Source organism: Marinovum sp. 2_MG-2023, from assembly GCF_030548265.1.
In the GTDB taxonomy this organism is placed as follows: domain Bacteria; phylum Pseudomonadota; class Alphaproteobacteria; order Rhodobacterales; family Rhodobacteraceae; genus Marinovum.
In genome coordinates this window covers 226,346-282,717 of record NZ_JAUOSD010000001.1, presented here as the reverse complement: position 1 = coordinate 282,717, position 56,372 = coordinate 226,346, and the positions used below count along the sequence as shown (strand labels likewise).

Here is a 56,372-nt window from a genome sequence, read left to right as displayed (position 1 = left end):
ACCATTGTCAGCAATGAAAGCGCGGAAATCATCCGCATGTTCAACTCTGCATTCAACGAAGTGACCGGTAATACAGATGATTATTGGCCGGCACCGCTGCGCGACACCATCGCCCCGATCAATGACCGGATCTATGACACGTTGAACAATGGCGTCTACAAGGCGGGGTTTGCCACCACGCAATCGGCCTATGACGCGGCGATCCATCCGTTGTTTGACACGCTGGACTGGCTAGAGGACCACCTCGCGACCCACCGCTATCTGGCGGGCGATCGGGTGAGCGAAGCAGACTGGCGTTTGTTCACCACTCTGGTGCGCTTTGACATGGTGTATCACACCCATTTCAAATGCAATCTGCGCCAGATCGTCGACTACCCCAATCTTTGGGCGTATACGCGTGAATTGTATCAATGGCCCGGCGTCGCCGAGACCGTGCGGTTCGACCACATCACACGGCACTATTACTTCAGCCATGACAGCATCAATCCGCACCGGATTGTCCCTGTCGGGCCGTCACCCGATTTCAACGCCCCTCACGGGCGTGATGCGGGTGTGCCTGTGGCGGCATGATGTTCGACCAGCGCCGCCAGATCCTCTGGCGGCGTCGTGCTGGGCACCAAGGCGGCCGCATTTGCGCAATACTGAAAGATCGACCCATCCGAGAAAAAGCTGGTGTTGGTGACAAAGATCACCCGCGCCTTTGGCTGGCGATAGCTGGCAAAATCCGCCAGAGCCATGGCAGAGCCGCCCTCGATCAATAGGTTCATCACGATGACCTCGAAATTGGTGTCGGTCAGCGCCTGCACCGCTTCTTCATGCGATTGGGTCAACACAACGCGCACGCCAAACCGTTCCAGATGCCGTGCCCAGACAAGGCCAAGTGCCGGATCATCCTCTACGATAAGTACGTGCATGTGGTGACCTCAAAACCCCGGTATCAGCATTCCAGACAGCCCCCGGACCACACGGACCCTCGCCGCGCCAGGGTCCATTATGTCCTGGTGGGTTTTTTGGTGTCCGGACTAGCCTTGGCGAAATTCCCGTTCGCCCTGCACCACCCGATGCCTTTCAAGTATGTTTACCATATTTTCCGGATATTCCTAACAACTACTTAACGCCCGCCAGCACAAGACCCCGCCGCATTCCCATGATGCCCGGTCGATTGGCACAACGCCAAATTCCCGGCGAACTCACTTGTCTGGCGGTAGCGGGATGCTAGGTTGCAAAAAACAGTCAACTTTGAGGAACTCTTGATGGCAATTTTTCGCGGGATGGCCGCCCTTGGCCTGTGTATGACCCTGGCCACCCCGGCATTTGCCCAATCCAGCTGTGGTGGGTCGTTTTCGCAGTTCATCAAGGGGTTGAAATCCGAAGCCGCCAGCCATGGCCACACAACCGCCAGCATCGACAGGTTCTTTAGCGGTGTGCGCCAGGACAGCGCCGTCTTGCGGGCCGACAAACGCCAGGGCGTGTTTCAAATCCCTTTCGTCGATTTTGCCCGCCGCCTGATCAGCCAGAACCGGATCAACAACGGCCAAACCAATGGCCGCCGCTTTGACGCGGTGTTTGACCGGATGGAACAGGAATTTGGCGTCTCGCGGGGGGTGTTGTTGGCCTTTTGGGCATTTGAGACCGATTACGGCCAGATTCAGGGGGATTTCAACACGTTGAACGCGCTTGTCACCTTGGCGCATGACTGTCGTCGCCCCGAATTGTTCCGGCCACAGATCTTTGCCGCGCTTGAATTGTTTGAACGTGGCGCGTTTGATCCCGCCACTACCACCGGTGCCTGGGCGGGCGAAATCGGCATGGTTCAGATGTTGCCCGAAGACATCCTGACCAATGGGGTCGACGGCGATGGCGATGGTCTGGTCACGCTCAAGACCTCTGCCCCGGATGCGCTTTTGTCGGGGGCCAATATGCTGCGCGATCTTGGCTGGCGGGCGAATGAACCCTGGTTGCAGGAAGTGACGGTGCCGGGCGATCTTGACTGGTCCCTCACCGGTCTGGACCAACCACGCAGCACCGCCGATTGGGCGGCGATGGGCGTGCAGGTGCGCGAAGGGCGCGCAGCGGATCTGCCAGCCGCGCTGGTCCTGCCACAGGGACGCAAGGGGCCGGCGTTTTTCGCCTATCCCAATTTCAATGTCTATTTCGAGTGGAACAAAAGCTTTGTCTACGTCATGACCGCCGCCTATTTCGCCAACCGGCTGGAAGGGTCTACGGTGTTCAATGCGGGCAACCCCGAACCGGGCCTGTCCGGTGACCAGATGAAGGCATTGCAACGCAAGCTTCAGGCCATGGGGTATGACGTTGGCGAGATTGACGGCATCCTTGGCTCTGGCACACGCCACGCGGTGCAGGAAGTGCAGAAAAAGCTGGGAATGCCTGCCGATGCATGGCCGACACCGGCATTGTTGAACCGGCTCTGAGAACGCATTCCGGGGGGCCCGTGTGTGGTGAAGGGGGGCAGCCATTCGAACTGAATGAACCGCCAAATCACCTGCCCACTCTCGAAGTGGGACAGGTGTGGTCGCACAAAGCACCGAAACGGCCTGTCGGGTCAGACCTGTCTAGTAAACCGGGCCGGTCTGGTTAACCGGGCGGGCAAATCCCGGCACCTCAATTGCGCACCGGAAAGCGATCCCCCTTTTCGGTTATGACAACCAACCGATCCTGAGCATCGGTGATATAGGTGTCACAGCGGTTGAATCCATTGACAAATTCGATGCAGATCGTGCTATCGCCGGTCACCTTGTAATATCCATACCCGGTGCCGCCCTCGCCGGAATAGGTATATGTGTACCTGCCATCCGCATAATATTCCGCCTGACCGCCATCATAAAATTCGATGATCTTACCACGCAGGCGCAAATCCAGCGCCGAGGCCGCCAGGCTTTGATCGCCTTCCCGCCGCTCCCCGGTCTGGGCAAGAAGCGGGGCAGAAAGCACAGAGAAAACCAGCGATAAGGTCACAATCGGGCGCATGTCGGAACTCCATCATTTGCCCCGATCCTAACGGTTTGGTCACACAGGCCGAGACACGTTTACGCGACCAGCTTCTCTGCCTTTTGCAGATCGACAGACACCAATTGCGACACGCCCTGCTCCTGCATCGTCACGCCAAACAGCCGATCCATACGCGCCATCGTTACCGCATGGTGGGTGATGATCAGGAAACGGGTGTCGGTGCGGCGGCACATCTCGTCCAGCAGATCACAGAACCGGGTCACGTTGGCATCGTCCAGCGGCGCGTCAACCTCATCGAGCACACAGATCGGCGCAGGATTGGCCAGGAACACCGCAAAGATCAGCGCCAGCGCGGTCAGCGTCTGCTCCCCCCCCGACAAGAGCGACAGGGTCGACAGCTTCTTGCCCGGTGGCTGGCACATGATTTCGAGCCCCGCCTCAAGCGGATCGTCGCTTTCCACCAAGACCAAATTCGCCTCGCCACCGCCAAAAAGATGGGTGAACAACAGCGAGAAATTGCTGTTCACCTGCTCAAAGGCGGTCAACAGACGTTCACGCCCCTCGCGGTTCAGGCTGGAAATCCCATTGCGCAGGGTGCGCACGGCCTCTTCCAGATCGGTCTTTTCGCGCGACAGCGTGTCAAATTCTTCCTGCACTTCGCGGGCATCATCCTCGGCCCGCAAATTGACCGCGCCCAAGGCGTCGCGTTGCCGTTTCAGGCGGTTGACGTCGTCTTCGATCTTCTGCGCCGGCGGCATGTCGTCGGGGTTGGTGTCCAGCTTCTGCAACAGCTGGTCCGGCGTCACCTCTTGTTCGTCTTCGATCCGCGCGGCGGCGGCCTGGGCCGTTTCGATCGCAGCTTCGGCACGGGCCTTGGCACCGGCACGGGCCTCGCGCGCTTCGGATGCGGCGCGTTCGCTTTCGCGTTCGGCATGTTCCGCCGAACGCAGCAGGGTTTCGCAATCGGCCAATTGGTCTGCGGCGGTGCTGCGGCGATCCTCGGCGGTGATGATGCTGTCAGCCAATTCTTCGCGCTGGTTTGCAATCGCTTCGGGCACCAGCGCCGCTTCGGCCAATTCATCTTCGCTTGCCGCTTTGCGCGCACCCAATTCAGAGGTCCGTTTTTCGGCGGTTTCCAACCGGTGCCGCCAGCCCGAGAGCTCTTTTGCCACTTCCTGGCTGCGCCGGGTCCGGGCCTCGCCCTCGCGGCGCAATTCATCCAGGGCCGAACGTCGCGACATCATTGTCATGCGCGCGGCCTCGACCGTCATTCTGACATCATCCACCAGCGCGCGCGCCTCGTCCAGACGTGGTAGATCGGCCACCGCGCGTTCCGCTTCGCGCAGTTGCAACGCCGCCGCGCCGGTTTCGTCATCATGCCGCTGAACCGCCAACCCAAGGCTTTCCAACCGGCCCTCTGCCAGATTTTTGTCAGCCTCTGCGCGGTGTTTGGCGCGGCTGGCCTCGTTCAGGGCCTGATCGGCCAGACGACGGGCATCGCGCGCCTCTTTGTCGGCGCGGGTCAATTCGGCCAGACGTGCTGTCAGCGCCTCATGTGCACCACGGGCCGCCTCCATTCGGATTGTGGTGTCGTTCAGCGCCTGATTGAGCTCTTCCAAACGGTTCAATTGTTCCAGCCGCAGGGCCGCCGCCGAAGGCGCATCTTCGGCCCAGGCCCGATAGCCATCCCACCGCCAAAGATCGCCTTCGACGCTGACCAAACGCTGACCCGGCTGGAGCAGCGGTTGCAGACGGGGACCGTCGGCCTTTGCCACAAGGCCGATCTGCCCCATACGCCGGTTCAGAACCTCGGGCACGGTGACATGATCGGACAGGGCGGCAACCCCGCTCGGCAGCGCCTGAGGATCATCGTAATCCACCAGCGCGGCCCAGCCAGAGGGGCCTTCCGCCGTCACCTCGGGGGCGCGAAGATCGTCGGCCAATGCGGCGCCAAGCGCCTTTTCAAACCCCGGCTGGACCTGCAATTGATCCAGAATCTGACCACCTGCGGCGGTATCCCGATCCAACAGCTTGGCCAGCGCGCTGGTTTCAGCCGCCAGCGCCTTGGCCTCGCCCTCGGCTTCGGAGCGTTCGGCGCGGGCCTCGGCCTCGCGCGATTGCGCCTCGGTACGGGCATCATCGGCGGCGGCGAGCATGTCTTCGGCCCGTTCCGCCATCTCCTGGGCTGCGGTTTCCGCGTCATTGGCCTCGGCCTCGGCCTCGGCGGATTGTGCCAGTTTGGCGGCGGATTCGGCCATGGCGGCCCGGGCCTTTTCCGCCTCGGCCTGGCTACGGGTCTGGCGCTTGCGGCTGTCGTCCAGCATGCGTTGCGCCGATTGGTGACGCGCGGCCAAACGCGCCACATCCTCGGTCTGGAGCGCAAGATCTGCTTCACGCTCGGACAGAACCGAAGCGGCCTCTTGCGCCATGTCCGTGGCTTCCTGCATCTTTTCGCTGTGGCCGTCACCGGCCTTGGCCAGTTCGCGGGCCTCCCACTCTAGCCGTTCAATGGTTTCCCCGGCATCGCGGTTCAACCCGGCCTCGCGGTCAATGTCATGGCCAAGCTGCGAAATGCGGTTTTGCAAGGTCGCGATCTTGTCGCGGGCGCTGCTTTCCTGATCCGACAAGGCGTCGCGCTGGACCTGCAACCGTTGCAGGATCGCGGCGGCGATTGCCGCCTCTTCCCGTAGCGGCGGCAGGGCGGCATCCGCGTCCTGACGGGCCTTGGCGGCTTGCAGGGCCTCGGATTCGGCGCGGGCGGCGACGCTGATCATTTCGCGCAGCGCCTCTTCGGCCCGGAACCGGGCTTCATCGGCCTCTTTCCAACGACGATAAAGCAACAGACCCTCGGCCTGACGCAGATCGTTGCCGATGGCACGATAGCGTGCGGCCTGACGCGCCTGACGTGCCAATTGCCCCAATTGCGCCGCCAATTGTTCGATCACATCATCAACGCGCAGGAGATTGGCCTCGGTCCCCTTCAGCTTCAACTCTGCCTCGTGGCGGCGTTGGTACAGGCCTGAAATACCGGCCGCTTCTTCCAGAATACGGCGGCGGTTTTTCGGTTTGGCGTTGATCAATTCCGAAATCTGCCCCTGACGGACCAGCGCCGGGGAATGCGCCCCGGTCGAGGCATCAGCGAACAGCATCTGCACATCACGCGCGCGTACATCCTTGGCGTTGATCTTGTAGGCGCTGCCGACATCGCGGGTGATGCGGCGCACGACTTCAAGCCCGTCACTGTCGTTGAATCCGGCGGGCGCAAGCCGGTCGGAATTGTCCAGATGCAGCGCCACCTCGGCAAAATGACGCGCCGGACGGGACGCCGCGCCGGCAAAAATCACGTCTTCCATCCCGCCGCCGCGCATCGCCTTGGCCCGGTTTTCGCCCATAACCCAGCGCAGCGCTTCAAGCAGGTTGGATTTGCCGCAGCCATTGGGGCCAACCACGCCGGTCAACCCGTCCTTGATCAGAAGATCCGTCGGATCGACAAAGCTTTTGAACCCTGTCAGACGCAGTTTGGAAAAACGCAATGCTCGGCCCCCGCTGTGGCGCTGGTAATGGTCGACCCGGTGATTCCGGATTCGAACCATTCTGACGGGGGGGCTTGTGGTCTGTCAACGCCAGAACACAGGATATGGCTGTCAGCCGGCAGTTATCCACAATATATCGCGGGTTCGGCAGGATACCGCGCAATCCGCCATATCCCAAGACGCATTAGCCGATTCGCGCCTTCGCCCACAGGTTATCGACAGGAAAAGATCACATCGCTTTCCCCCCTGCTGTCCGGTGTAGAGACCGTTCCGGCACAGAATGTGCGGTGGCGGGGTTGCCGGGGCACCGGACGGCCATCGTTGCAATCAAGCCCGGCCAGCAGGACCGACGGGTCGCCCCGCACCCATGCCACATGGCAACCGGTGGCCTGCGCAATGGCCTGACTGCCGTTTTTGGCGACCTCCGACATCCGCGGTCGCCACATGGAATTGGTGCGGATCGCCTCGGCCAGGTTATCGCGTACCCGAATGTCAAAGGACATGCCGCCAACTGAACGTTGTAACGGGGCCACGCCCATATGGCGCAACCCCGGCGTGTCACAACAGGAGAGGATCAGGACCAAGGGAAACATAACAACCCATCTCATATCACCAGCCTAGCCACCGAAATGTTAATTTTGTCTTTACGCCCCCCCTGCCCTGCGGCGGCTTGGGGCCGGGGCTTGCCCTTGGCCCACGCGCGGTCATATAAACTGACCAATTCCCGGAGGAGCCATGCCGTTTCAACCTGTTCAGCCCGAAAAGCTCTCAACCGCAGTGACGCGCCAAATCGAAAAGCTGGTCCTGCGCGGCATTCTGCGCCCCGGCGACCGGCTGCCGGCGGAACGGGATATGGCGACCCGGCTTGGCGTCTCGCGCCCGTCGCTGCGGGATGCGATTGCCGAGCTTCAGACCAAAGGCCTGTTGACCAGCAAGGCAGGCGCCGGAATCTTTGTGGCCGATGTGCTTGGCTCTGCCTTTTCGCCGGCGCTGATCGACCTCTTCGCCCGGCATGACGATGCGGTGTTCGACTACCTCTCTTTTCGGCGCGACATGGAGGGGCTGGCGGCAGAGCGGGCCGCGACCCTGGGATCTGATACCGATCTGAAGGTGGTGCAAACGATCTATGACAAGATGGTCACCGCCCATGCCAAACGCGATCCGACGGACGAGGCGCAACTGGATGCCGATTTTCATCTTTCGATTATCGAGGCCAGCCATAATGTGGTCATGCTGCACATGATGCGATCCATGTACCAGCTCCTGCGCGAAGGGGTGTTTTACAACCGCCAGATCATGTTCAAACAGCGCCTGACACGCGACATGCTGCTGAACCAACATGCCGAGATCAACAGCGCACTGCAATCGCGCGATGGGACCGCAGCCCGCGCCGCCATCGAAAGCCATTTGGGCTTTGTCGAAACCGCCCTGCGCGACAATATCAAGGCGACGCAAAACGAAGAAATCGCGCAACAACGCTATGAACACGAACGCAGCCGCAAGGAATAACGCGCAACGCAGTGTCTGCCGCAGGTTTTTGGCAAAGCTGATCCAAGGATCGCCAAAGAAAAACGCCCGGACCAATAAGGACCGGGCGTTTTTTGTCATAGTGATTACGGGCGGCGCTTAGTGAAGCTTGTCACCCACAGTGGTAATCGCGTCGTCAATCAGTTTGCCCGCGCTGTCGGCGGTCATCTGCTTGGCAATCACCTCTTCCGCAGCGGCAACAGCGATGGACGCGGCGGTATCCCGCACGTCTTTGACTGCGCGCCCCTGGGCCATGGCGATCTGATCTTCCGCAGCAGCAACACGGCGGGCAATCGAAGCCTTCAAGTCTTGCTTGGCGCTTTCAGAAGCGATCCGGGCCTCTTCGCGTGCATGTTCGATAATACGCGTGGCCTGCTCCTGCACTTCCTGTTGCTTGCGCTCGTAAGAGGCCAGCAGAGTCTGTGCTTCTTCGCGGATCGACCGGGCTTCGTCCAGCTCGTCGCGAATGTCGTCAGCGCGTTTGTCGAGCATCCCGCCAAGCATTGCCGGAACCTTGAAATAAATCAGGATCGCAATGAACAGCAGGAATGCCAGCAGCACGATGAAGTTCGTGTTGGTCAGTGAAAAGAACGGACCTGTCGCGGCCAGCGCCGGACTGGCCATGATCAAGCCGGGGGCGATCAGCGCCAGTGTCTGTAGCTTGCGCATGTCTTACCCCTTCGTCCGCTGTGCCACGGCCGCGTCAATCGCCGCAGCATCGGCATTACCGCCGAGCACTTTGACGATCTCTGCTGCGGTGTCACGCGCAACTTCGACCACGTGTTCCATCGCACTTGCGCGGATTTCGGCAATCGCCGCTTCCGATTCCGCAGATTTGGCCGCGATTTCCGCATCGGCCTTGTCTGTGGCCAGTTTCAGTTCGGCAGCAATCTCGGCTTTGGTTTCCGCGATGATATTCTGTGCCTCGGCACGGGCATCCGCCAGTGCTTTGTCATAGGCTTGTTCTGCTTCACCTGCCTTGCGCTTCAGCTCTTCAGCCTTGGCAAGATCGTTGGTGATGGTTCCCTGACGTTCCGCCAGAACCGCAGCGATGCGCGGAAGCGCGATGCGGGACAGGACGAAATAGATCACAACAAGTGTGATCAGGAGCCAGAAAATCTGGTTGCCCCAGTGATCGAAATTCAGCTGCGGCATACCGGCGGAATCCGCCGAATGGGTTGCGACGCCGGTGGCATCGGCAAGCCCGTCAGCGGCATGGCCGGCTTCGGTTCCGTGCGTTTCTGTTGCCATGTCGTCCTCCTTGGGAAGTCCGGTTACCGTCGTTCGGGCGAAACAAGCCGCCCGAACGAGGCGTAAGGATCAGTCTTCCGTAAGGATTAAACGGCGAACATCAACAGCAGAGCGATCAGGAACGAAAAGATGCCCAGAGCTTCTGCAAACGCGATGCCGATGAAGAGTGTCGCTGTTTGCGACGCGGCTGCCGATGGGTTGCGCAGAGCGCCGGCAAGATAGTTGGCAGCAACGTTGCCAACACCCAGGGCTGCGATGCCTGTGCCGAGACCTGCAATGCCTGCGCCGATATGTGCGAGTTGACCTTCCATGGGTGTATCTCCTTACGATTGGAAGTTGAAATTCAGGGTTGTTCGAAGGATGCGCAATTGCTGCGCACCGCTGATTAGTGAGACGGGTGCAGCGCGTCCTTGAGGTACACGCACGTCAGGATCGTGAACACATAGGCCTGGATAAAGGACACCAGGATTTCCAGTCCGTACATTGCCGTGATGGCAAGAACCGACACCGGGCTGACAACGGCAAGTGCGGCAAAGCCTGCAAAAACCTTGATCACGGCGTGACCAGCCATCAGGTTACCGGCAAGACGAATTGAATGGCTGACCGGGCGCACGAAGTAGGAAATCACCTCGATCACCGCGAGAACCGGGCGCAAGGCCAGGGGCGCAGAGCTGACCCAGAAAAGGCCCAGAAACTTTGTGCCATGTTTGACAAAGCCAACAACCGTCACGGTGACAAATACCAGCAATGCCAGTACGATCGTGACCGCAAAATGCGATGTGGTGGTAAACGACAGCGGGATAAGCCCAAGGAAGTTGGACATCACAATGAACATGAACAGCGTCATGATGTAGGGAAAGAATGCCAAAGCATCTTTGCCCGCCACGTCTTCGACCATTTTATAGACAAGCCCATAGGCCATTTCGCCAATCGACTGGGACCGCGAAGGGATAATCGCGCGGCGCGACGTCCCCAGAACCATCAGCGCGATGACCGCCACAACAGCAATGAACATCCAGAGTGTTGCATTGGTGATCGTGAACATGCCGACATCGCTGCCGCCGAACAGCGGCTTGACGATAAACTGGTCCATCGGATGGAAAACCAGACCGCCCTCTTCTGCACCATGCGCTTCAGTCGCCATTTTTGTCCCTCTCGTCCTCGTCGGCTGTTTCAGCCGTTTTCGTCTTCTGGATCTCGTTCGCCGTGCGCATCATTGTTTGCACCCCGGCGGCAAAGCCCAGCAATGTGAACAGCACCAGGAAGATCGGCATTGTGCCAAACAGGCTGTCCAGCCCATACCCGATGCCAAAGCCGATCCCGAGACCGGCGACCAATTCAATCACCATTCGCCAAGCCATGTTTGCCTGGGAATAATGTTCCTCTTGATGGGGCTTGGCCTCTGTGCCCTTGAGCTTGGCAATTCGTGCGTCCAGCGCGTCTAGCCGCTTGCGATGCTCATGGTCTGGCAAGCTGATCCCCATCTTGTGTTCTGCCGATGTGCTAAGGCGCCACGCGCGCCGAGTCAACACGCGACGCGCGGTGGTGAAAATTCGATTAGACGGCTGTTTTAAAACAGTTTTTCACAAGCAAACACCCGGGCTGACAAAGCGCCGCAGGCCCAATGCAGTGCATTTGGGCCTGGCAGCTATATTCAACTGAATGGTTGATCTTGTATTTGGCTCAATGCGCCGTTGTCGCGCAGAGCATTTTGCGGGCCACGCAACGGGCCGCCCGCAAAGAAAGTCATATCGGCAAAGCCGGTCTTTTATGGTGTGCCGGTTGTCGAAGACGAGCTCGACGAGCTCGAGGAACCCGCGCCACCCAGGAGCAACAGGCCAAGGCCCGCCGCAGGTGCCAACCAGACGCCCGGTCCGGAACCAACCGCCACTTCGGTCGCGCAATCGTCACGCACCACGTCGGTCCGCTGGTTTGCGGCGCCTGGGCCCGACTCACCAAAACCTTGTGCTGCGACCTGATGGCCTGCGGCCACAACGACGTTGCCAACGCTCTGGGCCCGCGCTTGCGACAGGGCCTGGTTGTAGCTTGGCGAACCAACCGAGCTGGAAAATCCGTTGATCGCGATGATGCCTGTTTGTGCACCTTGCGCAAATGCGGCAATGGCGGCGGCCTGCGATCCAGTAGGTGTGGATACGTTAATGGGGAAGAATACGCTCAGCGTACAACCTTCCTGCTGCACACTTTGTGCAGAGGCGGCCGAAGCAAAATGAAGGCTGGCGGCAATAAGTGCAGCGCGAAATACGCTGTTTTTCGAAATCATGTCTGATCCTCTCGTCTGCTAGCGATACTGCTCACAAAATATTCCAAACCTCAGAAATTTCCAAACTTCAGAACACTGATTCGAACGTGTCCCAACCGCCCGTGCGCATCGCGTGGAGATTATCTTGAATTATTACCCTCAGGTCAATGACAGTTGCACCAAGTCGGCGAAAGCCTGCTACTTGACCGCAACACTTTGGGCGTCTACGCCATCAGGCGTGACACCAACGCTATCACTTGACGCGGTTTTTGCCGCCCTCGCCGATCCAACCCGGCGTGCCATCCTGTCCATGTTGCTGGAGGATGACATGGCCGTCACTGATGTGGCAGAGCCATTCGAGATGTCACTTGCCGCGATTTCCAAGCATTTGGCGATCCTGACTCGGTCTGGGTTGATCAGTCAAGAGAAACGTGGCCGGGTGAAATGGTGCAAGCTGGAACCAGACGCGCTGCGCGATGCATCGGTGTGGATGCAGGGCTTTGGCCAGTTCGAGCCGGTGAACCTTGAGGATTTCGAGAGATTTTTGGCCAAAGAGCTGCCGGAACAAGACGACGCCTAGATCGGCGTTCGACGCCCGTCCCGGCCGTTTTCGCGTCGCAACAAGACCAACAAAGCGGCAATCGTCAGCCCGACACCACCCAGAATCAGGGGCGGCGGCGTGCCGTGGCCCAAAGCGGCCTCCCACAGCAACACCCAGGATGGCGTCAGATAGGTGTAGGCCATGACCTTTGACGCCGGCAATCGCAGCGAGGCCACCTGAAGCAACATGAAACTGAAGGCCGTGGAAAAAACCACCAGATACCCCAACGTGAGCCAGACAAGACCCGGCAGTTCGCCCCAGCGCGTCGCACGGACGTCAGACCAGCCGTAGATCCCGATCATGATCGCCCCGGCAATCAGAATTCCGGTGGTGAACACCAATGGCGGCTCGCCCCGGTTGAGCCTTGCCAGCAACGGAATATAGACCGCGTGACACAGACATCCGAGGAAATAAATTGCTTCGCCTTCGCCAATTTCGAACCGCAGCAAGGTGGCAATGTCGCCCTGAAAGATGACCCAAAGCGCGCCCATGGCGCCGATCCCAAGTCCAAGGGCAATCGGCCCTGTCAGGATCTGGCGCAACAAGAGATAGCCAAATCCCGCCGCCATCACCGGTGTCAGCGTGAAAACCGCGGCGGCGCTGACCGGCGTGGCGGTCTTCAGACCATGGAACATCAAGATGAAATAGGTTCCGAAAAACCCGGCCAACAGGAAATAGCGCCAGGGGGCCGTGACGTGGGATCGGCGGAATTGCCCGGTGGCCGCCGCCATCGCCCCCGTCACAACCGCCGCCAAAGCAAAGCGCGCGAATTGAAGCGCCGCCGGCGCGATGTCATTCGCCGCCATCACGCCAAGTGAAAACGACCCCGCCACCAGCGCCGAAAACACCAACATGGCCAAATGGCCCTTGGTCGCCTCAGTCACCCGCGGTACAGGTTTTTTCCCATTCCCGCGCGCGCGCCTTGAGAAAATTCAAAAACGCCTGAACCTTGGCGGCGCGGTGCAAATCCACATGGGTCACCAGCCACAATTGCGTCGCCCATTCCTCGCGTTGGGGCATGACCTGAACCAGCTTCTCATGCCGCTTGGCCTCGTACACCGGCACAAAGCCAATGCCCGCCCCGGCCAGAACCGCCTCGGTCAAGGCACGCATGTCGCTGCTGCGGAACACGATAGAGCTTTCGGGCACCTGTTCGTTGAGCCAGCGAAAGATCGGGGCGCGGCTGCGCATTTCATCATGACTGACCAGCCGGTGCCCCGCCAGATCCGCATCGCTTTGCGGCATGCCATGCGCCTCGACGTAATCGCGACTGGCATAAAGCGCAAAGGGATGGCGAAAGAAGGGTTGCACCACATTGTCGGGCTGCTCCGGCGCCGATCCCGCCCGGATGGCCACATGAGCCTCGCCATATTCCAGCCGGAACAACCGGTCGCCGGTCAAATACCGCAGGATCACATCGGGGTATTCACGTTGAAAGTCCGCCATCACCGGCGCGAATTGCGTCGACATGCCAACAAGCGAGGTCACAACCAATTCGCCGGCCACCCCTTCACCGCGGCCTTTGATCCGCCCTTGCAGCTGATTGAACTGATCTTCGGTGGCCTGCGCCACCCGCAAAAGATCCTCTCCCGCTTCGGTCGGGGTGTAGCCGCGAGCATGGCGCTGAAACAGTTTTGCCCCCATCTGCGCCTCCAGCGCGTCAATGTGGCGAATGACTGTGGCGTGGTGCACCCCCAGAACTTCGGCGGCCCCGCTGACGGTGCCCTTGATCGCCACTTGATAGGCGGTGCGCACCTCACTCCAATTGTCCATGATGTCCTCGCAAGAAAATTCACTGTGCGTCAAATCACATAACCTGTTAATTTGACGATATTGCGTTCGATGATGCAATAGCCAAATGTGGGGCATGACACTGGATATTTCCAACCCCGGAGAGAAAAAATGACGTCCCAAACTGTTTTGCGCATCGACGCATCCGCCCGCAAGTCAGGCTCGGCCACCCGCGCCCTGACCGACAATCTTGTGCAATCCCTGGCCCCGACAAAGGTCATCACGCGCGATCTGGCCGACACGCCATTGCCGCAGATTGACGAAACCTGGGTTGGTGCGAATTTCACACCCGCCGATGACCGCACCGATGCCCAGGTGACACGCCTGGCGCAATCCGATGCTCTGGTTGCCGAATTGCAGGCGGCAGATACAATTGTCATCGGCCTGCCGGTCTATAACTTTTCCATTCCCGCCGCGCTCAAGGCCTGGATCGACCTTGTGGCCCGCGCCGGCGTGACATTCCGTTACACCGCCGAAGGCCCCGAAGGTCTCTTGACCGGGAAAAAGGTTGTCGTGGGCTTTGCCTCTGGCGGTGTGCCGCTGGGCTCGGACTATGACTTTGCCTCGAAATACCTGACGCATGTTCTGGGATTCCTTGGGCTGACGGATGTGAAATTCGTGACTGAAAACGCCGAAACCCCTGACAGCGGTGATGTGGCGGCTTAACCGCCACGCCCCTTCAGTACGGGGCAAACCCTCACTCACCCTCGACCCTCCCCCAATGACCTCCTCCATGACCTCCGGGCCGCGCAGATTTTCCTGCGCGGCCCGATTTGCCTTTGCGCCGCGCCCGCTTGACTCTGCCATGTCAAACCCGTAGGTCTGCAGCCAATACCCGGAAGATTTATCCCTTCCGGTCCCTTGGGCTATGCCCGGGATCGCCTCCCACCAGCGCGTTGCGCCCGTGGGAGCGTTTGTGCTTTGAGGGGTCGCATCTTATGTGTGCGGTCAACGGAAACAGATCAGGAGGCATCGTGCCCCATGTTTGAAAATCTGTCTGAACGCCTGTCCGGCGTCTTTGACCGCCTGACCAAACAGGGCGCGCTTTCGGCTGATGATGTAAAGACCGCCCTGCGCGAGGTCCGCGTCGCCCTGTTGGAGGCTGACGTATCGCTGCCCGTCGCGCGCGATTTCATCAAAGCGGTCGAGGCCAAGGCCACCGGCGCCGCCGTCACCAAATCGGTCACACCGGGCCAGCAGGTCGTCAAGATTGTGCACGACGCGCTGATTGATACGCTCAAGGGCGAAGGCGAACCCGGCACGCTGAAGATCGACAACGCCCCTGCCCCGATCCTGATGGTCGGTTTGCAAGGTTCCGGTAAGACCACAACCACTGGCAAACTGGCCCGGCGGTTGCGCGAACGGGATGGCAAAAAGGTTTTGATGGCCTCGCTCGACATCTATCGCCCGGCGGCGATGGAGCAGCTCGCGGTGCTGGGCAAACAGGTTGGCGTTGATACGCTGCCGATCGTCAAAGGCGAAAGCGCGGTCCAGATCGCCAAACGTGCCAAGCAACAGGCGACGCTGGGCGGCTATGACGTCTATATGCTCGACACCGCCGGGCGTTTGCAGATCGACCAGACCTTGATGCAAGAGGTCGAGGATGTGCGCGACGCGGTCGACCCGCGCGAAACGCTGCTGGTGGTCGATGGTCTGACCGGTCAGGTCGCGGTCGAAGTGGCCGAAGAATTCGACGGCAAGATCGGCATTTCCGGTGTCGTCCTGACGCGGATGGACGGCGATGGCCGTGGCGGTGCGGCGCTTTCGATGCGTGCGGTCACCGGCAAGCCAATCAAATTCGTCGGTCTCGGCGAAAAGATGGACGCGCTCGAAACATTCGAACCAGAGCGGATTGCCGGCCGAATCCTCGGCATGGGCGACATCGTCGCGCTGGTGGAAAAGGCGCAGGAAACGCTGGAGGCCGAACAGGCCGAGCGGATGATGAAACGCTTTTCCAAAGGCCAGTTCAACTTCAACGATCTCAAGATGCAAATCGAACAGATGATGAAGATGGGCGGCATGGAAAGCATGATGTCGATGATGCCCGGCATGGGCAAAATGGCGAAACAGGTCGAAGAATCCGGTTTCGACGACAAGGTTCTGCGCCAGCAGGTCGCCCTCATCAATTCGATGACCAAAACAGAACGCGCCAACCCGCAACTGCTTCAGGCCAGCCGCAAAAAGCGGATCGCCAAGGGCGCGGGCATGGAAGTGTCCGAATTGAACAAGCTTCTGAAAATGCAGCGCCAGATGGGCGACATGATGAAGAAGATGGGCAAAATGGGCAAAGGCGGCATGCTGAAACAGGCGATGCGCGGCATGTTCGGTGGCAAGGGCGGTCTTCCGCCCGAAATGGCCCAGGGCATGGACCCCAAAGCGCTGGAGGCCGCAGCCAAACAGATGGGCGCCAAAGGCGGCCTTCCCGGCGGCCTCGGCGGTCTTGGTGGTCTGGGCGGCGGCGCGGCCCTGCCCCCCGGTCTTTCGGGATTTGGCAAAAAGAAATGACGACCTTCGCCCAATACCCTTGCGGTTGGCGCAGGCATGACCTTGCCACGACCGAGGCAGATCAATGACCGTGTTGTCCGTCGACATTCCCGTGATCGAGACCGAGCGGCTGATCCTGCGCGCACCGCAGGAAAGCGATTTCGAGGCGCATGCCACATTCATGGCCAGCGACCGATCGCATTTCATCGGCGGCCCGACAGATCGTTATCAGGCATGGCGCGGGTTTTCCTCGGCATTGGGGCATTGGATGCTGCGCGGCTATGGCGGATGGACCATGACGCTCCAATCTGACGGCACCCCGGTCGGGCGCAGTGGCTATATCTTTGGCGAAGGCTGGCAAGAGCCGGAAATCGGTTGGCACGTCTATGGCGCGTTTGAGGGCAAAGGCTATGTCTTTGAAGCCGCAGAGGCGATTTTGAAGATCGGTCCAGCCAAATTCGGCTTGGACAAAGTGATCTCTTACATTGATCCGGCCAACACCCGGTCCGCGGCGCTGGCCGAACGGTTGGGTGCGGTGCTGGAATGCAAAAGCGAATTGCTGGGCAAGCCCTGCAATATCTATCGTCACCGCTCTTATGCGGGGGGGGAATAGATGCCGCTGTCGCAAATTCCCGTGCTGGAAACCCGACGTCTGGTGCTGCGTGGCCCAGAGGCCGAGGATTACCCGGACTTCAAAGCCACCTTCAGCTCCTATCGGTCGCGTTTCATGGGCGGGCCGCTGAATGCCTATGAGGCCTGGATGCTGTATGCCGCCGAGATCGGCCATTGGCAGATCCGCGGCTATGGCATGTGGATGGTCCATTTGAAGGACAGCGACGAAACCGTTGGCATGGCCGGTCATTGGAAACCCGCGAAATGGCCCGAGGCGGAAATCGCCTGGATCATCTGGCCGGATCGTGCCGGGCGCGGTTTTGCGCTGGAGGCAACCCATGCGGTGCGCGCCCATGCCTATGACGTGCTCGGATGGAAGACGGCGGTCAGCTATCTTGATCCGAAAAACCTCGACAGTATTCGTCTGGCCGAACGGCTGGGGGCGCATAAAGACCGCGACGCCCAGACGGTGGATGGCGGCGATGTGGTTTATCGCCATCCAACCCCGGACGCCCTGAACGGAACCCAGCTGGCCCATGGCATCGACATGGAGATCAGCCACTACGCCGATCCGCTTTTTACGCCGAAAGGATATGCACTTGACTGATCCTGTCACCCGCGCCGCGACGTTGCTCAAGGGCCACCGCGAAAGCATCGACCGACTTGACGCAATCCTGGTCTATACGCTGGGCGAGCGGTTCAAACACACCCAGGCCGTTGGCGTTCTGAAGGCCGAACACGACCTGCCCCCTTCCGACCCGGACCGCGAAGCCCAGCAAATCGCGCGACTGGAGGATTTGGCACTTCGGGCCGATCTCGACCCGGATTTCGCCAAGAAGTTCCTGAACTTCGTCATCGCTGAAGTCATTCAGCACCACAAACAGCACCAGAGCTGATCGACGCTGGTGCCCCTCTGATCTGACCGGCATGCCGCCGATCAAACACGCCATTCAAAGGAGAAACTCACAATGGCCATCAAAATTCGTCTCGCCCGCGGCGGCTCGAAAAAACGTCCCTTTTACCGCATCGTGGCCTCCGACAGCCGCATGCCGCGCGATGGTCGTTACATCGAACGTCTGGGCACCTATAACCCGCTGCTGCCGAAAGACAGCGAAGAGCGCGTGAAAATGGACCTGGAGCGCGTGCAATACTGGCTCGGCCAGGGCGGCCAGCCCACCGACCGCGTGGCCCGTTTCCTGGAAGCGGCCGGCGTTCTGGAGAAGAAAGAGCGCGCCAACCTGAAAAAAGGTGAGCCGGGCAAGAAAGCTCAGGAACGCGCTGAAGAAAAAGCCGCCAAGGCAGCTGAAGCGGCCGAAGCCGCTGCCGCACCGGCAGAAGACGCCGCCGCAGAATAAGCTGTGGTTCTGGGCCCGGACGACATGTCCGGGCCTTTTGCAAAGCGATATCTGACTTGCGCCTGATCCGATTGATCTTTTTTGTCGCGACTGCGTTTGTGGCCGGTATGCTGTTCGAACGTTCCGAACAGCACGGGGCATGTGAATCGTCAGGCGGGCAATGGGTGCGCGCTGGCTACTGCGGAGAGGGTACACAATGACCGAACTGGTCTGTGTTGGGGCAATTGCCGGCGCTTTTGGCGTCCACGGCGAGGTGCGGATCAAAAGCTTTACCGCAGAGCCGCTTGCCATTGCCGATTACGGCCCGTTGTTTACCGAAGATGGCGGGCGCAGTTTTGATCTTGTGCTGGATCGCGCGGTCAAGAACGGCTTTGCCGCGCGTTTGTCGGGCGTGCTGACCAAAGAGGCCGCTGATGATCTGCGCGGGGTTCAGCTTTTTGCCCCAAGAGATCGCTTGCCCGATTTGCCGGATGATGAATTCTACCATGCCGATCTGATCGGGATGACGGTGCAGGACACCGGCGGTGCCGTATTGGGCACGGTCAAAGCGGTGCACAACCACGGCGCCGATGATCTGCTGGAAATTCACGGACCGGGATTGAAGACCACCGTGCTGTTGCCGTTCACCCGCGCCGCTGTGCCCACCGTGGATATGGCCACCGGGCGCATCGTGGCCGACCCGCCAATCGGATTGTTTCCCGACGCGGACCCGGCTTAACCCGCGGATTGCGGCGCAAACGCCCCATGTGTTTGCAGGGCCAACAGACGCGCCAGATGCTGCGCCCGCACCGGGCCACGATCCTGCATTTGCGCCGGGATGGCGGCCCAGGCCTTCAACAACCGATGACGGGTATAGAATTCGGCGACGTCCTGTTCCAACCCTTTATAATGTCGTGAAAAAGACCGTCGCCATGCACCGGGCATCAGGCCCGGTTGCCCCGGCAATTCCGGCAGATACAACACCAGATCTGCCCAAATCTCTCCGACATCGCGGCCCACCGGATGCTGTGCCAGATTTTCGAAATCAATCCCGGTGATCCTGTCGCCATCAAACAGCAGATTTGCCAGCGTCATGTCCCCGTGCAACACCGCGCGGCGCACAGTGCGCCCCTGCAGCGTCTCTGCCGCAGCGCGCAGTGCCTGATACGCGGCAGCATATCCCGCAGCCTCGGCACATTCCGGTGCCATGGGCAGACGCCCTAACGCGCCCAGCGGATCGAACCGCCCCAGGCTGGTGTCGCGTGCGACATGAAAGCGATGCAGCCAAGCGCCGGCCTGCATCATGATCCTGTCCGGGCTTGTTCCTGTCTGCAACGCCCGGCGCCCCGACTGGCCCGGCACAAAGTCCAGCAAAAACGCGCGCTCGTCCTCGGCAAAGCCCAGCAGGCGCTGCGCCTTCAGATCGCTTTGTTCGCGGAAAATGCGCCCGGCCTGACGATGCGCCCGCACGATGCGACGAAACCGCGCCAGATCCGTGCCGGGAAACTGCTTCACCACATCGCGCCGGACCCGCCAGACATTGGGGGCCAGCCCCTCGACATCATCGACGGGCAGATCCGGGCGCAACGCGGCCCAAGCCGCCATTGGAAGGGTGTTCAAGATCATTCCGTCCTTTTGACGTGAAATCCCGGCACGCGCAATTTCTTCGGCCCTTCCCCCCGACCATCCGCCGCGCTAAGGAGCGATCATGACACAGGACCGCCCCACCCCACCGACGAAATCCCATGGCCGCAAGGCCGTGCGCCCCACGTTGAAACCCGAACCCCTGATGGGTGACACCGCCGACCTACACGGGGTCTGGCGGGCCACGATCATCACCTTGTTTCCGGATCTGTTTCCCGGCGTGCTGGGCGGGTCGCTGACCGGACGCGCGTTGAAAGACGGGCTGTGGCAAATGGATACCGTCAACCTGCGCGATTTCGGCGAGGGCAAACACCGCAATGTCGATGACACCCCGGCCGGTGGCGGCGCGGGGATGGTTCTGCGCCCCGACATCATGGGCCGGGCGATCGACCATGCAATGCGCAAAGGTCCGGGGCCGCTGATCTATCTGTCGCCGCGTGGCCGCCGTTTTGATCAGACCATGGCCAAAAGCCTGGCCACCACCCCCGGTGCGGTGTTCATCTGTGGCCGGTTCGAAGGTCTGGACCAGCGGGTGATCGACCACTATGGCATCACCGAGGTCAGCCTTGGTGATTTTGTCATGACCGGCGGCGAAATCGCGGCACAGGCGATGATTGACGCCACTGTGCGGCTTTTGCCCGGCGTGCTGGGCAATGAGGCCAGCGCCGAAGAAGAAAGCTTCTCTGACGGGTTGCTGGAACATCCGCAATTCACCAAACCCGCCGAATGGCAGGGCCACAAGATCCCGGATGTGTTGCTGTCCGGCCATCACGGTGAAATTGCCAAATGGCGCCACGCCCAAGGCCAGGCCATAACCCGCGCCCGCCGTCCCGATCTTTGGCAGGCCTGGCAAAAGCGCCAGGAAAACGAGCCCCCTGAATAGAAGCTGCTTTATCGCCCTGTCCGTGCTATCCTGTGCCTGTTTTTGCACGCATTAAAAAAGGGGAACAGGATGGCACTTTCACTGCAAGTACTTTACCCGGCGACCGATGGCACCACTTTCGATATGGACTATTACCTTGGCACCCATATCCCGATGGTGGGCGAACACATGGGCGCATTCATCGAAAACGTGCTGGTGACCAAGGGTCTGGGCGGCGGTGCCCCCGATGCCCCGGCGCAATACCATGCGGTTGCGACAATGACATTTGCCGACAAGGATGCATTGAATGCGGCATTGGCCGCGGCCCCGCCAGTGGTGGCCGATATCGCCAATTTCACCAATGTCGAACCACAGATGATGGTTGGCGAAGTCATCGCCTGACGTCTTTGCCCCGATGGCCCGGATCGACGGTCTTTTTCCTTGTATACGCGGCCATTCTCTGGTTTACCGCGCCCATCCCGCGCCTTGCTGGTCCCATGCCGATTCCTGCCTTCTTCTGGCAGGGGATGCACAGACCACGAAGCCAGACGCGTGATACGAGACTAGCAAAGCCGACCTGATCTCTGGCGGGCGTGATGACACGGACCCGAAAGAAGACCGAGAGCTCTGAGGCCGACCAACTTCACGGACCAACCGTGAGCCAGATAGGAGCCGATCACATGAACCTGATCGCACAACTCGAGGCGGAACAAATCGCCTCGCTCGGGAAGGACATTCCCGATTTCAAGGCCGGCGATACCATTCGCGTCGGCTATAAAGTGACCGAAGGCACACGCACCCGTGTGCAGAACTACGAAGGCGTCTGCATCAGCCGTAAAAACGGCGACGGCATTGCCGGTTCCTTCACCGTTCGCAAGATTTCGTTTGGCGAAGGCGTGGAACGTGTGTTCCCGCTGTTTTCGACCAACATCGACAGCATCACCGTGGTCCGCCGCGGCCGTGTCCGTCGCGCGAAGCTGTACTACCTGCGCTCGCGTCGCGGCAAATCGGCCCGTATCGCCGAAGATGCAACATACAAGCCCAAGGCCGCCAAGGCCGGGGCCGAAGCGTAAGGAGCGGGCAGATGAAGCAAGAGATCCATCCCCAATACCACGTCATCGACGTCAAAATGACCGATGGCACCGTGGTTCAGATGCGCACCACCTGGGGCAAAGAAGGCGACACCATGACGCTGGATATTGACCCGACGGCTCACCCGGCGTGGAACGGCGGCTCGACCCGTCTTCTCGACCAGGGCGGTCGCGTTTCGAAGTTCAAAAAGAAATACGAGGGGCTTGGGTTCTAAGAACCCAAACCACGCCATGCAAATACGCAAGGCTGCCCCCGGATCATCCGCGGGGCAGCCTTTTTCTTTTGGCCCTCGTTTACGTTTACACCCTATTTTGTGAAAGCGAGGTTTTCATGCAAACCGTTTCAAGCGATATCTCCCCCCGCCCCTCACTAATGCGCGAAGCGCTGGTGCTGGCGGCGTTGATCATTCCCGGCCCCTTTGCCATTGACATGTTCCTGCCGGCGATGCCCGACATCACCCGCGATCTAGGCACGTCCATTGCCGCCACCCAGATGACATTGACCGCCTATTTCATGGCCTTCGGTCTGGCGCAGATGGCCTATGGCCCCTGGTCCGATGCCGCGGGCCGCAAAAAGCCGCTGTACCTTGGGCTGGTGATCTTTCTGATCGGCACATTGGCCTGCACCTTTGCCACCTCCATTGGCCTGCTGATCGCAGCGCGGGTGTTTCAGGCCCTGGGCGCTGCGGTCTTGATGGTGGTGCCCCGTGCCATCATCCGCGATCGCCACACCGGCGAAAGCGCGACCCGGCTGATGGCCTTGGTCATGTTGGTGATGTCCGTCTCTCCCATGCTGGCACCGCTTGCAGGCTCGCTGCTGATGGGCTTTGGCGGCTGGCGGGTGATCTTTGGCGTGCTGGCCCTGGCGGCGGCACTGGCGCTGTTTCTGACGTTCCGGACCTTGCCGGAAACGCTCGCGACACAGGACCGCCGCCCGGTCAATGCCGCCAGCATGATGGCCGGCATCCGCCAATTGTCGCGCGACCGCAGCTTCATGGGCCTGACGTTGGTCGGCGGCTTCGGCATGGCCAGCTTCTTTGTCTATATCGCCATGGCCCCGTTTGTCTTTACCGGCGCTTACGGGCTCAGCCCACAGCAATTCAGCCTCGCCTTTGCCGTCAACGCGGTTGGCTTCTTCCTCGCGTCACAGGCCGCCGCCGGTCTGGGCGCCCGGTTTGGCGCCACCCGCGTGGTGGTGATCGCCACCTGTGGCTTCGCGACCTTTGCCACCTTGCTCGGCATCTGGGCCGCCCTGGCCCCCTTGCCAATGGTCGGCCTGATCCTCGGACTGGCCCTGGGCAATGCCTGCCTCGGATTGGTAATCCCCACCGCAATGGTGCTCGCGCTTGAGGATCACGGCCCCATGGCGGGGCTGGCCTCCTCTTACGGTGGCACGTTGCAAATGGTGATCGGCGGCGGAATGATTGGCGTCACCGGCATCTTCTTTGATGGCTCCCCCGCCCGCCTGATCCTGGCAATCCTGATCTGCGCCGCACTGGCGGTGATTTCTGTGATCGCCACCCGCCCAAAGGCCGCTCTGCCAGCCTAGGCAGCGACGAACAAAAACACCGGCCTGCCCCACCCTATTCAGGTTCATCCGGGGCAGGCCTTTCATCTGACAAGAAATATCCCGGGGGTTTGGGGGCTGGCCCCCAACCTGTCGACACGCCCCGGCGTGGCGAAAAAACCACCGCAAAGCTGGCCCCGGCGGCGCCCCACAAGATTTCCCGCAGGAAACCACACCGCCCCTCTTGCTCCCCACCCGACTTGATGGGAAGAAGCAGGAAAATCTGAACAACCCACTGAACATAAGACTGGCCCAAGGTTCGGGAAAATTCCCGGGCTTCTCTGGCCAGACCTAAAGGCAAAGGGGCAGCGCCATGGCGCATCTCATCGTGGTCGGCAATGAAAAAGGCGGCGCAGGCAAATCGACCGTGTCCATGCATGTGGCCACGGCCCTTGCGCGGATGGGGCACCGTGTTGGCGTGCTTGACCTTGACCTGCGGCAGAAAACCTTTGGCCGCTACATGCACAACCGCAGCAGCCATATGGCCGAAATCGGCCTGAGCCTGCCGTCGCCGTACTACCTCGATCTGCCAGATCGGGCCAATGGCGCCACCGGTGACGACACCAGACTGCACGACGCCCTTGCCACCCTGCACCCGAACAATGATTTCATCCTGATCGACTGTCCGGGGTCGCACACCAAACTCAGCCAGACCGCGCATGCGATGGCCGACACCTTGGTCACACCGCTGAACGACAGCTTCATCGACTTTGACCTGCTGGCCCATATCGACACCTCCGGCGAAAACATCACCGGGCCCTCCGTCTATTCCGAAATGGTCTGGCGGGCGCGGCAGATGCGGGCACAGGCCGGACAGAAACCGATTGACTGGATCGTGCTGCGCAACCGCGTCGGGTCTCAGCAGATGGTCAACAAGATGAAGATGGAAAACGCGGTCGCGCGGCTGGCCAAACGCATCGGCTTCCGCGTCGGGCCCGGGTTCTCCGAACGGGTTGTCTTTCGCGAATTGTTCCCCCGTGGATTAACGCTGTTGGACCTGCGCGATGCGGGCGTGCGGCAACTCAACATGTCCAACATCGCTGCCCGCCAGGAATTGCGCGAATTGATCAAGGCGCTGAACCTGCCCAGTGTGACCGTCGATTTCTAGCGCCACCCAATAGATCGCAGACAGATCCACCCGGAAAATCTTGGATTTCCGGGGTGTATCTTACCATCTGGCGCGGTTTGTACGCACTGCCGCCCCTCCCCGCACAGGCTTATCCAATAGGCTCTGTAACAGCTATGCCTAGGGCGGTGTCGCGATTGCGCACGGCGACACGGATGTGGAGTTCCGCGACCTGCCGGTCGAAGTCGCGCGCTTTCAGAGATTGGCCCAGTCTCTCAAGACAATGCATCTTGCTCTCAACGCGACTCCGGCGGTGGTTGCCGCTCGGCGGTGGCTCCCGGTTCGTCGTCAGGTACTTTGCCGCGAACCACCGCTTCACATCCTCCGGCTATCGCGCTGGATTTTCGCGATAAATCCTCTACCGCATGTGTGCAACACGACCCGCAACACACAAAAAAGGGGCCGCCCAAAGGCGACCCCCAAAGTCTTCCGGTTGGAAGGCGTGATTTACATCATGCCGCCCATGCCGCCCATGCCGCCCATGTCGGGCATGCCGCCACCGGCTGCGCCGGCTTTCTCGGGCTTGTCGGCAACCATGGCTTCGGTGGTGATCAGCAGACCAGCAATCGAAGCGGCGTCCTGCAGTGCTGTGCGCACAACTTTGGCCGGGTCGATGACGCCGAATTTGAACATGTCGCCATATTCTTCGGTCTGTGCGTTGAAGCCGAACTTGACGTCTTCGCTTTCGCGGATTTTGCCAGCCACAACCGAACCGTCAACACCGGCGTTTTCTGCGATCTGACGCAGCGGTGCTTCCAGCGCTTTGCGCACGATCGAGATACCAACGTTCTGGTCGTTGTTGTCGCCTGTCAGACCTTCGAGCGTTTTGCCCGCTTGGATCAGAGCAACACCACCGCCAACAACGATGCCTTCTTGTACAGCAGCGCGAGTCGCGTTCAGAGCATCGTCAACACGATCTTTGCGCTCTTTCACTTCAACTTCGGTCATGCCGCCAACGCGGATAACAGCAACACCGCCGGCCAGTTTGGCAACGCGCTCTTGCAGTTTCTCACGGTCGTAATCGGAAGTGGTTTCTTCGATCTGTGTACGGATCTGGGAAACGCGTGCTTCGATTTCAGCTTTCTCGCCGGCACCGTCAACGATGGTGGTCTCGTCTTTGGTGATCGCAACTTTCTTGGCTGTGCCCAGCATGTCCATGGTCACGGACTCGAGCTTCATGCCCAGATCTTCTGAGATCACTTGACCGCCGGTCAGGATCGCGATGTCCTGCAGCATGGATTTGCGGCGATCGCCGAAACCAGGTGCTTTGACAGCTGCGATTTTCAGGCCGCCGCGCAGTTTGTTGACAACCAGAGTTGCCAGCGCTTCGCCTTCGACGTCTTCTGCAATGATCAGCAGCGGCTTTTGCGACTGGATCACTTGCTCGAGCAGCGGAACCATCGGCTGAAGCGACGACAGTTTTTTCTCGTGCAGCAGGATCATGCAGTCTTCGAGGTCTGCAATCATCTTGTCGGAGTTGGTCACGAAGTAAGGCGACAGGTAGCCGCGGTCGAACTGCATGCCTTCGACAACATCGGTCTCTGTTTCCAGGCCTTTGTTTTCTTCGACGGTGATGACACCCTCGTTGCCGACTTTTTGCATCGCGTCAGCAATCTGCTGGCCGATTTCTTTTTCGCCGTTGGCGGAGATGGTGCCAACCTGCGCAACTTCGGCGCTGTCGGACACGTCACGCGACGCGGCTTTGATCGCTTCCACGACTTTGGCTGTCGCCAGGTCGATACCGCGCTTCAGATCCATCGGGTTCATGCCGGCGGCAACCGATTTCAGACCTTCTTTGACGATGGCCTGGGCCAGAACGGTCGCGGTGGTGGTGCCGTCGCCCGCTTCGTCGTTGGTGCGGGAAGCAACTTCCTTCACCATTTGTGCGCCCATGTTCTCGAACTTGTCTTCCAGTTCGATTTCCTTGGCAACCGATACACCGTCTTTGGTGATGCGCGGCGCGCCAAAGGATTTGTCGAGCACAACGTTACGGCCTTTGGGGCCGAGTGTCACCTTCACCGCGTCAGCGAGGATGTTCACACCCTTCAGCATCTTGTTGCGGGCATCGGTGTCGAATTTGACGTCCTTGGCAGACATATATGTCTCTCCTTGACTAGAATTTCGGTGGAAATCGGGAAGCGGGCCGGTGCCCTGCCCCCCGCGACAATCAGGCGATAACGCCCATGATGTCGCTTTCTTTCATGATCAGCAGCTCTTCGCCGTCCAGCGTGATCTCGGTGCCCGACCATTTGCCGAACAGGATCTTGTCACCCGCTTTAACGTCGAGAGTCACACGCTCGCCTTTGTCGTCACGTGCACCTGCGCCCACGGAAACGACTTCGCCTTCCTGGGGCTTTTCTTTTGCACTGTCTGGAATGATCAGACCGCCAGCGGTTTTTTCGTCGCCTTCAACGCGACGCACAAGCACGCGATCATGAAGCGGTGTAAATGCCATCTTTGCAGCTCCTCGGCTCAAAGTTAGTTTCAGTCCCCCCTCTGTTCCCGTCCGGGCCAGAGGGCATTATCACTCACCCTGTTTGAGTGCTAACGTCGCATAGCTAGGGAGTCGGAAATCCACTGTCAACTGTCGGGTCGGGAAAAATCATGCCGTTTTCCGATGATTCCTGCGCTGCATTGCGGCAAAATTTTCAATAGCCGCAGGGAAAAATACTTGCGTCTGGCTGTATGTTATTTCATAACAAACCTGACCCCTCCCCGGTACGTTGTGTTTCAGCGTTCCGATACAAAAGCTTTGCGTGCCCGTTACCTTCTGCGGGCAGTTAGGCCGCGATGTCCGCCGTTGCAAAACCGGCATCCGCAACTCTGACCACCGGGGATTTCCATGAAAACGTCATTCTTCGCAGTCGCGGCCGCGCTTGCCGCCTCCACTGCTTCCGCCCAAGACCTGCCGCAAGCCAACAGCGATTGGTTCACCGCCGGCCAGGCCCATATCGAAGCGATGCTGGCCCGTCAGCCCAACACCGGCAAAGCCAAAAACGTGATCCTGCTGGTGTCCGACGGCAATGGTGTTGGCACCAACTATGCGACACGTGTGTTTGCAGGCCAGCAGGAAGGCAAGCTCGGCGAAGAGCATGTTCTGCCGTATGAGACCACCGACTGGAACTCTGCGATTGTCAAAACCTACAATATCAACGCCCAGACCCCTGATTCCGCCCCCACCGCCGGCGCGATGAATTCGGGCATCAAACAGCGTTTCAACCTGATCAACCTGAACGAAAACGGCATTCACGAAGATTGCTCGTCCGTGACCGGCAACGAAGTGACCGTGTTCTCGGAACTGCAAACCGAAGCGGGCAAATCCGTCGGCATCATTTCCACCGCGCGCCTGACACATGCCACACCGGCCGCTGTCTACGCCAAGACCGCCAACCGCAACTGGGAAGATTCGGTTCCAGAAGATTGCACCGCACAAAAAGACATCGCCTCGCAGCTGATTGACGCGATGGAAGCGGGCACAATCGATTTCGCAATGGGCGGCGGTGGTCGTCACTTCCTGCCTGCGGATTTCGAAATGGGCAACCTCAAGGGGCGCCGCAAGGATGGCGAAAACCTGATCGAAAAGGCCACCGGCCTTGGCGCGCAGTTCGCGTCGGACACAGAATCGTTCAACGCCCTGGATCTGGCCGCCGATTCGCCGATCCTGGCGCTGTATGAAAACAGCCACATGCAGTACAACGCCGACCGCACCGACGAACCTTCGCTGGCAGAGATGACCAAATCGGCCATCGAATACCTGTCGAAGAACGAAAACGGTTTCTATCTGGAAATCGAAGCGGGCCGCGTCGACCACGCCAGCCACGCCGGCAACGCCTATCGCACGCTGACCGATGGTCTGGCCTTTATTGATGCGGTGAAAATGGCGGATGAGCTGACCAACGACGAAGACACGCTGATCATCGTCACCGCCGACCACGAGCACGCGATCGCGTTCAACGGCTACTGCGGCCGTGGTTCTGACATCACCGGCCTTTGCATGGGTGTTGCCAAGGAAGGCGATTCGCACTCGGGCGAGCCGCTGTTGGCAAAAGACGGCAAGCCATACACCGTTATCGGCTTCCTCAATGGCACCGGTTCGGTTCTGCGCGAAGATGTGAACTGGGTCGGCGCACGCCCCGATCTGACACAGGAAGACGCGACAGACATGGATTACATCCAACAGGCGCTGATCCCGACGTCGTCGGAAACCCACTCAGGCGAAGACGTTGCCGTCTATGCCAAAGGCCCATGGGCACATTTGTTTGATGGCACCATCGAACAAAACGTGATTTTCCATGTTATGAACCATGCCGTGAACGTCGAATAATCGGCACCCTGATTTCAGGATTAAGGGGGCCGGTGACACGGCCCTCTTTTTCGTTTCTGGCCCAAGATTCCCATTGCGGGTCACGATATGTAATACTATTACACACAGGACATCAATATGGACCGTCGCAGTTTCATGTTTTCCGCCGCCGCCCTTGCCACCCCGTCGCTGCTGTCCGCAGCCGAGCCGATCAAACTGCGCGACCTCTATGGTGCAGGGCGCGAATTTTCCGATCTGGCACAAGAGCTTGAAGGTCAGCGCATCACGGTCACCGGTTTCATGGCACCACCGCTGAAGGCCGAATCCAGCTTCTTTGTCCTGACCAAATTGCCGATGGCGGTCTGCCCCTTCTGCGAGACCGAGGCCGAATGGCCGAACGATATTCTGGCGGTTTACACCAAACGGACCGTCAAGGTGATCCCGTTCAACGTCAAAATCGACACCGCCGGCACGCTGTCGCTGGGCGGTTTCAAAGACCCGGACACCGGATTTGTCAGTCGCGTGCGCCTGCTTGATGCGACCTATGGCTGATCCCCGCCGCCTGCCCCTTCGGGTCACCAACCTGCGCATTGCCAATCCGCGTGGCCGGGTTCTGGTGGATGTGCCGGATCTTGCGGTTGCCCCGGGCGAGGCATTGGGTATTCGGGGCCCATCCGGCGCCGGGAAATCGACCCTGTTGTTTGCGCTTGCCGGGTTGATTGAATCCGCAAGCGGCCAGGTTGTCTGGGGTGATCAGGATCTTCTGAACCTGTCGGCCGAGGCCCGCACTGCCTTTCGCGCCGAAAACATGGGCCTGATCTTTCAGGACTTTTTGCTGTTCGAAGAATTGGGCGCCGCGGCGAATGCCGGGGTTGGATCGTTCTTTCGCCGCAAATCCACGCGCCCCGCCCTGCGCCAGCGCGCCGACAGGATGCTGACCCATCTTGGCATTCGCGACGAGGCCCGCAACGTCACCAGCTTTTCCGGCGGTGAACGTCAACGCGTCGCCGTCGCCCGCGCCCTGGCGCATGATCCGGCCCTGCTGTTGGCGGATGAGCCTACGGCCAGCCTGGACCGCGCCGCCGCAGACAGGTTGGTCGGTGATCTGATCGACCTCACGCGTGCCGAGGGCAAGACGCTGATCACCGTCAGCCATGACATCGCCCTGCTGGACCGCATGGATCGGGTGATCCTGATCCAGGATAGCAAACTGGTGGAGACCGAAAATGTCTAGTCTCTGGGCTTCGCTGTCCGCCACATGGCAGGATAGTCTGATCGCGCTGGCGCTGGTCCTTCCGGGGCTGATCATCGGCGCGCTGACCATTCGCGGCTTTGCCCCCTGGGCGCTTGTGCGGGCGCTCCTGTGGCGCTTTCGCTGGCCGAACGTGATGTTCGTGCTGCTGATCGCCGCCTCGGTCGGCATGGGCATCGGATTGATTGCCCAGGAACGTGGCCTGCGCAAAGGCACCGCCGCCGCCGCCGATAAATTCGACATGATTGTCGCCGCCCCCGGCAGTGAAATGACCCTGATGCTGGCCTCTGTCTATCTCCAGCCGTCTGATGTGCCGCTGCTGAAGGGCCAGATCTACAACGAGATCGCCAACCATGACCGCGTGACAATTGCCGCGCCACTGGCCTTCGGCGACAGTTTCGACGGCGCGCCGATCATCGGCACGATTGCTGATTTCGCCCGGTATCTAAGCGACAACCGGATCGAAGGCCGCATGTGGCAAGACACCTTCGAGGCAATTGCCGGCGCCTATGTGCCATTGGACATCGGCGACAGCTTTGTCCCGTCGCATGGTTTTGGTGACACCGCCGAGGACGATGCCCATGGCGACCAGATCACTGTCGTCGGCCGCATGGCGCCAACCGGTTCGCCCTGGGACCGCGCGATCATGGTGCCTGTCGAATCGGTCTGGGCCGTGCATGGTCTGGCCAATGGGCATGCGCCGGACGCCCCGGTTCAACTCGGCCCCCCTTATGATGCGGCCTATTTCCCCGGCACACCGGCCATCGTGGTCAAGGCGGACGAGCTTTGGGCGACCTATTCCCTGCGCTCGGAATTCACCCGCGACGCAGAAACCATGGCCTTCTTTCCCGGCACCGTTCTTGCCGAACTTTATGCCGTGATGGGCGACGTGCGCCAGGCGATGTCGCTGATGACACTGGTGACCCAGGTGCTGGTGGCGACATCGGTTCTGGTGGGCATGTTCATCCTGACCCGGCTGTTCCGGCGACAAATGTCGCTGCTGCGTGCTCTGGGCGCACCGGGTCGTTTTGTGTTGTCGGTGGTCTGGTCCTATGCCGCGATGTTGCTGGTCAGCGGCGCGGTCCTCGGGCTTGGGGTCGGGCTGGGCGCGGCCCATGCCCTGTCGCGCATTGTCACCGCCCGCACCGATATTCTGGTGGTGCCGCAAATCGGCTGGACCGAGGTGCATTTGCTGCTCGGCTTCCTCTCCGTCACCCTCCTGTTGTCCCTGCTGCCAGCCCTTGCGGTCCTGCGCCGCCCGATTGTCGACGGGCTGCGCGCCTGACCTTCGAACTGATCCCTGAAAGGAACACACCCCCATGCGTTTGATCCCTGCTCTGCTGCTCTCCCTCGGGCTGGCGACCACGGCCATTGCCGACGACACCCATGACGACCACGATCACGACGAGCAAGACACTCACCTCGCGGTGATGGACGGGGTCGAGGTGCTGCACCCCTGGACCAACGCCGGGACCGGCCCAATGACCCTGATCTTTGCCGAAGTGGAAAACACCGGCAACACCGCCCTCACCCTGCTTGGCGCAGAAAGCGACGACGCCACCAGCGCCGAACTGGTCGGCTTCATGTTGAAGGACGGCAGCGAAAACTATCAGGTGATCCCAATGCTGGAAATCGCCCCGGGGCGGGAATTGGATCTCGCCCCTCGTGGCGTGGCCATTCGTTTGAATGGCCTGACCACCCCGCGCACCGAAGGCGACGAAATTGAAATCCACCTTCTGACCGACCGCGGCGAACTGGCCTTGCATGTCGCGGTCGAAGCCGAAGACGCAATGAAGCACAGCCATGCCGGACATGCCCATTAACCGCCGCAGTTAACGGGGACCGGCCTTCTTTTGTTCAAAAATATCCCGGGGGTCCGGGGGCTGGCCCCCGGTCCGTCGGCGCGCATCGGCGCGACGAACCCACAAAAGACCACACCCCGGCGGGCAAAGCTACGGGATCAGCCGGGCATAAAGGATCAATTCAGGCCGGTATTCGAAATGCATCCCGTCATAGTGATGCCATTTGCCGCCCCAGATAAACCCGTACCGCTCCAGACTGCGCACCACGGTTTCCGGGATGCCATTGCGATACTCACCGGCCTGCCCCTCCGGCACACCACCCCACCGCCAATAGCCGCCATATTTGGTGTTCAGATCCAGCGCGATACCAAAACTATGCGCACTCAGCCGCGTCGTGCCGGCAATCACCCGCCAATTGAAACTGCCCCCCACATTGCGCAGGCTGGCATGAACGGCCGCATCGCTTTGGCTGATCTCGGCCATCGCTGCGGCCAATTGACAGGCCACGCCATGCCGGTCCGTCATCAGATAGGTCGCCCGGCCCGGCCCCGGATAGCGCACTTTTTGCAGGCTGCCGCGCGCCGCGCTTTCTTCAGCAAAATAGAGTGCGCGAAAAAAGCCATCGTTGCGCACCCGCCCCGGATCGTTCCACGGCGTGGCCCTTGGGCCCAGATCAAAATCCAGAGGATAGCGATAGTGGAATTGCTCCACCACCGATCCATCGGTCAGCATCCCCTTCGGATCACCGCCCCGCACCCGCCCCAAGGGCAGCGTTTCGCCAGAGGCAAACACCACCTGTTGCGCCGCCAGATCCACCGTCAAACCGGGATAGGCCATCTCCAGCGCCACCTTCAAAGGCGAACCACCATCCGGAAGCGCCATCGCCAGAAAATCACGGGCCCCACAATCCGCCGCAAGCGCGGGCTGGGCCAGAAACCCAAGCACCAACAACCCTTGCCGCAGACGTGTCAGCATCCCATGCGGCTTTCCATGGATTTCAGCTCGTTCACCCGGTTCTTTTCCGAGGCGGTCAGCGTCGGATTCGACGTGTAGCAATTGGAATTGTCGAAGGTGTTTTTGCCCCGCGCGGTCTTGAAGCAATATCCCTTGCGATCAAAGATTGAATTGCGCTCATACCACAGCTCATCACAGCTGGGCCCGCTGCTGCGCACCGCGCCGCTCAACCCGCCACTTTCGGGGCGTTGTCCGGCGCCGTTCTGCAAGTACCGGCCATAGGCCCAGCCAGACACATTCTGCCATTGCACCGCACACCACCGATATTTGTAGCCGGATTTGACCTCACAGTCAGAGACATAGACCCCCGTCGCATTATAGGGGAGCTCGGCCACAACGCCGTATTCGTCGCCATATTTCGACTTGCCCGGTCCGGTCCGCAGGTTCAGCGTGTCGTTCGAGGCCACATCCACCAGCGAATAATACCCCAGATACTCGGTGCTGCGATGGCCGCCGCGTGATTGTTTCAGGTACTTGCGACCAAAGGCATAGCCCTGAATGCAACCATAGGTCACGTTACACCACCCGTTAGAACCACAGGACTGCACCCGCACCCCATCCGCATTGTACGGCAATTCGCCAATGGCCTTGTTCTTGCTGCCGGGGCCAGACCGGACAAACAACGTGTCATCCACCGGGATATTGGTCACCGACCAACGCCCATCCAGTGCCGGACAGGAATACTGCGCGGTTGCAGGCGGCGGATTATGGACAGGCGGATTGTATACCGGCGGATCCGGCTCGACCTCGACCGCCGGCGGCTTTTCATAGGCGGCCAGTTTTGCCTTGGCTTCATCCGCATAACGCCCTGCGGGAAAGACGATCAAATAGGTGCGATAGGCGTCTTCGGTATCGGTCGCTTCTGCCTGTTCCCAATAGTCCCTGTCGGCCATGTCCAACAGCAATTTGCGGGCATCTGCGGCTTTGGGGTGATCGGGATAGCGGGCCAGAAAATCCTCCAGATCTTCTTTGCGGCCACCGGAGACCGCGTTGATATAGGCCACCAATGGATCTTCGACCGCAGGCGGGCGTGCCGGGGGATCGTCGCGCTCATCGCGGGGCGCATTGCCCGGGGTGTCGTCGCCATCCGGCAGGCCGACAAGATAGATTTCCTCATCCGGCAATTGCATCCGTTCAATTGGCACCTGCCTGCCGTCGGTCTGTTCCCGCACCTTGGCGCGCACCTTGCGGAACATGCGCCCCACCTCCAGTCCCGGCTCGTCCAGAACCTCAAGCAGGGCTTCGGTATAGGGGCTGTGCGTTCCTGCCCCGTCATCCGCGGTACTTCCGGCCTCGGCGGCGAAGCTGACCACCAGACCGCTTTCACCTTCCAGCGACACCGGGGCCAATCCGCGTTTCAGCGACCGTGTGCCATTGGTACGCTCCATCGCAGAGGCAAAGGGATTGTCGCGGCAGGCATCCAGCAACACCATGCCCAGCTTGCCCGCCTGACGCACCGTGGTCAGCATCGCGGTCAATGGCAGGGCCTCAAAGGTGGCCGTCGCCTCGGATCGCATACGTGCATCAACCGGGATAAGGTAATTCGCACCGCTCATTTCGATCCCGTGACCGGCATAAAACACCACCGCCAGATCGGCCCGCAGCGCTTTTTCGGTAAACTCGCCCAGCGCAATACGGAAATTCTGGCCAGTCAAATTCTCACGCAGCATGACGTCAAAGCCAATATTGCTCAACTTCTCTGCGACGGCGCGGGCATCGTTTTGGGGGTTGGCCAAGGGCGTTGTCTGTTCATAAGCGGAATTGCCAATCACCAGCGCAACGCGGCTTTCGGCCAATGCCGCACCGGTCAACACGGTCCAGAACAACAAGACAAAATTCATCAGACGCATGGTAATTCCCCTATCTGGCCAAAAGGCCAATTCGATCGGCCGTAAAGGATGCCACACACCAGGCAACATCACTGTGGCGGCCGCATCGTGCTTCGCGCTGGCCAATCCAGCTGCCCTGACTGGCAGCAGCAGACGTGCCCCGGTTTCGGGCCGATTTATACACCTGCAACAACAATTGGTCCTGACGGCCCAGGACATCACTGGAACAGATCGCCCGTTCAACCCGGGTTGAGGCCCGGGCGCAATTGAACCCCGGCCCAATGTTACCCGACAACCGCCCACTGCGCAGCGCATTGATCCGGTCGCCGGACACGGTCTGGACACATCCGGCAACCGCCCAGGCCACCCCGGTGCAAACGGCATCGCGTTGTTTCAACCAGGCGCGTTGGTTGCCGACATCGACCCAGCCGTTGCTGCGGGCGTTCTGGAAGGCAGATAAAAGGTCATTGTCCTGGCGCGCCAGATCCGAATTGGAACAAATAGCATGCTCCACAGCTGTCGAGGCCCGGCGGCAATCAAAGCTGGGGCTGGCACTGTTGCTGGGTGGCGGTGACACCACGGGCGGCGGTGCGGCGACTGGGGGGATCACCGGCTCTGCCTCGGTCAGGGCGGCAATGCGCGCCATGGCCTCGTCCACATATTGGCCATCAGAAAACACGATCAGATAGCGGCGGTAGGCCTGCACGCTGTCTTCGGCCCGGGCCTGCGCCCAGAACGCATCATCCTGCATCAGGGCAATCAGCTTGCGGGCGTCTTTGGCGCGGGGATGATCGGGATAGCGTGACACAAATTCATTCAGCGGCTCGATTTCACCGGTGGCAACCGCATCCAGATAGGCCACCATCGGGTCACGCGTGACCGGCCCACGCGGAAGATCGGTGCGTGGCGGCGGGGCGGTGTCGGGTGGCGGGCTGGCGCCTTCGGGCACAAAGTAGATCGCCTTGTCCGGCAGTTGCATCCGTTCGACCGGCACCTGTTGCCCATTGGTCGCCTCGCGCACCTTGGCACGGATCTTGCGGAACATGCGACCGACCTCCAGCCCCGGTTCGTCGATCACCTCAAGCAGGGCGGTGGTATAGGGGCTGTTGCCGCCATCGCCATCCTCAGCGGTGCGCCCTTCCTGGGCGGCAAAGCTGACGATCATCCCTTGCTCACCCTCGACATTCACCGGCGCCAGCCCGCGTTTCAAGGACCGGGTGCCATTGTTGCGCTGGATGGTGGCGGCAAAGGGATTGTCGCGACAGGCGTCCAGCATCACGATGCCCAGCACCCCCGCATGGGTCACGACCGACAGGATGTCATCCAGCGCCAGCGCCTCGAATTGCGCGGTCGCCTCGGACCGCATCATCGCATCCACCGGGATCAGGAAATTTCGCCCGCCCAGCTCGATCCCGTGACCGGCATAAAACACCAACGCCAGATCCGCCTGCAAGGCCGCCTCGGTAAACTGCCCCAGAGCCAGGCGCATGTCCTGCCCGCCAAGGTTTTCATGCGCCATGACATCAAAGCCCAGCGTTTCAAGTTTGGCGGTCAGCGCACGGGCATCATTGACCGGATTTTCCAGCCGCGCGGCATTGGTGTAATCGGAATTGCCAATCACCAACGCCACACGCGTTTCCGCCCAAAGCGGCATGGCGGCAAAAACCGCCAGCGCCAGCGCCATCTGAAACATATGGGTCAGATCACGCCGCATAAGCACGTTCCAATGCTGCCAGCGACCCACGACCCAACACGCCATCCACCGCACCGGTGTAATAGCCCCGCGCCTTCAAGGCCTGCTGCAACTCGCGCGCCAGGGCCCGGTCAAAGGATTTGTAATTTTCGATCACAAACCGCGACCCATATTCCAGCGACAGCACCAGATAGGTGCCCCGGTCCTCTGCATCTGCACCCAGATCCGCATAAGGGCCCCAGGCAAGCCGACCACAGGAATAGGCATGGCGCAACGTGCAGGCCTTTTTGCGCAAGGCGAGGCCCCGCACCGGATCGGCAGGCACGTCTTCCAATTCAAGCATCCCGGCGGCATGGCCGCAATAAAACCCGGTATCCCCCTCACAGGATTGCAGGGCCAGTTCAAAAGACTGCGGGAAATCCTGCGTCACGCCTTCGCCCCGGTAATACAGCCCGGCAAGCCGACCACAGCCCCAGGCATTGCCATCATCACAGCCCTTCTGAAAGAATTCCGCCGCAAGCTCATGATTTTCGGCCGTTCCCGCCCCTTCGGCGTGGAACCATCCGGCGCGGGCGCAGCTCCAGCCGTTTTCCAACACGCAGCCACGGGTGAAATAGGTCAAAGCGCCCTCGAAATCCTCTTCCCCAAGCGTGCCGTATTCCAGCATTTCCCCAAGCCAGCCACAGGAGCGGCCATCGCTCAGGCCACAGCCCTTTTCGTACCATTCCGCAGCGGTTTCGAAATCCGGCGTGCCCAACGACCCATCCTGATACAGATTTCCGACGTTGCTACAGGTCCAGGCCTCCTCTGGCCCGCAGGTTGCGCTAAGCCGCGCCAGCGCCAGTTGCATGTCGGGTTCCGGGGCGCGCCCGGCCTTGTGCATCCAGCCCTCCATGCCACAGCCATTTTCATCGCCACCGGCACAGGCTCTGGCAAACAAGCGCAGCGCCTCGGCGTCGCTGGCACCGTCAATCCGCTTGTTCTTATGGATATATCCCAGCGACCGACACGCCCAGGTTTCGTCCAGCTCGCAGGCCCGGCTGAGTTTGGCCACGGCGACCTGAAGGTCCGGGTTTTCCACCCGCCCGCGCGAATGCATCCAGCCGACATTGCCACAGGCATTGGTGTCCCCCAGATCACAGCCTTTGGTGAACAGGCGCAGCGCCTCGGCGTCTGATGCGCCGTCGATCCGTTTGTTGATATGGACATGTGCCAGCGACCGACAGGCAAACCCCTCGTCCGCGTCACAGGCCATGGTCAGATAGTCAATTGCCGCCGCAAGATCCGACTCTGGCGCGCGGTCGTTGGAATGCATCCAGCCAAGATTGCCACAGGACGTCATATAGCCGTTGTCGCAGCCCATGGTGAAATAGCGCAGGGCCTCGGCATCGCTGCTGTCGGGCAATTTGCCATCAAGATGCAATTTCCCCAAAGCATTCGGCGCACTGCGCAGCCCCATCGCCAGCGCCTGATCATAATAGTCCATCGCCAGATCGTAGTTCGGCGGCGTGGCATCGACGTAAAGAGACGCGAGACTGAGGATCGCGCTCTGATACCCGGCCTCCATCGACTTTTGATAGAATTCTGCCGCCTCTGACACGCTGGCCTCCATGCCGCCGTAACCATGTTCGGCGATCACCCCCAGCCGTTCATAGGCAAAGGCCGGATCGGCACGGCCGCCAAGCTCCATGTATCGGCGAATGCGCGGATCATCGTCATCACCAACCCAGATCGCACGCCCGGCCAGAAAGTAGAAAAACCATTCTTCGGGGTAGTCCAGTATCGCCTGCTGACAGGCCGCCAGCGCCCGTTCGGGTTCAATGGCATCATAGGCAATAGAGCCCCCCGGCACACGCGGGTGCCAGGCGTATCCGGCCAGACGGTCGCATTCCGTCAGCTCCTCGACCGAGGTGCGGAAAGAGGATTCAAAGAATTCGTTGTCCGATGTCCCTGCATTTTCGCCCTCGACCTCTGCGGTGGCGGGGCCGGTCGCATCCGATGTCTCTGCCTCGGCATCCTTTGCAATGGGCGGCACCAGATGGATTTCGCGCCCCGGCAGGTCGCTTTCGAAAATCGGGGTCTGCTCGCCATCGGTGCGGGCGCGCACGGAATCGCGCAGGCGGCGGAAAAAGAAACTGATTTCCACCCCCGGTTCATCCAGAAGCTCCAACAGCGATTCCGCATAGGGGCTGTGGTCGCCCTCGCCATCCGCCGCCGTTTGGCCCGGCGCGGTGGCAAAACTGACAACCTGACCACGTCCGGGATCCGGCAAAGGCGCCAAACCGCGACTGAGCGACCGGGTCTTGTCCAGTCTTTCGATCGAAGACACCCAAGGATTGTCGCGACAGGCGTCCACCATGATGATCGACAATTGCCGCGCCAATGCAGCCTTTTCCACCAGCGTCTGCAACGAAATCGATTCAATGTCGGCCTCGGCCTCATGTTCCAGCAGGGCATCGGTCGGGATCAGATAGTTTTCGCCCGACAATTCGATGCCATGCCCGGCAAAATAGACCAGTGAAATATCGGAATTGCTGGCCTCGCGGGCGAATTTTCCGATCAGGCGGCGAAACCCGCGATAATCCAGATCAATGCCCAACGTGACCTCGAACCCCACCTGTTTCAGCCGGTCGGCAATAGCGGTGGCGTCACGTTCGGGATTGTCCAGCCTGGGTGCGTTTTCGTAGGCGGAATTGCCGATCACCAGGGCAACCCGTGTTTCGGCCGCCGCGGTCAGCGCCAAAACAGACATCACCACTGTGATCAGAAAACGCAGCACCATGCCCTATCCATCCTCTGTATAAAGGCCAATGACCCCGGTTTGACAGCTGCCGCGCGCCAGAACCGACGGCAGCGTGTCATCATCGGGCACTGTCTTGGCATTGAAATTGTCCAGCATCCGGCGCAGATCCAGCGGCGGGCGGCTACAGAAAATTGCCACCAACTGATCCTCGCCGGTGGGTTCGGTCACCCGAAACCGCACCGGAAAGCCGCGCGGTCCGACCTGATCATCACCCGAAGGTTTCAGCGGATGAAGATATTGCAGCGCGCCATTGCTGGCCACGTTGAACAACGTCAGATACCGCAGCTCGCGACTGGGCGGGGTGAATGTGAAATTCACAAATGCCCCAACCGGATTAAGGCTGTGGTCCTGCCCGGCTTTGACCCCGACCGCCGCGCGCGACGCTTTTTTCGAGGCAAGGATATGGCGCAGCGCCTTTGTGCGGGCGACCATGCGGCTGGCATCACCGGTGATTGTGGTGATGCGGTCGCCGGTGTGGTTGAACACATCCCACCGCCCGCCGCCCAAATCCCTGAACGACAGTTCGGGGGATGCATTGACCACATAATAGCTGCCGTCTTTCAATCCCGGCGGAGGGGGGCCATCAAAGCTGACAGCCACCGCATCGCGTGGCGGATCCCCGGCCTTGGGCTGTTCCGGCTCAGGCGCCTTTGCGGCGGGTTCGGCAAAGGACAGCAACGCATGCGCATCCCCCCGTGGCAGAATGCGGGGCTGCTGGCTCTGTTTCATATGCGCAAACACCCGATCATCGAGATAATCGGCCATCTCGGCGCGGGTCATTGTGCCGTCGTTGTTGGTGTCCGCCGCGCCGGTGATCGCCTCGGCAAAGAACCACGACAGCGCGCCATGCTGTTTGCCGTCGATCCGGGTTTCCGTCACCAATCTTTCTTCGCTGGCGGTCGCAAGGATCTGGGTGACATGGGCCAGTTCATCACTGCCATCGTCGCCCTCTTCGGCGATGATTTCATCCTCCAGCGGATCAATACCGGTGTCCCACACCCCACCATTGCGCGTCAGCCCTATCGCCCCGGTGTCGACCTTGCGGGTCAGACCGGCGGAATGGCAACTGTCCATCACCCAAATCACGTTATAGGCGGCGGCTTCGGCCAGGATCTGGCGCAGTTGATCATCATTCAATCGCCCGACCCGCGGATTTTTCGGGTCGAATTCATAAAACATGATGGTTTCGTCTTTGTGGTCCGTCACCTCGTCAAAAGGTTCGGAATTTTCCACCTCTTGCCCGCCATGGCCGGAAAAGGTCACGATCAGCGTGTCCCCCGGCGTCGCTTCGGCGATCATCGACCGCCAGCCCGCGAGAAAAGCCTCGACCGTGGCACGTTCGTCGATCAAAAGCCGCTCGTCCGGCAGGTTGATCCGCACCCGGCGCATCGCGCTGGCAATGCGTTGGGCATCGTTCACCGCCCCTTGCAGATCCGAAAGCTCGCCTGCGGGCGCGGGATGGGGGCTGAAAGCACGGTAATCATCCACCCCCACCACCATGGCATATTGCGCCGCGTGGACCGCAGGAGCGGCCCCTAGGGACAATGAAATGACACAGGCCGCAGCCCGCAATTTATTTGTGCAGGACAAGCTCCACTCGCCGGGCAATCGCCTGACGCTCCTCAATCGAATACAGGTAAGGGTCCGACAGTTTGGGCGGAACGCGTTCGCCTTTGCCGTCGATATGAATATAAGTATAGGCGTCATAGGTCGCGAGGTAATGGGTGAGGTAGTCGCGCACGGCCTGGGCCCGACGATAAGACAGATCAAGGTTATAACTGTCCGACCCGCGCTCGTCCGTGTGACCGATCAGGGTGATTTCGCTGATCTTGTTGGCCTTCAGAAAGGCGCCGACATAATCGGCCTCATACGCGGCCTTGTCGTCCAGATGATCGGAGTTTGACCCGAATTTGATTGGCAAGAACACGGTTGTCACCGCCTTGGCCGCGCCGTCGGCCACGGCGTAATCCTCTTTCTTGCCACTGGCATAAGGATCTTCGTGTACCACCTTTTCTTTTACTGATTCTTTTGCGGGTTCTTTTTCTGGCGGCTTTTCTTTGATCTCCGGCACGTCGACGTGATCTTCCTTGATCACCTCGGCATGATCTTCAAAGCCTTTTTCCTCTTTCGGGGGCGCTTCGTGCACCTCCTCGTGGTCGGTTGCGCCACCGCCGCCGACCTCATCGCCATAGGATTCGATGGCGATGCCGCGCACCGCGCTTTTCAGGACGCCGCTGGGCGATCCACCGCGGGTGATCGTGCTGTCCAGCGTGCCAGCCAGCATCATGTTTTCCTGTGCCAGCCGCGCCAAACGTTCGGCCACCGGCACCAGACGTTCATCCGGTGGCGTCAGCGCCGGATCGGTGATCGTATCCAGCGCCGCATTATAAAGCTGCGCGGCTTCATCCCGGTTGCCTCTGGCTGCGGCAATATCGGCCCGCACCGCCTGCACCGACCAATGCAGCCCCGGCACACGTTCCAGAACCGCCTCGGCCGCAGCCAGATCGCCCTGCGCCACAAAGCGCCCCGCGCGGCTGGCCAGAACGCCCGACGCCTGTGCCGTTGCGCGGGTCACTGTTCGTTGGTTGCATATACCGCCCGTCCGCAGGGTTGAAACCGCCGCCAGAATGTCATCGACACTGCCCGCCGCATAGGTATCGCGCAGCGCTTTCAAACCGTCGGAACAGGTTGCGGCAAAGGCCGCCCCCGGCAGAACCGTCGTGGCCAGGAGAGCTGCAAAAAGTGTGGTGCGTAACATCGTTGAACCCTCCTTCACTCGAAGACTTCGAATGTGACGTGATTGGTGGCACTTTGACCGCCATCTTCCTGAACGCGTTCGGCGGCTTCGATGGCAATGCCACGGGTCAGCGGTTGGAAACGTGACTTGGCATAGTCCAACGCGCCCTCGGCGGTCATTTTCTGGTCGCCCAATCCGCCCATCCGACAATAGGCCAACATGGTTTCGCCTTTGCCCGGTTCGTCAAAGCGAATGCGCAGACCCGACCCTTCGTAGGGGATTTTGCGCTTTTCACCGGCCTCAAGGAATTGTGGCCCCAAAAGCGCGCCTGGCAGTTCCTCGATGTTCTTGCTTTCTTCGACATAGAACATCTGCAACTCGCATTTGTGGCTGGCTTCGATGGTGAATTCCAGAAGGTCGTCGATGTAGTAATCGTTCTGGTCCACATGGATCGCCAGCGTCAGCTTGTCCTTCTTGGCCTCTTCGGCGGGCGGGGCATATTTCACCGGTTCGGTCACGGCCGGTTTGTAAACAACGTCTTCTTTTTCGACGACTTCCTCGACCGCTTTTTCAACCTCTTTTTCCAGAGCGCCTTCGGCGTATTCCTCTGGTTCGTGTTTGACCTCTGCATAGCTTTCCGCCGGGCGATAGGGGCGCAGGTCGGTCATCCGTTCCAGAATATCGGCATAATATTTCTCGACTTCCGAGCGCTGGATCTTGCCACCCGCATCAAGCCGCGACAGCCAGTCCCCGACCACAACCGTCAAGGTCGGATCGCCCATCTGGCGAGCCCGGACGCGGAAAGTGTCTTCATCAAGATAGAAGTCGCGGGCCAATTGCCGAACGTCGAGCGCATGGAAATGCATGTCGGCCAAATAGGTGACAATCTCGCCTCCACCGACCGAATTCGGCGCCCGCAGGCTGGCCATCTGACCGCCGGCGGTCATGCTGGTGGCGTTCAGCTCTGCCAATGCCGACAGGAACGAAGCCCGGTCCTGGGCATAATATTCGTCCAGCTCGTCATTTTCGACATAGAGCTCCAGCAGCACCTCCAGTTCATCACGCGAGAAACGCTGTGACGACATCAGCGCATCGCGGACCTCGTCCTTTTTGTTGATCATGCCATTGTCATGACAATCAAAACAGGACCGCGCATTGACCACCTCGACACCTTTGCCGATTGGTTTGGTGCGGAACGACACGATAGAGGCCGGGCCGACCAGAAGTCGCTCACCAAGGTTGGTGGACAGGTAGTAACCCTGCAATCCATTTGGCAGGGAAAAGATCATTTCACCGCCGTCATGTTCGAACGGTGACGTGCCAGAGGGCGTGCGCGCCAGCTCTTTTGGGCCATCGGGGTGAAGCTCCAGCGATTGCTCGCCGTGGCTGCCGGCAAAGTCATAGGACTTCCAGTAATAGCCATCCCGCGGCAGATCGAACCGCTCCAGCATCCGGTTGTGATCCGACACGCCGGACGATCCCGGCAACATGCCGGCGCGAATGACCTGCAATTCATCAATCTCGCGATCGGCATCAACGCCAATGCGGTCTTCGATGTCGCGAATATCGGCGGTCAGATCCAGCAGGATGTCGTAATAGGGCGATTGCGACGCAAACCGCGCCACCCAATCGGCCCGCATGATCGGCACAAAAGCCCCGGTGGCATCCGCCACGGTTTTCAGCAGCGGATCATAGGCGGGATCAACGCCATAGGGATAGACGCTGGCCAGATCTTCCCAGGCCTCTTCGTCAAAATCGGCGTTTTCGACCTCTTCCGTAAAGACACCGGTCGACAGCGACAGCCAGTCATCAAAGGTCCATTCATAGTCGCGCAGATCAATGCGGACCACCGCACCTTCGGTGTTGGGCACCGGATGCACCGGCACCACACTGCGACCGTTGGACATTGAATTGATCAGCTTGTTGAAACCGGCATGCATGTAATGCATCGGATTTTTCAGCGCGCCCACCGCGCCACAATCGACCTCGGCCAGCGGCATTTCCGCAAAGGTGAAATACCGCATATATTGCCGGTCACGTTTTTCCACATCATTGATGTCGCGGGCGATGGCCAGCATGCGTTCCTCACGCGAGAAGCCGGCAAACAGCGGCGGCGGCAATTCTTCGTGCGGCACGGCGGCCACCGGCGGCACCGGTACTCTGTCCGACCCGGACGCTTCGGCAACGGGCGCCGGTGCGGGGGCTGCCGCTGGCATCTCTGGTTCGCCAAGCGCCACGATCCACTTGTGCAGCACCTCCAGCTCGTCCTTGCTCATCTTCTTGCCGGTGGGCATCCGACCGGCGGCCACGGATTCATAAATCGGCGACTTTTCGGGGTTGCCGGGGATCAGGATTCGGTCGTCAAACTTCATGTCGGCAATATCGCCGGTCGGGAACACCCCGTTATAGGTCTTGCCCGGCGCGTGGCAGGCGCGACAATAATCTTCGATGATCTGATCAGCCGCCGCCACCAATTGCGGATCGACACCTTTTTTCGCGACCGCAGCGGGCGGCGCAGTTTTCGGGGCGGCCGGGGCCTCGGCCGTTTCGGCGGGCGGCGGCATCACCGGTTCAAGCGGCTCGGTAGATTCACAATAGGCCTCGACGCGTTTCATCAGCCGTTCGGCACCGGTGTGATCCTCGATCACATCTTCGCCGCTCTCCTCTGCGACCTCTTCGACCACGGGATGATCGGGGATCGGGTCGGCCTCGGCCACGCGCACCGGCGTATCCGTACCGCCAGAGGGCGTGTCGGTTTCATCGGCTGGGGTGTTGATCACGATGGGCGGCGTCACCTTGTTTCCACCCGGCAGGGTTTCCACATCCACATTGGTGCCAGACAGATAGGCATAGATCGCCGCGCGATCCGCGCTGGCCAGTTGCGCGGTCTGGCGCGCAATCCGCCGCATCGACGGCGATGTCATTGGATTGCCGTTCAGCTTCTTGGCCTCGGTCAGCGCGCCAATCACAAAATTTTCCATCGGAAATTTGGCAAGCCGGTCGGCGGTGATGTCCGGCGCATATTCCCCAAGCAGGCCAAATTCGCCTTCATAGGCGCGGGTGTTGTCCAATTCGTATTTGAAGCCCAACCCGGTATCGCGCGGCGTGTGGCATTCGGCGCAATGGCCGACCGCTTCGACCAGATATTGCCCACGCGCCATTTGCGGATCGGACACAGCGGTCAGCGGCCCGCGTGACGACGAAAACTTGTCGAGGACAAATTCGCTCATGTAGGAAATATTATGCTCGCGGCTTTTGGCATCTGCGGTGGGCAGCTCTGCCATAAAGGCCTTCATGTCGAGCGCATCTTCCGGCCTCATCCGGCCATAAGACGGATAGGGAAACACCGCACCGAAATATTTATCGCCATCGGGTGACGTGCCGCGCAGGACCGCATTCAAAAAGGTGGCATTGCTCCAGTCACCAATTCCCGCAGCCTTGTGGTGGGTGATGTTCGGGGCATAAAGCTCGCCAAATCGGGTCGACATTTCCTGACCACCCGCCAGAATTGTGTCATCACCGTCCACCGCGTGACAGGTGGCACAGCCGGCCGCGTAATACATCGTCCTGCCGTTTTCCAGATCCGGTTGGTAATCCGCATAGGCGCCCGCCTCGAACAACGCGCCTGTTTGCGCCCAGGATGCAGTGGCAAATACGCCAAGGACGAGGCCGAGTGTCATATGATGTCTCATGTCGATGTCCTTTTACCGAAATTCGAATTCTTCAAAATGGACCGACCGCGGGGATTTCCCCAACGTCTTCAGTCCCGAAACAAGCGCGCTGCGCATGGGCGCAGGGCCACAAAACCAAAACCCGGCCTGTGTCAGATCGAATGCGACCTTGTCCGCCAGAACCTGGGCGGTCAAACGTCCGTCGGACTTGCTGATATGCAGATCCAACGTAAACCCGGGGCAGCGTTTTTCAGCGGCGCGGAATCGGTCGAGACCGACGACCTCTTCCGGTTTGTTGACACAATACACCAATTTGATGGTTCGGGTCTCGTCTGCTGTCAAACTGTCGGCAAAGGCCAGAAAGGGCGTGATGCCAATCCCCCCCGCAACCCAGAGCTGTTCCTTCTCGCCCTTGGCATAGTTGAAGCGGCCATAGCCACCCTCCACCGTCATCTTGTCGCCCACCTTCACCAGATCACGCAGACGGCGGGTATAATCCCCCAGCCCCCGGATCGAAAACTGCACCTCGCCCTTGGGGCCGGTGCCGGAAATGGTAAAGGGATGTGGTTCGCGCAGGCCCATGCGTTTGATCGAAATCACCGCAAAGGCCCCGGGGCGCGGCCGCACGCCCCGCCCGCGCGGCTTGGCCTCGATGATCGTGGCGGCGGGATGATGTTCGACCTTGGTGATGTCATAGGGGCGGCGGCGATACGGCGCCAGAAGCTGGGTCCACAAGAAGCTGAGAATTCCCAGAACCGCCATGAAGTTCAGGTATTGCGCCGCCATTGCATTCATGTCGAACGGCACTTTGACAAAGAACTGATGCCCGGTCAGCACGATGAACAACAGCCCCAGAATACGGTGCGTCCAGCGCCACAGGCCATAGGGGATCAGATCGCGGTTAAGGAACCGCACCCGCCGGGTGATCGCCGCCGGCAGCCGTTTGAAGAAACTGACCAGGATCAGGGCCAGCAGAATGGGAAAGACGATTTCGGCCACATCCACGGCGGTTTTCGCAAGGCCGGTGGCCACGATCTGGCCCTCCAGATCCATGCCGACACCTTCGTGAAACAGGATGAAAGCCACAATCGAAATGCCGGTCCATTTGTGCAGTTTGTAAATCCGGTCCAGCCCGCCAATCATCGGCTCCAGAAATCTGGGCCGTGTTGCCAAAAACAGGTTGATCGCCATCAAGGAATAGCCGCTGGCCCCGGCGCAAAGCGCGGCAACACTTTGCGCGCTGGCATTTCCCGCAGCAATAACAACCAATCCGCTGGGAAAGAAAACGCCAAAAAGAAAGACGAGGACATAAAACATATTGCGGGACAATCTCCGTGGCAGCCTGAAAATAACCTAGGCCAAGATCACGGAATGCCTGCCGTAAAGTCAATCTTTATGACGGCAAAAGTCGGGAATTGTCAGGAATACCATACCTTTGAAACCGGCTTTTGCTATCCGGGGTCAGGAATCCCTGCCCCGTACAAGCGCCAATCCGGCACTGGCGGCAAACAACAACGCCGCACAGCAGACGATGGTTGGCCCGGTCGGAGAATCAAGCGTCAGCGCCAATTGCATCCCGCCGATCACCGCGCCGGCCCCGACCAAAGCGGCAATTGCCGCCATCCGTTCCGGTGTGTGCGACAATGGCCGCGCCGCCGCTGCGGGAATGATCAACATCGCGGCAATCAACAATACCCCGACGACCTTAATTGCCACTGCAACCACCAGTGCCAGCGCCAGTGTCAGCACCATTTGTTCCCGTTTCGGATTGAACCCGGCCGCCCAGGCCAATTCATCGCTCAGCGTCGCGGTCAAAAGCGCCTGCCAGCGCCAGACCATCAACCCGATGACCGCCGCAGCCCCGCCCCAGATCACCAGAAGATCGTCACGCCCGACCGCCAGAATATCGCCAAACAGATAGGACATCAGGTCAATGCGCACCCCGTCCAGCAGTGAAACCGCCACCAGACCAAAGGCCAGAGAGGAATGCGCCAGAACGCCCAGCATCGTGTCGACGGCAAATCCGCGCCCGGACAGCGCGGTGACGCAGCTGGCCATCACCAGCGCCACCACCAGCGCGCCAATCAGCGGCGAGACAGAAAACGCCAGCGCCAGTGCCACCCCAAGGATCGAGGCATGTGCCGTTGCATCGCCGAAATAGGCCATGCGCCGCCAGACCACAAAACAGCCCAAAGGTGCAGCCGCCAGGGCAACGCCTATGCCGGCCAACACGGCCCGGACCAGAAAATCATCCAACAGGCTCATTCCGTGACCCCGTGTTTATGGTTGTGGTCCTGACCAATGCCATGGTCATGGATGCAATCGCTGCCATGTTGGTGGTCGTGATGGTGATCACTGTCATGGGCATGATCATGTTCATGACGATAAAGCGCCAATGCGCCGCCGGTGCCGCTGCCAAACAGCGCGCGGTATTCCGGGGCCGAGGCCACGACCTCCGGGCGGCCTTCACAGCACACATGGCCATTCAGACAAATCACCCGGTCAGATGCGCTCATCACCACATGCAATTCATGGCTGACCATCACCACAGCACAGCCAAGATCGCGCCGCACCTCTTCGATGCGGCGATAGAATTCGGCAGAGCCGCGTTGATCCAGGCCCTGCGTCGCTTCGTCCAGCAAGAGCAATTGCGGCTCGTGCAGGATGGCCCGCGCCAGCAGAACCCGTTGCAGCTGGCCACCGGACAGGCCGGACATCTGGCGCATCGCCAGATCGGGAACGCCCGCGCGCAACAACGCCGCATCACGTTTTGCCCGAGACGCAGGGTTGGGCAAAGACAGGAACCGGTCGACGTTCAACGGCAACGTCGGATCAATATGCAGCTTTTGCGGCACATAGCCGATGCGCAGCCCCTTTTGACGGTCAATCCGGCCAGAAGACGGGCGCACCGCGCCAATCATCGTCTTCAGCATGGTGGATTTGCCAGACCCATTGGGGCCAACAATTGTGACGATCTCACCGGTCTCGATCGCAAAATTCACGTCACTCAGGGCGGGGTCCTGACCGTGGCGGACGCTCATACCCTGCATTTGCAGCAATGTCATTTCGGGTCTTTTCCCCGGCTTTCAGGGCCCGGATTGGCGGGCTCCTGACAATTGGGACACAGGCCTTCGGCCTCGATCACCGCGCGTTCCACCCGGAACCCAGCCTCGCCCGCCAGATCCCCCAGCAGCGCCATGGCCGGACGCGCCCGGGTTTCGGCAACAGCGTCACACTGGCGACAGATCAAGAAGGCCGGCGCATGGTCCGCGCCCGGATGCACACAGCCGACAAAGGCATTCAGCCGCTCGATCTTGTGGGCGAAACCGTGACGCACCAGAAACTCCAGCGCACGGTAAACCACCGGCGGCTGCGATCCGAACCCTTCGCGACCCAGAACCTCAAGCAGATCATAGGCCCCCATCGCACGATGTTCATGCAGCAGGATTTCCAACGTCCGCCGCCGCACCGGGGTAAACTGCAACCCGCGCGTTTCACAATAATCCACAGCCGACGTGATCCCGCCGGATTTGCAGGTTTCGTGGTCATGCTGATGGAAACCAACTGGCTTCATTGCGTGGGCCTTTCCAAGAATTGGCGCTTGATAGGTTATACTATGACATGTATCAAGTCGCGAACGTTATAAGGTAACATGCTAATGAAAAAAACCGTCCTGCCAATCCTGACTTTCTTTGCCATGCCTGCAATGGCCGACGTGCCAAAGGTTGTGACCGACATTGCCCCGGTGCATGGGCTTGCCGCCCGCGTGATGCAGGGTGTGGGAACGCCGGATCTGATTGTGCCGCCCGGTGCCTCGCCGCATGATTTTGCGCTGCGTCCGTCGCAGGCCCGTGGGCTGGAACAGGCGGATCTGGTGCTTTGGATGGGCCCCGATCTTGCGCCTTGGATGGATCGCGTTCTGGATGTGCTGGCCGATGCCGAAGCGCTGGATCTGAACGCCCTGCCGGGGACGCAAATTCTGGAATTCCGCGACGACGAAGAATTCGGCGATCATGATCACGACCATGGGGAAGATCATGCAGAAGACGCGCATGACGACCATGACGAGCACGAACATGATGAAGACGAACACGAAGAACACGAAGAACACGAAGAACACGAAGAAAATACCGGCCATGATGGCCATGATCACGGGCCAAATGACCCGCACAGCTGGCTTTCTCCGGCCAATGCCAAATACTGGGTCACCGTCATTGCGGAAAACCTTGCGGCGCGCGATCCCGAAAACGCCGACATCTATTCCGCCAATGCAACGGCAGCCGCGACCGAGATTGACGCGGCCGTAGAATATGCCGAGGCCAAGCTCACCCCCCATCACGACGCACCTTTCCTGGTGTTTCATGATGCCTATCACTACTTTGAGGCCGCGTTTGACCTGCACACGGTTGGCACCGTGGCCGAAGGTGACGCCGCTGCACCGGGGCCGGGCCGCATTCGGGATCTGCAAAACCGGATCGCCGCCGAAGGCGTCCTTTGCCTGTTTTCCGAACCACAGTTTGAAACCGGCCTGATCGAAACACTGGCTGAATCCACGGATGCAGAGATCGGCGTTCTGGACCCGCTGGGCAGCAAGCTGGATCTGGGACCGGATTTCTATCCCACTCTGATCACCTCCATGGCGGATGTCATTTCCGAGTGTTTGGCCAAATAGACCAGGGTCCGATACCCGGCGCGAAAGACGCCTAAAAACCAAAATGCCTCTGCCCGGTATCCGAGCAGAGGCATTTTTGTTTCAGCACGCAGGAACCGATTGGCTTCAGCCGCGCAGCGCCTTGGCAAATTGATTGAAAATCAGATCATTGGCGCAGATCAAATTGCGATCCGCCAGCGGGTCACCGCCCGGTTGGACCGTATCGACAAGCGCCCCGGCCTCGCGCGCGATCAACATACCCGCCGCCACGTCCCAGAGGTGGAACTCACGCTCCCAATAGCCATCATAGCGGCCCGCAGCGACATAAGCGAGGTCAAGCGCCGCCGCACCCCAGCGCCGCACACCGGCGCAGACCGGCATCAGACGGCCCAGATCCCGCAGGGTTTCCGGCAGGCCCCGACGGGTCCCAAACGGCACACCCGTGGCAAACAGCGCCTCGTTCATGCGCTTGCGGTCCGACACACGGATGCGGGTGTCATTCATCCAGGCACCCGAGCCTTTTTCTGCAAAAAACATCTCGTCCTTGGCGGCATCAAACACCACCGCCGCCACGATCTGGCCCTTGTGCTCCAACGCGATGGACACTGCCCAATGCGGCAGACCATGCAGAAAGTTCGACGTGCCATCCAATGGATCGACGATCCAGCGCCGGGTCGGGTCCTGCCCTGCTGTTTCGCCGCCTTCTTCGCCCAAAAACCCATAGGTCGGGCGCGCGGACATCAATTCTTCCTTGATGATCTGTTCCGCCGCAAGATCGGCCTTGGTAACAAAATCACCCGCCGCTTTGGACGAAGATTGCAGGTTCTCGACCTCGCGGAAATCCTTGGTCAGCGACCGGCCCGCCTTGCGCGCGGTTTTCAGCATGATGTTGAGATTGGCGCTGCCTTGCATTATCGGGCTCCTTGGGCGGTCGTGGTCCGACGGAACGGACACGGAAATAACACGCCCCTGATACCTGGGCGTAAAAACACATCAGGCCGCGCATATACGCGGCCCGACGGGCATTGCCAAGGCCGTATCGGCCTACTTGTAGTACACACCTTTTTCACCAACCGGCGCATAGGCGCGTGGCGTATAGGTCTTTTTAATGTGCCGCTTCTTCTTGTGCGACGGCGCATTGTAATAGCTGGCATTGGTATTTGGCTTGCCACAGCAGATCTCGCCATTGGCCAGAACGGGCTGAAGCCCGGCAGGACAGTAATTGGCCACACCCGGATAAGGATAAACCAGGTTCTGGCCGGCGCGCATGGTGCCATCGCCCATATACATGTCGCCCCAGGCCAGCGCCGGAGACGCGCCAAGACCGATAAAACCCGCGATCAGCAGTGCCGATTTGAAATTCATGATGTCCCCCGTATTTGATTGCAATCGTTATTTGATATTCTAGCCAAAGGCTACGCAGTTCGCGCGCCAAGTCAACGGAAGCCTGCACAAACGCCTGATTTTTCCGGGTTTTGCGGCTTTGACGCTAGTGCGGCTTGGTCGGGGGAATATCCACGGGACTTTGGGAATCACTGAATTCGTCTTCTTCCTGCATCGGCACGGCATAAGATCCATTCAACCATTTCGCCAAATCCAGATCCGCACAGCGCTTCGAACAAAACGGCCGATATTTCGGGTCCGCCGGGTTCTGACACATCGGGCAATTCATCTGATTTCCGCCAGCGGATTGCGCACACGGGCCCGTTGCAATTCGTAATGGCCCAGATTGGTCCACCCCACCAGCGTGGTTTCCACACTGTCGGTTTTCAATCCGCGTCGCAGTTCGGTTTCCACGACCCGCCGGTCCTTTTTCGCCATCGGCGCCATATCAATCACGATCTGGCCGCCCAAACCCCGCAGGCGCAATTGCCGCGGCAAATCGCGCATCGCCGCCAGATTGGCCTTGAGCCCAGCCGCAGGCGAGGTGTCGCCACCGGTATTCACATCCACCGCAACCAATGCACGGGTTGTTTCGACATACATATGTCCCGCCCCGCGCAGGGCCACCGAATCCCCGGCCAGCGCGTCAATCTGGTCCAGCACGCCCAGCCGTTCGAACCCACCGGGCTCGGTCTCGACATCTGCCGGTTCGACCCATTCCCGCCAGGCCAAAACATGCGGCCCGTCCCCCTCGGTCAGCTTTTCCGGCTCTCCGGTGGCATCGGCCAACACGCTGCGCGCCAGATCCAGCACCGCCAGAATGTCCTCGGCAATATCCTCTGCATCCGCCTCGGCACAGGACGACCGCAGGATCAGCCCCATGTCCCGGTCCGGCATCGCCTCATGCGCCAGCTCCAACAGGGCATCGCGGGTATCCTCGTCGCGGATCTGACGCGAGATATTGAGCCCCGGCGCCCCCGGCGTGGCAATCGCATAGCGACTTTTGAACAAAAGTTTCTGCGTGACCGGCACCGCCTTGCCCGATTCGGCATGGCCGGTGACCTGCACCAAAAGCGGCTCGCCCGGCTTCAACCCCTTGACCTGACGCAGGAATACCGCGCCATCCGGGGTGGACAGAAACATGCCGCCCTGCCCTTTCATCGGGCGATCGGCCTTGGCGCGGTAGATGGCGCCGGGGCGCACCGCCGTGCCATCAATCAAAAGATCCTCAAGCCGCCCATCGACAATCAATGCCGCCGCTTCACGACCCTCATAGGAGTCCAGAACAATCATCCGGCCTTTCATGCCGCCACCTCACGATAAAGCGGATAGCCCGCAGCCAGTAAAAGTCCGGCGGTTTCCGCCAGAGGTAACCCCATAATGGCGGGATAAGATCCTGAAATCCATGGAATAAATGCACCGGCCATGCCCTGGATGCCGTAACCGCCCGCCTTGCCCTGCCAATCACCTGACTGCAAATACGCGTTCAGTTCCAGATCCGAGAGCCGTTTCATCCGCACTGCGCTGACCACGTCCTTTTGCCAGAACCCGGTCGCGGTACGCACCGCCACAGAGGTGATCACCTGATGGCGTCGCCCTGACAATTTGGTCAGAAACTCTGCGGCTTCGGCCATATCTGCCGGTTTACCCATGATGCGGCGCCCAAGGGCCACGGTGGTGTCGGCACACAGCACAACTTCATCCACCGCCACATCCATGGCCTCTGCCTTCTCCCGTGCAATACGGGCGCAATAGGGCCGCGGCAGTTCGGCCTTCAACGGCGTTTCGTCAATATCCGGCGCGCGGATATCGTCCGGCGTCACACCCAAAAGCCCCAGAAGCTCGCGCCGTCTGGGGCTTCCCGATCCCAGGATGAATCTCACTGGGAAACCGATTATTTGAAACGATAATTGATCCGACCCTTGGTCAGATCATAAGGTGTCATTTCAACCTGCACCTTGTCGCCAGCCAGAACACGGATGCGGTTCTTGCGCATCTTGCCTGCCGTATGTGCGATGATCTCATGGCCGTTTTCCAGCTCGACCCGAAACGTCGCATTAGGCAGAAGTTCTTTCACGACACCGGGAAATTCGAGCATCTCTTCCTTGGCCATGGTCTCTCCTTGATTGTTAGCCCCGGTGCTAGGACCGGGCGCGCCCTAAATGGGCGCTTGCGGCCCGTTTTTCAAGGGGTATCTACGCGAAGATCACGCAAAGTGGCGATGGGAACACTTGTTTCGGCATCGCAGCCTTGCTCAATCCAATGTGCACGATTGGCGACGACGCCAGTCTCGCGCACCTGAGCGACTGCATTAACCGCCACATCGGCATATGTCCAGCCGACTTCGTTCAACGTCCCCGCCGCCAGGACCCCGGTCGCTGGAAAACCGGTATCCGGCGGACCGAATACGCCGCCCGCGCCGACATTGGTGTCCACAGCCTCGCTCCAGGGGAAGTCCCCCACCGTGCTGGCCATGGCCACAATGAATTGATTCTCCAACGCCCGCGCCATGGCCCCGATCCTGACCCGCCAATATCCGGCAAGCGCCTCGGTGCAGGACGGCACCAACAAAACATCCGCCGCCATCAATCCCCGCCCCAAAAGCGGAAATTCACTGTCGTAACAGATCAAGATGCCGATCCGCCCCAGATCAGTGTCAAACAGCGACACAGGCGCGCCGCCAACCACACCCCAGGGGTCGCGCTCAAACCGGGTCATGATCTGTTTGTCCTGAAACCCGCTTTTGCCGGACGGGGCAAACAAACGCGCGCGGTTCACCGGTCGCATACCGCCCGCAATCTCCGGGTCAAACACCGGTGCCGACGCCGCACAGATGTGAACCCCATGTTCCACTGCCAGCCGCGCATGTACCGCATCCGCATCTGCCACCCGCTCGGCAACCGCATGCAACGACCGCTCCAGATCGGCCGCGGCTTCTGTCCCGGCCAAGGTGGCCAATTCCATCGCGCCATATTCGGGAAACAGCAAAAGATCCGCCCCCTGCCCGGCGGCCTCGGACACCCAGGCGGCAATCTTGTCCTCATATTGCGCCCAGGACTGCAAAAACGTCATCTGATAGGCTGCGCTGGCAATTTTCACGCGGGTCCGTCCTTCTTCTGTTCAAAAATATCCCGGGGGGTCCCCTTGGGGACGGGGGCAGCGCCCCCTCTTACATCTCGATATCCATCGTCACCGGATAATGATCCGACGCGGCCACCAGCGCCGCGCAGAGCTCCGGCGTGCGCCAACAGGTTGGATCATTGAACGGATGCCAGATACGCCAGCTCGGGCGTTTGGCAAAAAGATCCGGTGACACAAAGATATAGTCCAGCAGCGCCTGAAGATACCGGTCTTCGTTGCTGATATAGAATCGCGCGGTTGTCGGCACTGCGCCAATCCGGCGTTGCAGCGCGATATTGGCATTGGGATCAAAAAGCCGCGGCCCTTCGCGATCTTCGCCACGGATGATCTCCACAGAGGAGCGGCCGAACAATTCCTCATATTCATCCAGCCCCGGCCCGTCGTTCAGATCCCCCATCACCATCAGACTGTCGCCCGCCTCCAGATGTTCGACCACCCTTTGCCGCAACCAGATCGCCTGGGCCAATTGCTTGCGGCGGTTGGCAATCGAAATCCGCATCACTTGATCGCGGGTTTTGGCGCCATGCGGTGCCTTGGATTTCAGATGCGCCCCGATCAGACGCAGGTTTTGGCCCGAACGTGTCTCAACCGCCAGTTCCAGCGGCGGTTTGGAAAATTTCACCCGGTCGCGCCGGGCGTCAAAGTCCAGATCAATCTCGAAGTCGGTATCGAATCGCGGTGTTTGCGCGGTCTCCTGCGGGTCGTGGCGCACGGTCAGCACATCCGGGTCATAAAGCAGGGCGATTTCCTGCTGTGTGGTGTTGGTGAATCCAATCACCGCCTTGCGACACCGAAGATCATAGGTTTGGGCAAAGGTCTCCAGCGCGCGCACCCCATCCCGGCCCCGGTGGCTGTCGGGCGCCTCGATCACCATCACCGCGTCGGCATCAAGGGCGGTGAACACGATGCCAAGCGCCTCGGACTGGTCACGGCGGCTGACGCCATGGCGGGCAGATCGGCCGTCATCAGCCAACAACTGTCCCGCGTCATCAAACAGCGCGTCAAACCATTCGACATTATAGGTTGCAATGCGCATGGCGCCCCCGGCCCGGTAAATCACCCGGACTATCGCCGCCCAAACGGTCCCTTGCAACCAAATCACCACGGGCATTCGACCCATCAAGGCCCGGAAGTTTTCCTGCCCGGAATCCGCAAAATAGGAAAAATCTCCCATTTGGCATGAAAAATGTAGAATTTTCGGTCGTTTTACACTCCAATCAGACGAATTAACGCAAAACTGCCTGCGGTTGTTTTGCTAGGGTGAACAAATGTCCAGGATAGGGACAGCAAACAATAATGACCGTCAAAACAAAACAGTCAAAAACAAAAGGGAAACTGACATGGCCTCAACAATCGTCGTCGGATATGACGGCAGCGAAAGCTCGCAACGGGCTGTCGACTTTGCGGTAAAAGCCGCAAGCGCACAGGGCAAGACCATCG

General features: G+C 60.1%; 59 protein-coding genes and 1 pseudogene (2 of these 60 running past the window's edge). 25 read left to right on the top strand and 35 right to left on the bottom strand.

Annotation, left to right across the window (positions count from 1 at the left end; translation table 11 throughout):
* A protein-coding gene (locus Q4577_RS01425; RefSeq protein WP_303466928.1) for a glutathione S-transferase family protein crosses the window boundary here: on the top strand, positions 1-570 show its 3' portion. 426 nt of this gene lie to the left of the window's left edge; the window shows 570 of its 996 coding nt (coding positions 427-996); the start codon falls outside the window, past its left edge; its stop codon occupies positions 568-570.
* Here the strand turns inward: Q4577_RS01425 and Q4577_RS01420 are convergent.
* Entirely contained in the window at positions 534-914 is a 381-nt protein-coding gene (locus Q4577_RS01420; RefSeq protein WP_244686043.1) for a response regulator transcription factor, read from the bottom strand. The genes Q4577_RS01425 and Q4577_RS01420 overlap by 37 nt on opposite strands.
* A 339-nt stretch (positions 915-1,253) precedes the next feature.
* Here Q4577_RS01420 and Q4577_RS01415 point away from each other — a divergent pair, with 339 nt between their 5' ends.
* Positions 1,254-2,432 (top strand): lytic murein transglycosylase, encoded by a 1,179-nt coding sequence (locus Q4577_RS01415; RefSeq protein WP_303466931.1) that lies wholly within the window; start codon positions 1,254-1,256, stop codon positions 2,430-2,432.
* 190 nt (positions 2,433-2,622) lie between these two features.
* On the opposite strand, the gene Q4577_RS01410 is transcribed toward Q4577_RS01415, so the two are convergent.
* From Q4577_RS01410 to Q4577_RS01400, 3 genes are all read right to left on the bottom strand, one after another.
* A complete protein-coding gene (locus Q4577_RS01410; RefSeq protein WP_303466932.1) occupies positions 2,623-2,988 on the bottom strand; it encodes a hypothetical protein in 366 nt (121 codons plus the stop codon).
* A 59-nt stretch (positions 2,989-3,047) separates the two neighbouring features.
* Positions 3,048-6,503: a chromosome segregation protein SMC gene (smc, locus tag Q4577_RS01405; protein WP_303466934.1), complete on the bottom strand. Its 3,456-nt coding sequence runs from the start codon at positions 6,501-6,503 to the stop codon at positions 3,048-3,050.
* Positions 6,504-6,715: 212 nt separating this feature from the next.
* Entirely contained in the window at positions 6,716-7,096 is a 381-nt protein-coding gene (locus Q4577_RS01400) for a hypothetical protein (RefSeq protein WP_303466936.1), read from the bottom strand.
* A gap of 142 nt (positions 7,097-7,238) precedes the next feature.
* Here Q4577_RS01400 and Q4577_RS01395 point away from each other — a divergent pair, with 142 nt between their 5' ends.
* On the top strand, positions 7,239-8,012 hold the full coding sequence (locus tag Q4577_RS01395) for a FadR/GntR family transcriptional regulator (protein ID WP_303466937.1): 774 nt from the start codon (positions 7,239-7,241) through the stop codon (positions 8,010-8,012).
* A 117-nt stretch (positions 8,013-8,129) separates the two neighbouring features.
* On the opposite strand, the gene Q4577_RS01390 is transcribed toward Q4577_RS01395, so the two are convergent.
* From Q4577_RS01390 to Q4577_RS01380, 3 genes are all read right to left on the bottom strand, one after another.
* A complete protein-coding gene (locus tag Q4577_RS01390; protein ID WP_303466939.1) occupies positions 8,130-8,699 on the bottom strand; it encodes a F0F1 ATP synthase subunit B in 570 nt (189 codons plus the stop codon).
* Positions 8,700-8,702: 3 nt separating this feature from the next.
* Positions 8,703-9,281 (bottom strand): F0F1 ATP synthase subunit B', encoded by a 579-nt coding sequence (locus Q4577_RS01385; protein WP_303466941.1) that lies wholly within the window; start codon positions 9,279-9,281, stop codon positions 8,703-8,705.
* A gap of 86 nt (positions 9,282-9,367) precedes the next feature.
* Positions 9,368-9,571 (bottom strand): F0F1 ATP synthase subunit C, encoded by a 204-nt coding sequence (locus Q4577_RS01380; RefSeq protein ID WP_368397463.1) that lies wholly within the window; start codon positions 9,569-9,571, stop codon positions 9,368-9,370.
* Here Q4577_RS01380 and Q4577_RS23705 point away from each other — a divergent pair.
* Complete coding sequence (locus Q4577_RS23705) at positions 9,500-9,670, top strand: four-helix bundle copper-binding protein (protein ID WP_368397462.1); 171 nt, start codon at positions 9,500-9,502, stop codon at positions 9,668-9,670. The two genes, Q4577_RS01380 and Q4577_RS23705, sit on opposite strands and share 72 nt — an antisense overlap.
* On the opposite strand, the gene Q4577_RS01375 is transcribed toward Q4577_RS23705, so the two are convergent.
* The 3 genes from Q4577_RS01375 to Q4577_RS01365 all read right to left on the bottom strand — a co-directional run bounded on the left by Q4577_RS01375 (position 9,667) and on the right by Q4577_RS01365 (position 11,562).
* Positions 9,667-10,425: a F0F1 ATP synthase subunit A gene (locus tag Q4577_RS01375; RefSeq protein ID WP_244686030.1), complete on the bottom strand. Its 759-nt coding sequence runs from the start codon at positions 10,423-10,425 to the stop codon at positions 9,667-9,669. The genes Q4577_RS23705 and Q4577_RS01375 overlap by 4 nt on opposite strands.
* The gene (locus Q4577_RS01370) at positions 10,415-10,753 is read right to left on the bottom strand and encodes an AtpZ/AtpI family protein (protein WP_244686027.1); all 339 of its coding nucleotides are present in this window, start codon (positions 10,751-10,753) and stop codon (positions 10,415-10,417) included. Before Q4577_RS01370 ends, Q4577_RS01375 begins: the two co-directional genes overlap by 11 nt.
* Before the next feature lie 296 nt (positions 10,754-11,049).
* Positions 11,050-11,562: an OmpA family protein gene (locus Q4577_RS01365; RefSeq protein ID WP_303466948.1), complete on the bottom strand. Its 513-nt coding sequence runs from the start codon at positions 11,560-11,562 to the stop codon at positions 11,050-11,052.
* A 217-nt stretch (positions 11,563-11,779) separates the two neighbouring features.
* Between Q4577_RS01365 and Q4577_RS01360 the strand changes: the two genes are divergently transcribed.
* Positions 11,780-12,121, top strand: coding sequence for a metalloregulator ArsR/SmtB family transcription factor (locus Q4577_RS01360; protein ID WP_244686355.1), 342 nt, complete (start codon positions 11,780-11,782; stop codon positions 12,119-12,121).
* On the opposite strand, the gene Q4577_RS01355 is transcribed toward Q4577_RS01360, so the two are convergent.
* Positions 12,118-13,026, bottom strand: coding sequence for a DMT family transporter (locus Q4577_RS01355; protein ID WP_303466951.1), 909 nt, complete (start codon positions 13,024-13,026; stop codon positions 12,118-12,120). The genes Q4577_RS01360 and Q4577_RS01355 overlap by 4 nt on opposite strands.
* Positions 13,019-13,915 carry a LysR family transcriptional regulator gene (locus tag Q4577_RS01350; protein ID WP_244686021.1) on the bottom strand — a complete coding sequence of 299 codons (897 nt, stop codon included), beginning with the start codon at positions 13,913-13,915 and terminating at the stop codon, positions 13,019-13,021. The genes Q4577_RS01355 and Q4577_RS01350 overlap by 8 nt, the downstream gene beginning before the upstream one ends.
* 129 nt (positions 13,916-14,044) lie before the next feature.
* Between Q4577_RS01350 and Q4577_RS01345 the strand changes: the two genes are divergently transcribed.
* The 7 genes from Q4577_RS01345 (at position 14,045) to rimM (ending at position 19,102) form a co-directional block, all read left to right on the top strand.
* Entirely contained in the window at positions 14,045-14,599 is a 555-nt protein-coding gene (locus Q4577_RS01345) for an FMN-dependent NADH-azoreductase (RefSeq protein ID WP_303466955.1), read from the top strand.
* A gap of 315 nt (positions 14,600-14,914) precedes the next feature.
* Positions 14,915-16,438 (top strand): signal recognition particle protein, encoded by a 1,524-nt coding sequence (ffh, locus tag Q4577_RS01340; RefSeq protein WP_303466956.1) that lies wholly within the window; start codon positions 14,915-14,917, stop codon positions 16,436-16,438.
* 64 nt (positions 16,439-16,502) lie between these two features.
* Complete coding sequence (locus Q4577_RS01335; protein WP_303466958.1) at positions 16,503-17,030, top strand: GNAT family N-acetyltransferase; 528 nt, start codon at positions 16,503-16,505, stop codon at positions 17,028-17,030.
* Complete coding sequence (locus Q4577_RS01330) at positions 17,031-17,636, top strand: GNAT family N-acetyltransferase (protein WP_303466960.1); 606 nt, start codon at positions 17,031-17,033, stop codon at positions 17,634-17,636.
* The gene (locus Q4577_RS01325; protein WP_244686015.1) at positions 17,629-17,925 is read left to right on the top strand and encodes a chorismate mutase; all 297 of its coding nucleotides are present in this window, start codon (positions 17,629-17,631) and stop codon (positions 17,923-17,925) included. The genes Q4577_RS01330 and Q4577_RS01325 overlap by 8 nt, the downstream gene beginning before the upstream one ends.
* Positions 17,926-17,997: 72 nt before the next feature.
* Positions 17,998-18,384: a 30S ribosomal protein S16 gene (rpsP, locus tag Q4577_RS01320; RefSeq protein WP_244686013.1), complete on the top strand. Its 387-nt coding sequence runs from the start codon at positions 17,998-18,000 to the stop codon at positions 18,382-18,384.
* 196 nt (positions 18,385-18,580) lie between these two features.
* Positions 18,581-19,102 carry a ribosome maturation factor RimM gene (gene rimM, locus Q4577_RS01315; protein WP_303466962.1) on the top strand — a complete coding sequence of 174 codons (522 nt, stop codon included), beginning with the start codon at positions 18,581-18,583 and terminating at the stop codon, positions 19,100-19,102.
* Here rimM and Q4577_RS01310 read toward each other — a convergent pair.
* Positions 19,099-19,983 (bottom strand): phosphotransferase, encoded by an 885-nt coding sequence (locus Q4577_RS01310; RefSeq protein ID WP_303466965.1) that lies wholly within the window; start codon positions 19,981-19,983, stop codon positions 19,099-19,101. The two genes, rimM and Q4577_RS01310, sit on opposite strands and share 4 nt — an antisense overlap.
* Positions 19,984-20,071: 88 nt before the next feature.
* On the opposite strand from Q4577_RS01310, the gene trmD reads away from it, so the two are divergent.
* The 6 genes from trmD (at position 20,072) to Q4577_RS01280 (ending at position 24,635) form a co-directional block, all read left to right on the top strand.
* Complete coding sequence (trmD, locus tag Q4577_RS01305) at positions 20,072-20,890, top strand: tRNA (guanosine(37)-N1)-methyltransferase TrmD (protein ID WP_244686006.1); 819 nt, start codon at positions 20,072-20,074, stop codon at positions 20,888-20,890.
* 69 nt (positions 20,891-20,959) lie between these two features.
* The gene (locus Q4577_RS01300; RefSeq protein WP_244686004.1) at positions 20,960-21,271 is read left to right on the top strand and encodes an EthD family reductase; all 312 of its coding nucleotides are present in this window, start codon (positions 20,960-20,962) and stop codon (positions 21,269-21,271) included.
* Between the two features lie 278 nt (positions 21,272-21,549).
* The gene (gene rplS, locus Q4577_RS01295; protein ID WP_244686001.1) at positions 21,550-21,942 is read left to right on the top strand and encodes a 50S ribosomal protein L19; all 393 of its coding nucleotides are present in this window, start codon (positions 21,550-21,552) and stop codon (positions 21,940-21,942) included.
* 11 nt (positions 21,943-21,953) lie between these two features.
* Complete coding sequence (rpmE, locus tag Q4577_RS01290) at positions 21,954-22,175, top strand: 50S ribosomal protein L31 (protein WP_244685998.1); 222 nt, start codon at positions 21,954-21,956, stop codon at positions 22,173-22,175.
* 116 nt (positions 22,176-22,291) lie between these two features.
* Positions 22,292-23,509 (top strand): multidrug effflux MFS transporter, encoded by a 1,218-nt coding sequence (locus Q4577_RS01285; protein ID WP_244685996.1) that lies wholly within the window; start codon positions 22,292-22,294, stop codon positions 23,507-23,509.
* A 331-nt stretch (positions 23,510-23,840) separates the two neighbouring features.
* Positions 23,841-24,635, top strand: a complete 795-nt coding sequence (locus tag Q4577_RS01280) for a division plane positioning ATPase MipZ (RefSeq protein ID WP_303466988.1) — start codon at positions 23,841-23,843, stop codon at positions 24,633-24,635.
* A gap of 109 nt (positions 24,636-24,744) precedes the next feature.
* Here the strand turns inward: Q4577_RS01280 and Q4577_RS01275 are convergent.
* The 3 genes and pseudogenes from Q4577_RS01275 to Q4577_RS01265 form a co-directional block, all read right to left on the bottom strand.
* A pseudogene (locus Q4577_RS01275) lies at positions 24,745-24,918 on the bottom strand (IS5/IS1182 family transposase); the annotation flags it as partial.
* 182 nt (positions 24,919-25,100) lie between these two features.
* Positions 25,101-26,750, bottom strand: coding sequence for a chaperonin GroEL (gene groL, locus Q4577_RS01270; RefSeq protein WP_244685990.1), 1,650 nt, complete (start codon positions 26,748-26,750; stop codon positions 25,101-25,103).
* Between the two features lie 70 nt (positions 26,751-26,820).
* Complete coding sequence (locus tag Q4577_RS01265) at positions 26,821-27,108, bottom strand: co-chaperone GroES (RefSeq protein WP_244685988.1); 288 nt, start codon at positions 27,106-27,108, stop codon at positions 26,821-26,823.
* A 387-nt stretch (positions 27,109-27,495) separates the two neighbouring features.
* Between Q4577_RS01265 and Q4577_RS01260 the strand changes: the two genes are divergently transcribed.
* The 5 genes from Q4577_RS01260 (at position 27,496) to Q4577_RS01240 (ending at position 32,031) form a co-directional block, all read left to right on the top strand.
* Entirely contained in the window at positions 27,496-28,977 is a 1,482-nt protein-coding gene (locus tag Q4577_RS01260; RefSeq protein ID WP_303466993.1) for an alkaline phosphatase, read from the top strand.
* A 117-nt stretch (positions 28,978-29,094) separates the two neighbouring features.
* Positions 29,095-29,508: a hypothetical protein gene (locus Q4577_RS01255; RefSeq protein ID WP_244685985.1), complete on the top strand. Its 414-nt coding sequence runs from the start codon at positions 29,095-29,097 to the stop codon at positions 29,506-29,508.
* A complete protein-coding gene (locus Q4577_RS01250; RefSeq protein ID WP_303466997.1) occupies positions 29,501-30,190 on the top strand; it encodes an ABC transporter ATP-binding protein in 690 nt (229 codons plus the stop codon). Before Q4577_RS01255 ends, Q4577_RS01250 begins: the two co-directional genes overlap by 8 nt.
* A complete protein-coding gene (locus Q4577_RS01245; RefSeq protein ID WP_303466999.1) occupies positions 30,183-31,493 on the top strand; it encodes an FtsX-like permease family protein in 1,311 nt (436 codons plus the stop codon). The genes Q4577_RS01250 and Q4577_RS01245 overlap by 8 nt, the downstream gene beginning before the upstream one ends.
* Positions 31,494-31,527: 34 nt before the next feature.
* On the top strand, positions 31,528-32,031 hold the full coding sequence (locus Q4577_RS01240; RefSeq protein ID WP_303467002.1) for a copper chaperone PCu(A)C: 504 nt from the start codon (positions 31,528-31,530) through the stop codon (positions 32,029-32,031).
* 129 nt (positions 32,032-32,160) lie between these two features.
* Here Q4577_RS01240 and Q4577_RS01235 read toward each other — a convergent pair whose 3' ends face one another.
* The 11 genes from Q4577_RS01235 to Q4577_RS01185 all read right to left on the bottom strand — a co-directional run bounded on the left by Q4577_RS01235 (position 32,161) and on the right by Q4577_RS01185 (position 49,331).
* Positions 32,161-32,985 carry a M15 family metallopeptidase gene (locus Q4577_RS01235; protein WP_303467005.1) on the bottom strand — a complete coding sequence of 275 codons (825 nt, stop codon included), beginning with the start codon at positions 32,983-32,985 and terminating at the stop codon, positions 32,161-32,163.
* Positions 32,979-34,874 (bottom strand): caspase family protein, encoded by a 1,896-nt coding sequence (locus Q4577_RS01230; RefSeq protein ID WP_303467008.1) that lies wholly within the window; start codon positions 34,872-34,874, stop codon positions 32,979-32,981. The genes Q4577_RS01235 and Q4577_RS01230 overlap by 7 nt, the downstream gene beginning before the upstream one ends.
* 10 nt (positions 34,875-34,884) lie before the next feature.
* Positions 34,885-36,567, bottom strand: coding sequence for a caspase family protein (locus Q4577_RS01225; RefSeq protein WP_303467010.1), 1,683 nt, complete (start codon positions 36,565-36,567; stop codon positions 34,885-34,887).
* Positions 36,557-39,328 (bottom strand): caspase family protein, encoded by a 2,772-nt coding sequence (locus tag Q4577_RS01220; protein ID WP_303467013.1) that lies wholly within the window; start codon positions 39,326-39,328, stop codon positions 36,557-36,559. The genes Q4577_RS01225 and Q4577_RS01220 overlap by 11 nt, the downstream gene beginning before the upstream one ends.
* 3 nt (positions 39,329-39,331) lie before the next feature.
* Positions 39,332-40,939: a caspase family protein gene (locus Q4577_RS01215; protein WP_303467016.1), complete on the bottom strand. Its 1,608-nt coding sequence runs from the start codon at positions 40,937-40,939 to the stop codon at positions 39,332-39,334.
* Positions 40,923-42,107 (bottom strand): OmpA family protein, encoded by a 1,185-nt coding sequence (locus tag Q4577_RS01210; protein WP_303467019.1) that lies wholly within the window; start codon positions 42,105-42,107, stop codon positions 40,923-40,925. Before Q4577_RS01210 ends, Q4577_RS01215 begins: the two co-directional genes overlap by 17 nt.
* A gap of 14 nt (positions 42,108-42,121) precedes the next feature.
* Positions 42,122-45,766 carry a cytochrome c gene (locus Q4577_RS01205; protein ID WP_303467021.1) on the bottom strand — a complete coding sequence of 1,215 codons (3,645 nt, stop codon included), beginning with the start codon at positions 45,764-45,766 and terminating at the stop codon, positions 42,122-42,124.
* 24 nt (positions 45,767-45,790) lie between these two features.
* Positions 45,791-47,074 carry a ferredoxin reductase family protein gene (locus Q4577_RS01200; RefSeq protein ID WP_303467024.1) on the bottom strand — a complete coding sequence of 428 codons (1,284 nt, stop codon included), beginning with the start codon at positions 47,072-47,074 and terminating at the stop codon, positions 45,791-45,793.
* Positions 47,075-47,218: 144 nt separating this feature from the next.
* Positions 47,219-48,022: a metal ABC transporter permease gene (locus Q4577_RS01195; protein WP_244685953.1), complete on the bottom strand. Its 804-nt coding sequence runs from the start codon at positions 48,020-48,022 to the stop codon at positions 47,219-47,221.
* On the bottom strand, positions 48,019-48,822 hold the full coding sequence (locus Q4577_RS01190) for a metal ABC transporter ATP-binding protein (RefSeq protein WP_303467026.1): 804 nt from the start codon (positions 48,820-48,822) through the stop codon (positions 48,019-48,021). Before Q4577_RS01190 ends, Q4577_RS01195 begins: the two co-directional genes overlap by 4 nt.
* On the bottom strand, positions 48,819-49,331 hold the full coding sequence (locus Q4577_RS01185; protein ID WP_244685948.1) for a Fur family transcriptional regulator: 513 nt from the start codon (positions 49,329-49,331) through the stop codon (positions 48,819-48,821). The genes Q4577_RS01190 and Q4577_RS01185 overlap by 4 nt, the downstream gene beginning before the upstream one ends.
* A gap of 84 nt (positions 49,332-49,415) precedes the next feature.
* On the opposite strand from Q4577_RS01185, the gene Q4577_RS01180 reads away from it, so the two are divergent.
* A complete protein-coding gene (locus Q4577_RS01180) occupies positions 49,416-50,429 on the top strand; it encodes a zinc ABC transporter substrate-binding protein (protein ID WP_303467028.1) in 1,014 nt (337 codons plus the stop codon).
* A gap of 105 nt (positions 50,430-50,534) precedes the next feature.
* Here Q4577_RS01180 and Q4577_RS01175 read toward each other — a convergent pair whose 3' ends face one another.
* From Q4577_RS01175 to Q4577_RS01140, 8 genes are all read right to left on the bottom strand, one after another.
* A complete protein-coding gene (locus tag Q4577_RS01175; protein WP_244685943.1) occupies positions 50,535-51,320 on the bottom strand; it encodes an inositol monophosphatase family protein in 786 nt (261 codons plus the stop codon).
* Between the two features lie 132 nt (positions 51,321-51,452).
* Positions 51,453-51,773, bottom strand: coding sequence for a hypothetical protein (locus Q4577_RS01170; RefSeq protein ID WP_303467031.1), 321 nt, complete (start codon positions 51,771-51,773; stop codon positions 51,453-51,455).
* A gap of 124 nt (positions 51,774-51,897) precedes the next feature.
* Positions 51,898-52,080 carry a DNA gyrase inhibitor YacG gene (locus Q4577_RS01165; RefSeq protein WP_303467032.1) on the bottom strand — a complete coding sequence of 61 codons (183 nt, stop codon included), beginning with the start codon at positions 52,078-52,080 and terminating at the stop codon, positions 51,898-51,900.
* Positions 52,077-53,096, bottom strand: coding sequence for a ribonuclease E/G (locus tag Q4577_RS01160; RefSeq protein ID WP_303467034.1), 1,020 nt, complete (start codon positions 53,094-53,096; stop codon positions 52,077-52,079). Before Q4577_RS01160 ends, Q4577_RS01165 begins: the two co-directional genes overlap by 4 nt.
* Positions 53,093-53,674, bottom strand: coding sequence for a nucleoside triphosphate pyrophosphatase (locus Q4577_RS01155; protein WP_303467036.1), 582 nt, complete (start codon positions 53,672-53,674; stop codon positions 53,093-53,095). Before Q4577_RS01155 ends, Q4577_RS01160 begins: the two co-directional genes overlap by 4 nt.
* Before the next feature lie 11 nt (positions 53,675-53,685).
* Entirely contained in the window at positions 53,686-53,904 is a 219-nt protein-coding gene (infA, locus tag Q4577_RS01150) for a translation initiation factor IF-1 (protein WP_011455993.1), read from the bottom strand.
* Positions 53,905-53,975: 71 nt separating this feature from the next.
* The gene (locus tag Q4577_RS01145; RefSeq protein ID WP_303467058.1) at positions 53,976-54,890 is read right to left on the bottom strand and encodes a carbon-nitrogen hydrolase family protein; all 915 of its coding nucleotides are present in this window, start codon (positions 54,888-54,890) and stop codon (positions 53,976-53,978) included.
* A gap of 70 nt (positions 54,891-54,960) precedes the next feature.
* Entirely contained in the window at positions 54,961-55,968 is a 1,008-nt protein-coding gene (locus Q4577_RS01140; RefSeq protein WP_303467060.1) for an endonuclease/exonuclease/phosphatase family protein, read from the bottom strand.
* 304 nt (positions 55,969-56,272) lie between these two features.
* Here Q4577_RS01140 and Q4577_RS01135 point away from each other — a divergent pair, with 304 nt between their 5' ends.
* A protein-coding gene (locus tag Q4577_RS01135) for a universal stress protein (protein WP_244685931.1) crosses the window boundary here: on the top strand, positions 56,273-56,372 show its 5' end (the start). The gene runs 335 nt beyond the window's last position; the window shows 100 of its 435 coding nt (coding positions 1-100); it begins with the start codon at positions 56,273-56,275; the stop codon falls past the right edge of the window.

Bases quoted from the DNA above. Each gene is read 5' to 3' on its own strand.
- Q4577_RS01420 (WP_244686043.1), bottom strand. From the start codon at position 914: ATGCACGTACTTATCGTAGAGGATGATCCGGCACTTGGCCTTGTCTGG.
- Q4577_RS01415 (WP_303466931.1), top strand. From the start codon at position 1,254: ATGGCAATTTTTCGCGGGATGGCCGCCCTTGGCCTGTGTATGACCCTG.
- Q4577_RS01410 (WP_303466932.1), bottom strand. From the start codon at position 2,988: ATGCGCCCGATTGTGACCTTATCGCTGGTTTTCTCTGTGCTTTCTGCC.
- Q4577_RS01400 (WP_303466936.1), bottom strand. From the start codon at position 7,096: ATGTTTCCCTTGGTCCTGATCCTCTCCTGTTGTGACACGCCGGGGTTG.
- Q4577_RS01395 (WP_303466937.1), top strand. From the start codon at position 7,239: ATGCCGTTTCAACCTGTTCAGCCCGAAAAGCTCTCAACCGCAGTGACG.
- Q4577_RS01390 (WP_303466939.1), bottom strand. From the start codon at position 8,699: ATGCGCAAGCTACAGACACTGGCGCTGATCGCCCCCGGCTTGATCATG.
- Q4577_RS01385 (WP_303466941.1), bottom strand. From the start codon at position 9,281: ATGGCAACAGAAACGCACGGAACCGAAGCCGGCCATGCCGCTGACGGG.
- Q4577_RS01375 (WP_244686030.1), bottom strand. From the start codon at position 10,425: ATGGCGACTGAAGCGCATGGTGCAGAAGAGGGCGGTCTGGTTTTCCAT.
- Q4577_RS01365 (WP_303466948.1), bottom strand. From the start codon at position 11,562: ATGATTTCGAAAAACAGCGTATTTCGCGCTGCACTTATTGCCGCCAGC.
- Q4577_RS01350 (WP_244686021.1), bottom strand. From the start codon at position 13,915: ATGGACAATTGGAGTGAGGTGCGCACCGCCTATCAAGTGGCGATCAAG.
- Q4577_RS01345 (WP_303466955.1), top strand. From the start codon at position 14,045: ATGACGTCCCAAACTGTTTTGCGCATCGACGCATCCGCCCGCAAGTCA.
- ffh (WP_303466956.1), top strand. From the start codon at position 14,915: ATGTTTGAAAATCTGTCTGAACGCCTGTCCGGCGTCTTTGACCGCCTG.
- Q4577_RS01335 (WP_303466958.1), top strand. From the start codon at position 16,503: ATGACCGTGTTGTCCGTCGACATTCCCGTGATCGAGACCGAGCGGCTG.
- Q4577_RS01330 (WP_303466960.1), top strand. From the start codon at position 17,031: ATGCCGCTGTCGCAAATTCCCGTGCTGGAAACCCGACGTCTGGTGCTG.
- rpsP (WP_244686013.1), top strand. From the start codon at position 17,998: ATGGCCATCAAAATTCGTCTCGCCCGCGGCGGCTCGAAAAAACGTCCC.
- rimM (WP_303466962.1), top strand. From the start codon at position 18,581: ATGACCGAACTGGTCTGTGTTGGGGCAATTGCCGGCGCTTTTGGCGTC.
- trmD (WP_244686006.1), top strand. From the start codon at position 20,072: ATGACACAGGACCGCCCCACCCCACCGACGAAATCCCATGGCCGCAAG.
- Q4577_RS01300 (WP_244686004.1), top strand. From the start codon at position 20,960: ATGGCACTTTCACTGCAAGTACTTTACCCGGCGACCGATGGCACCACT.
- rplS (WP_244686001.1), top strand. From the start codon at position 21,550: ATGAACCTGATCGCACAACTCGAGGCGGAACAAATCGCCTCGCTCGGG.
- rpmE (WP_244685998.1), top strand. From the start codon at position 21,954: ATGAAGCAAGAGATCCATCCCCAATACCACGTCATCGACGTCAAAATG.
- Q4577_RS01285 (WP_244685996.1), top strand. From the start codon at position 22,292: ATGCAAACCGTTTCAAGCGATATCTCCCCCCGCCCCTCACTAATGCGC.
- Q4577_RS01280 (WP_303466988.1), top strand. From the start codon at position 23,841: ATGGCGCATCTCATCGTGGTCGGCAATGAAAAAGGCGGCGCAGGCAAA.
- groL (WP_244685990.1), bottom strand. From the start codon at position 26,750: ATGTCTGCCAAGGACGTCAAATTCGACACCGATGCCCGCAACAAGATG.
- Q4577_RS01265 (WP_244685988.1), bottom strand. From the start codon at position 27,108: ATGGCATTTACACCGCTTCATGATCGCGTGCTTGTGCGTCGCGTTGAA.
- Q4577_RS01260 (WP_303466993.1), top strand. From the start codon at position 27,496: ATGAAAACGTCATTCTTCGCAGTCGCGGCCGCGCTTGCCGCCTCCACT.
- Q4577_RS01255 (WP_244685985.1), top strand. From the start codon at position 29,095: ATGGACCGTCGCAGTTTCATGTTTTCCGCCGCCGCCCTTGCCACCCCG.
- Q4577_RS01250 (WP_303466997.1), top strand. From the start codon at position 29,501: ATGGCTGATCCCCGCCGCCTGCCCCTTCGGGTCACCAACCTGCGCATT.
- Q4577_RS01245 (WP_303466999.1), top strand. From the start codon at position 30,183: ATGTCTAGTCTCTGGGCTTCGCTGTCCGCCACATGGCAGGATAGTCTG.
- Q4577_RS01240 (WP_303467002.1), top strand. From the start codon at position 31,528: ATGCGTTTGATCCCTGCTCTGCTGCTCTCCCTCGGGCTGGCGACCACG.
- Q4577_RS01235 (WP_303467005.1), bottom strand. From the start codon at position 32,985: ATGCTGACACGTCTGCGGCAAGGGTTGTTGGTGCTTGGGTTTCTGGCC.
- Q4577_RS01230 (WP_303467008.1), bottom strand. From the start codon at position 34,874: ATGCGTCTGATGAATTTTGTCTTGTTGTTCTGGACCGTGTTGACCGGT.
- Q4577_RS01225 (WP_303467010.1), bottom strand. From the start codon at position 36,567: ATGCGGCGTGATCTGACCCATATGTTTCAGATGGCGCTGGCGCTGGCG.
- Q4577_RS01220 (WP_303467013.1), bottom strand. From the start codon at position 39,328: ATGGTGCTGCGTTTTCTGATCACAGTGGTGATGTCTGTTTTGGCGCTG.
- Q4577_RS01210 (WP_303467019.1), bottom strand. From the start codon at position 42,107: ATGTTACGCACCACACTTTTTGCAGCTCTCCTGGCCACGACGGTTCTG.
- Q4577_RS01205 (WP_303467021.1), bottom strand. From the start codon at position 45,766: ATGACACTCGGCCTCGTCCTTGGCGTATTTGCCACTGCATCCTGGGCG.
- Q4577_RS01200 (WP_303467024.1), bottom strand. From the start codon at position 47,074: ATGTTTTATGTCCTCGTCTTTCTTTTTGGCGTTTTCTTTCCCAGCGGA.
- Q4577_RS01195 (WP_244685953.1), bottom strand. From the start codon at position 48,022: ATGAGCCTGTTGGATGATTTTCTGGTCCGGGCCGTGTTGGCCGGCATA.
- Q4577_RS01190 (WP_303467026.1), bottom strand. From the start codon at position 48,822: ATGACATTGCTGCAAATGCAGGGTATGAGCGTCCGCCACGGTCAGGAC.
- Q4577_RS01185 (WP_244685948.1), bottom strand. From the start codon at position 49,331: ATGAAGCCAGTTGGTTTCCATCAGCATGACCACGAAACCTGCAAATCC.
- Q4577_RS01180 (WP_303467028.1), top strand. From the start codon at position 49,416: ATGAAAAAAACCGTCCTGCCAATCCTGACTTTCTTTGCCATGCCTGCA.
- Q4577_RS01175 (WP_244685943.1), bottom strand. From the start codon at position 51,320: ATGCAAGGCAGCGCCAATCTCAACATCATGCTGAAAACCGCGCGCAAG.
- Q4577_RS01170 (WP_303467031.1), bottom strand. From the start codon at position 51,773: ATGAATTTCAAATCGGCACTGCTGATCGCGGGTTTTATCGGTCTTGGC.
- Q4577_RS01165 (WP_303467032.1), bottom strand. From the start codon at position 52,080: ATGAATTGCCCGATGTGTCAGAACCCGGCGGACCCGAAATATCGGCCG.
- Q4577_RS01160 (WP_303467034.1), bottom strand. From the start codon at position 53,096: ATGAAAGGCCGGATGATTGTTCTGGACTCCTATGAGGGTCGTGAAGCG.
- infA (WP_011455993.1), bottom strand. From the start codon at position 53,904: ATGGCCAAGGAAGAGATGCTCGAATTTCCCGGTGTCGTGAAAGAACTT.
- Q4577_RS01140 (WP_303467060.1), bottom strand. From the start codon at position 55,968: ATGCGCATTGCAACCTATAATGTCGAATGGTTTGACGCGCTGTTTGAT.